A 57,671-nucleotide genomic window follows, 5' to 3' on the forward strand; every position below is an offset into this window, starting at 1 on the left:
AACTGGTGTTGTCCATGTCGAACACCGCGTAGGCCCCCTGGTTGGTGTTGGCGGCGATCATGGCGTCGAGCTGGCGGGCGGCGTCCTGGGGCCAGTGGCTCAGGGTGGTTTCGGCCTGGGCGAAGAGGCCGGCGCTTGCCAGTAATGCACCGTAAATACAATGACTTATCCTTATCATCGGGTTCTCCTTAGAGTGGGTTGGCCGGGCTCACTGGCCCGGACAAAACAGCCTAGGAGCGAAAATCGGACGAGATATGTCTCCAAACGACCCCTATTTATCTTTTTATGACAATCCTCTTTCGAGCCCTATTTTGGCTAGGGGACGAAGTTTTTTGGTGTCATGTCGCATTCAGGCATTTTTCGGTCGCACCCATGGTGCAATGATGGAAGCATCGTCTTACATTTAGGGTTAATTGAACGTTCAATAAAAAAGTCACCGGCAACAGGTGAACGACAAGCCTCCCCAGAGGGGCGACAACCATAACAAGGAATGGTGGATGGTCATGGTGCTAACGCACGACACATTACGAGTGATGGAACCAATACAAGAGGAATGTATCCATGGAGATGGTGTTATCTGCTGCCATAATGCTGACGCTGGCGGCGTCGGCCTTGATTCTGCTGCGCTTCGGCAAGTTGCGCTGCCAGGGTGAAATGCCCACTTCGCTGTTCACCTTTATCGCCATTCTGTTTACCTCGGGTCTGGACGTGGGCCTGGTGATGTTCCCCCTGACCGAATTCCCGGTGTATGCCAGCGAGCCCGAATACGGCTTCGCCAATCCGCTCGCCATCGAGTTTGGCTTCTGGGGCTTTCTGGTGTGGATGTTCTACTTCCTGACCACCTTCTACTTCGTGCTGATCGAGCCCAGGGTCAAATTGTTCGAGATCCCTTTCGTCAAGCTTATCAACAACCTGGTGATTATCGGCACCTGTGCCTTCACCGGCTTCCTGTTCCTGAGCTACCTGCCCGACTATGTGGAAGGTATTTCCCCCGCGGTGCGCTACGGCCTGGTGGCCCTGGTGGTGCTGTGTGCGGTCTGGTCCAGCTCGGATGTGCGTTACGTCAAGTTCCTGAGCGTGGCCTCGACCTGGCTGTTCCTGGCGCTGATCGGCACCATGTGGTGGAACTCGGGCACCAGCCTTGCGGGTCTGGGCGGTACCGTGGCCGGTATCGGCGATTATTTCACCAATATTCATGAGTTTGTCACCCCGATCACCGATTATCACGCCTTCTACCTGTTCTGGTGGTTCTCCTGGAGCATCATGATCGGCCAGTTCGTGGCCCGCTTCGCCGGTGGCCTGCCGGCCTGGCAGCTGTGCATCGCCATGCTGGTGGTGCCTTCCATTCCCATCGCCATCTGGTTCTCGGTGCTGTACCTGCACTTCAGCGAGGCCATCGTCATCGGCGGCACACTCAGGCTGGCGATGGTGGTGGTGGGCGTTATCTTCGTGATCAACTCCCTCGACTCCCTGATCCGCCTCTACACCAGCAACCTGAACCTGGAGCCGGGCCGGCTCGGATTGCCGGCCTACGTGGCGGGCAACTGGGTGCTGATGTTCGGCCTGGTGCTGCTGTTCCAGTTCACCCCGCTCAAGATTGAGTGGGTGGGCACAGTGGTGATCTTCCTCTACGCCCTGATCGCCGGCCTGCTGTGGCAGCGGCGGGCCCAGTGCAGCGCCCTGGGGCAAGGAGTAAAGGTGCCCGCCAAGGCCGGTTAAGGATGGGAAAGTCGTTACGGAAGGGTCGCCGCGGCGGCCCTTTTTGTGTTTGGAGCCAGGAGGTCGACTTCAGTCGACCAAACCCCGGCGCCGGGGCTGGGAAAGTCCGTTGAAACGGACCCTACGGCAGGCCCGGCGCATATTGTAGGGTCGTCGTAGGGCCGAATTTATTCGACCGAATCCCGGCGCCGGGGCTGGGAAGGTCCGTTGAAACGGACCCTACGGCAGGTCCGGCGCATCTTGTAGGGTCGTCGTAGGGCCGAATTTATTCGACCAAACCCCGGCGTCGTGGGCTGGGAAAGTCCATTGAAACGGACCCTACGGCAGGCCCGGCGCATATTGTAGGGGCGTCGTAGGGCCGAATTTATTCGACCAAACCCCGGCGCCGGGAAGGTCCGTTGAAACGGACCCTACGGTAACCCCGGCAGCGGTGAACGCAAAAAAGCCTGAGCCGTATTATCCGGCTCAGGCAAAGTGGACGGACCTAGTAAGTCCCCCTCGACCAAGTAATCCGTTAACTCAAAACGCGACTTCCACGTTGCCGCTGGGCACGCTGCAGCAGCTCAGCACATAGCCCTCGGCGACGTCTTCGTCGGTGATGCCGCCGTTGTGCTCCATGGCCACCTCGCCCTTGGTCACCTTCACCTTGCAGGTGCCGCAGATGCCCATGCCGCAGGCCTTGGGAATATGCAGGCCCACCTGGGCGGCCGCGCTGTGCAGGGTTTCTCCGGGCATAATATCCACCTGCAGATCGCTCTCCAGGAAGGAGACGGTCAGCCGGTCTTCGGTGCGCTCCAGCTCCTCGGCCAGATCCGAGGCCTCCTGGGCCAGTTGCTCCACGTCCTCGATGACATCCGCCGGGGTGGCGCCGAAGCTTTCCTCGTGGTAGCGGTCCATGTCGAAGCCGGCATGCTGCAGCAGGGTGCGAATGGCCTTCATGTAGGGGGCCGGGCCGCAGCAGAAAATTTCCCGCTCCATAAAGTCGGGGGAAATCAGGCTTAGCATGGTGCCGCTCAGGTAACCCTTGTAGCCGCTCCAGGTTTCGCCGATATCGGTGCGCTCGCAAATAAGGCTCATATGGATATTGTTCAGCCGCGAGTCCATGTGCTGCAGCTCCCGGTAGAATACCAGATCCTTGGGCGTGCGGGCGCTGTGCACGAAATGGATGTCCACATCGGCGTTGGTGTCGAACCACCAGCGCGCCATCGACATCACCGGGGTGATGCCCACGCCGCCGGAGAGCAGCAGCACCTTCTCGTTGGGAAAGTCGATGCAGTTGAAGTTGCCCACCGGGCCGTGCACCGCCAGGGCGTCGCCTTCCTTCAGGTTGTCGTGCAGCCAGTTGGACACCACGCCGCCGGGCACCCGCTTGACGGTAATGGAGAAGCTGTAGGGCACCGAGGGGGAGGAGGCGATGGTGTAGCTGCGCATCACCGTCTGTTCATCGATCTCCAGCTCCAGGGTCACGAACTGGCCGGGCTTGAAGAAAAACAGCAGCGGGCTTTCCGCGGTAAAGCAGAAGGTGCGCACGTCCCAGGTTTCCTGGATTACGCGTACGCAGCGCACCGGGTGGCGCCCGTTGCTCCAGGTCTGGGTATTGATGGGTAAAATAAAGTCCTGATTCATCGCTGTCCTCCGGTGGGGCCAGGGGAGCTATCCCCGCGTTGTCCTTATGCCCGCATTCTTGAGCAGTTTGGCTCCGGACGGTTGCTTAAAAACGACATGGAAATGTCCGCCAGCCCCGCTTCGGCTCAAGGGATGGGCGCCGCCGGGGCAGGGCGCAGGCAGGCAGGTCGGAAAACAGCGGGAGGCGAGTCGTTTTCAGATAATCCGCGCTTGATAACCATGATAAAAATATGGCCAACAGTGGGGGCCAACTCAGAGGTCGGGACACCCCACTCCCTCAACACAGCAAAGGAAGCAATACAGATGGAGCAGAGCATCACCACCGTCATCGGTACCAGCCCCAACCTGGCGGAAACCGTACAACTGTTGCGAGAGCGCCGTCCCGGCTACTCCCTTCCTCAGGCCTGCTACAACAGCGCCGAGGTATTCGCCGCCGACATGGAGCAAATCTTCTACAAGGAATGGCTGTACGTGGGCCTGAGCTGCGAGATCCCCCAGCCGGGCAACTTTATTACCCTGGAGGTGGGCAACAACCCCATCACCATAGTGCGCAACAAACAGGGGGTACAGGCCTTCCACAACGTCTGCCGCCACCGGGGCTCGCGCCTGTGCACCTCGAAAAAAGGCAAAGTGGCCAAGCTGGTGTGCCCCTACCACCAGTGGACCTACGAGCTGGACGGCCAGCTGCTCTACGCCGGCAACGAGATGGGCGACCAGTTCGACAAGGCTGACTTCCCGCTCAAACAGGTGCACACCAAAACCGCCGGCGGCTATATTTTCATCAGCCTGGCGGAGAACCCGCCGGAAATCGACGGTTTCCTGGCCGAACTGGAACGCTACCTGGAGCCCTACGATCTGGAAAACGCCAAGGTGGCGGTACAGTCCGAGATCATCGAGCAGGCCAACTGGAAGCTGGTGATCGAGAACAACCGGGAATGCTACCACTGCGCCGGCTCCCACCCGGAGCTGCTCAACACCCTGCTGGAGTGGGACGACACCAACGATCCCCGTGCCAGCGACGCCTTCAAGGCCCACGTGGCGCGCAAGGCGGCCGAGTGGGACGCCGACAACATCCCTCACCAGCACATCTCCTTCGGCCTGCGCAACCGCATGGTGCGCATGCCCCTGGCCGAAGGCAAGGTGGCCATGACCATCGACGGTACCCCCGCCTGCCAGAAGCTGCTGGGCCGGGTAAAAGAACGAGATCTGGGCTCGCTGCGCATACTGCACCTGCCCAACTCCTGGAACCACGGCCAGGGCGACCACCTGATCACCTTCCAGGTGATCCCGGTCGGCCCCCAGCAGACCAAGGTGATCACCAAGTGGGTGGTGCACAAGGACGCGGTGGAAGGGGTGGACTACGACGTGGAAAAACTGCGCCGGGTGTGGGACGCCACCAACGATCAGGACAGAACCCTGGCCGAGGAGAACCAGCGCGGCATCAACTCCATCGCTTACGAGCCGGGCCCCTACTCGCCCACCTACGAGTTTGGGGTAGTGAACTTCATCAACTGGTACGCCGACACCTTGGTGGCCAACGCCCTGGGCCAGACTCTGTCTGTAGAACTACCGGAATAAGCGGTTGCCGCGACTGATAAAAACACCAAGGGGAGCCCAGGCTCCCCTTGGTGTTTATGGACGGTTGGTGATTGGTTGGTCCACTGAAGTGGACCCTACAATGGTCCCTATGGTGGACCCTGCGGACGGGCTACCTGTAGAGTCGACTTCAGTCGACCGGGTGTGACACTGGTAGCAGATAGGCAAACCAGAAATGGCGCCGCTATTACAACCACATGGCATCCCACCAGGGGTAATCACCGACCCGTTGTACCAGACCGGCGCGTAACGGATTGGCGACGATATACCGTGCTATACCCCTTAAATCCTCGTCCTTGCGAACCGCATGATCATGAAACCCTTTTTGCCATATATGCCCTTGGTCATGATGCAGCTCGTTCAGGTGCTTTGCCGTTCGCCCCTTGAGCAATTTGATCACCGTTGACAACTCGGTGTTTTCACCAAGTTGAAACAACCAATGCAGATGATCTGGCATCAGCACCCAGGCGACAGACATCATCAATTGCTCCTGGTGTAGCCGCTTCATGTCTTGCACCACGATACGAGCATGTTCAAAGGAGCCGAACCAGGGCCTTCGCCGGTGGGTGCAAATGGTGATGTGGTAGCAATAGCCGGGTAGAGAGCAACGGCCTACCAACAGTTTTTCTCTGGTCATGTCAAAACAGGGAAATAGCGATGTCATTCTCGGATGTGGAAAGGTTAGTCGACACGGCGGGAGAACAGGAAGTGAACCCTACAACAGCCCCCACGGATGTGGTGCTGGTAGGGTCACCGAAAGGCCGGTACAGGTCCACTGAAGTGGACCCTACAGCAGCCCCCACGGATGTGGTGTTGGTAGGGTCGACTTCAGTCGACCGAAAGGCCGGTACAGGTCCACTAAAGTGGACCCTACAACAACCCCCACGGATGTGGTGCTGGTAGGGGCGACTTCAGTCGACCGAAAGGCCGGTACAGGTCCACTGAAGTGGACCCTACAACAGCCCCCACGGATGTGGTGCTGGTAGGGTCGACTTCAGTCGACCGAAAGGCCGGTACAGGTCCACTGAAGTGGACCCTACAGCAGCCCCCACGGATGTGGTGTTGGTAGGGTCGACTTCAGTCGACCGAAAGGCCGGTACAGGTCCACTGAAGTGGACCCTACAACAACCCCCACGGATGTGGTGTTGGTAGGGTCGACTTCAGTCGACCGAAAGGCCGGTACAGGTCCACTGAAGTGGACCCTACAACAACCCCCACGGATGTGGTGTTGGTAGGGGCGACTTCAGTCGACCGGGTGCATATTTTTACCCCAGAGACTCCTCCACCAGGGCCAGCACCTCCGGGTGCAGCAATTCCCGCTTGGCCAGCAAGGCTTCCAGCCGTTCCCGCCACAAGGCGGCGTCCGGGCCGGCCAGCAGCAGCGCCAGCAAGGTCCGGCATTCCGCCAGCGACAGCCGGCCGGCCTCCGCCAGCCCCCAGGCCTGCAGCTGGGCCCGGAAATCGTCCTGATCGATAAGCTCGGTGATCATCATCGTTGGTTCCTCCGTCGTTTTTGCCTCAGCCTAAGCAGCGCCAACCACGGCGGCAAGGGCGGAGGCGTCACCATGTCGCATTCAGAACAGAGATGGTGAAACGGGACGCCCCTGAATAACGTGGTGTCGTACCGGGGAAGTTTTGAGCGGTCATTAACTGTTCTGATAGGGGCCGGTATTTGCTGGTCGCGACCGGTACCTGTAAATGGACACGACCAGCCAATACCCATAGAACCGGGCAGCGGCGCAAGAGGACGACAGCGCCATTGCCTGCCAAGTTGCAACAGCCCCCAATCCGACGGAGATCTTGTCCTATGTTAGGCAAAGATGGAATTTTGAAAGGAATGAGTCCGGCGGCAACGATCAGCTCCATGGTGATCGTTACCTTGTTTGTGTTGGGCGGAGCCCTGTTTCCGGACTCCGCCGCCAGCCTGTTCGACACCTTGTCAGGAGGTATTCTCAGCCATTTCAAGTGGTACTACATCGCCATCGTCGCCCTGATGCTGGTATTTTGCGTGGTACTGGCCTGCAGCCGTTTCGGCCAGCTGCGCCTGGGCGCCGACGACGCCAGACCGGAATACAGCCTGTTTTCCTGGTTCGCCATGCTGTTCAGCGCCGGCATGGGCATCGGCCTGGTGTTCTGGTCCATCGCCGAGCCCATCTACCACTTCCAGAGCAATCCCTTTATCGAGCAGGGCATGACCGCCGAGGCGGCGGAAGTGGCCATGCGCATCACCTTCTTCCACTGGGGTCTGCATCCCTGGGCCATCTACGTGGTGGTGGGGCTGGCGCTGGCCTACTTCTCCTACCGCAAGGGATTGCCGCTGACCATTCGCTCCGCCCTCTATCCACTGATCGGCAAGCGCATCTACGGCTGGATGGGCCATACCGCCGACGTGCTGGCGGTGTTCGGCACCGTGTTCGGGGTGGCCACCTCCCTTGGCCTGGGCGTGTCCCAGATCAACACCGGCCTCAACCACCTGTTCGGAGTAGAGATCAGCACCACCAACCAGTTGTTGCTGATCCTGGTGATCTCCCTGATCGCCACCGCCTCGGTGCTGTCCGGCATCGGCCGCGGGGTGAAATGGTTGTCGGAGATCAACATCTGGCTGACCCTGGCCATCCTGCTGTTCCTGCTGGTATACGGCCCCACCCGTTTCCTGCTGCATAGCTATGTGCAGGGCATCGGCGACTACCTGGCCCACGTGATACCGCTCAGCACCTGGACCGACGCCAACAAAGACAGCCAGTGGCAGTCCTGGTGGACGGTGTTCTACTGGGCCTGGTGGATGTCCTGGTCGCCCTTCGTCGGCATGTTTATCGCCCGTATTTCCAAGGGGAGAACCATCCGCGAGTTCATCTGCGGTGTGTTGCTGGTGCCCACCCTGCTCGGCATGTTGTGGCTGACCCTGTTCGGCGGCACCGCGCTCTACCTCGAACTGACCCACACCGTGACCAATGCCGCCGGCGAAGTGGTCTCGGCCGTCGGCGAGGCGGGTATTGTCGCTGCCGTGGGCGAAAACGTGACCTCGGCGCTGTACGCCACCCTCAGCCTGCTCGAGGACGGCAGCGTCGGCTACCTGGCCGCGGTGCTGGCCACCGTGTTGGTGGCGCTCTACTTCATCACCTCCGCCGACTCCGGCACCCTGGTGGTGACCACCATCCTCTCGCTGGGCGAGGAGCATCCGCCGCGCAGCCAGCGGGTGTTGTGGAGCCTGGCGGTGGCCGCCGTGGCCGCCATCCTGATGCTGGCGGGCGGACTCAAGGCGTTGCAAACCGCCTCCATTATCGCCGCCTTTCCCTTCTCGGCGGTGATCATGGTGATGATGTGGGGCCTGTTCCGCGCCCTGCACCAGGAGTTGCCCGCGCCGCAGCCGGAGACGGTGAAGGTACCGCCGGTACGCTGAATCATCGGCACTTGCCAACGGCATGATGCGATTTTCTGGGGCAAGGTTGCCGTACCTTGCCCCATTTTGGGTCCGGACTTCTCCAGTAGGCCACATTTGCCAAAACAATCCACCGAAAACCCATGTTATTTTCTGCGAAAAAGCCCCTCATCATGTATTTTTCTGAATTTTTACTCCTCCTGAACAGCTGGCGCATATATTGCTTTTTGTTTTGCTGAAGCGCCCGCACCGCAAGGGATTGCCGATAGAAACGACAAGTTTTTCTGAAGCGCTCGGCGGGTGGAAATGTTCATTATTCGATGTTTGTCACAAGTTCATTATGAGGCATTAAAGAAAGCAGAGAAAAGATGTTGCAACAGCACGCCATGTTATATCTTTTTTAAATCTGTGTATTTGGGATGTAAATGGCGGGGTTCCGTCATTGAGTCGCCGTCGTATAAACAGGGATCCCGGCTGCCACCGCACAGGGACCAGGAGCAAGAGCAATGAGTCAAACACAACGCGTCGGTTTTTTACTGGTGGACAACTTCACCATGATCTCCCTTGCCTCTGCCATCGAGCCCCTGCGCATGGCCAACCAGCTGTCGGGACAGCCGCTCTACGAGTGGGTGATGCTCACCGAAACCGGCCAGCCGGTGCGGGCCAGCGACAACATCATGGTCACCCCGGATCACGGTATTCACGACTGCGGCCATATCGATATGGTGCTGGTGTGCGGCGGGGTGGGGGTGGCCAACGCCCGCAGCCGCAGCCTGCGCGCCTGGCTACAGCAACTGGCCCACCGCCGGGTCAAGCTCGGCGCCCTGTGCACCGGCAGCTACCTGCTGGCCGACGCCGGCGTGCTCACCGGCTACCGCTGCACCCTGCACTGGGAATACATGGCCGCCTTCAAGGAGGCCTTTCCGCAATTGGATACCAGCAACGCCCTCTACTGCATCGATCGGGATCGCCTCACCAGCAGCGGCGGCACCGTGCCCATGGACATGATGCTGCACCTCATCGAAAAGGAGCACTCCAGCGTGCTCAGCACCGCCATCTGCGACATGTTCCTGTGCGAGCGTATCCGCGAAGGCCAGGAAGAGCAGCGCGTGCCCCTGCGCCACCTGGTGGGCTCGGCCCAGCCCAAACTGGCCGAGGTGGTGGCACTGATGGAAGCCAACCTCGAAGAGCCCATCACCCTGGACGAACTGGCCCACTACGTGGGGCTGTCGCGCCGCCAGGTGGAGCGGCTGTTCCAGCGCCACGTGAAGTGCTCGCCCTCCCGCTACTACCTGAACCTGCGGCTCAAGCGGGCCCGGCAGCTGCTGCGCCAGACCTCCTATTCCATCATCGAAATCGCCACCGCCTGCGGCTTCGTTTCCACCCCCCATTTCAGCAAATGCTACCGGGAGAACTTCGGCGTGCCGCCCCGGGACGACCGCTGCGGCCGCTCCGCGCCCAAGGCCGAGGAAATCGCCCCGGTCATGCCCGAGCTGGAGCTCAACATCCGCCTGGATTCGGCCCGCGGCGAACCCACCTTCGCTTCGATCACCCTTTAAGGTTTGTTTCCCTTATCAACCCAAGGCCCCGCGACGGGGCCTTTTTCTATTCCGGTCGAATAAATTCGACCCTACAAACACTTCCCCGCATTTGTAGGGTCCACTTCAGTGGACCGTCCCGCCACCGGCGCCGGGGTTCGGTCGAATAAATTCGACCCTACAAACACTTCCCCGCATTTGTAGGGTCCACTTCAGTGGACCGTCCCGCCACCGGGGCCGGGGTTTGGTCGAATAAATTCGACCCTACAAACACTTCCCCGCATTTGTAGGGTCCACTTCAGTGGACCGTCCCGCCACCGGCGCCGGGGTTCGGTCGACTAAATTCGACCCGACAGACACCTCCATCCGTAGGGTCCGTTTCAACGGACCTTTCCGCCACCGGCGCCGGGGTTCGGTCGAATAAATTCGACCCTACAAACACTTCCCCGCATTTGTAGGGTCCACTTCAGTGGACCGTCCCGCCACCGGGGCCGGGGTTTGGTCGAATAAATTCGACCCTTGATGCCCCTACGGTATCCAGCTTTTCCCGCTTCCCACTTCCCGCTTTCACCCCCCACTTGTCTTTTCCCGACACCGTTTCTGAACAGTGACGTTTTTGGCTATGCGCTCGTCGCTTTCAGCCAGTGGACGGGGAGACCCGCGGGCTAGACTGCCCCTGAATCCGGTGAACTCGGTTCACCCGTCTAATAGATGCAAGGAAGGTCTGGCTATGCAAAGTGCAGCTGAAGTACACCAACAATCGATAGTGATCGACGGCCTGATTATCGCCAACTGGGGGCGCGAGCTGTTCGAAGACATGCGCCGCGGCGGCCTGACCGCCGCCAACTGCACCGTGTCGGTGTGGGAAGGCTTCCAGGCCACGGTGAACAACATCGCCGAGTTCAACCGCCATTACCGCGAGCATGGCGATCTGATCCGCCCGGTGCGCACCACCGCCGACATCCTCAAGGCGAAGGAAGAAGGCCGCACCGGCATCATCCTCGGCTTCCAGAACGCCCACGCCTTCGAGGATCAGCTGGGCTACGTGGAAATCTTCAAGCAGCTGGGCGTGGGCATAGTACAGATGGCCTACAACACCCAGAACCTGGTGGGCACCGGCTGCTACGAGCGCGACGGCGGCCTGTCCGGCTTCGGCCGCGAGGTGGTGGAAGAAATGAACCGGGTCGGCATCATGTGCGACCTGTCCCACGTGGGCGCCAAAACCTCGGAAGAAGTGATCCTGGCCTCCAAAAAGCCGGTGTGCTACTCCCACTGCCTGCCCGCCGGGCTCAAGGACCACCCGCGCAACAAGTCGGATGAAGAGCTGCGCTTTATCGCCGAACACGGCGGCTTTGTGGGCGTGACCATGTTCGCCCCCTTCCTGAAAAACGGCATCAACTCCACCATCGACGACTACGTGGAGGCCATCGGCTATGTGCTGGACCTGGTGGGCGAAGACGCCATCGGCATCGGCACCGACTTTACCCAGGGCCACGATCAGAACTTCTTCGAGTGGCTGACCCACGACAAGGGCTATGCCCGCCGCCTGACCCGGTTCGGCGAAATCATCAACCCCGAGGGCATTCGCACCATCGGCGACTTCCCCAACCTGACCGAGGCCCTGCTGCGCCACGGCTACTCCCCGCGCCTGGCGGAGAAGATCATGGGCGGCAACTGGGTACGTGTGCTCAAGGACGTCTGGGGCGAATAAGCAACATATAAAGGAAGCGAAGGAGATACCGCAATGTCAGTACATGCACCCGAAATGCCGATTGAAGTAGACGCCGACACCGGCGTTTGGACCACCGACGCCCTGCCCATGCTCTATGTGCCGCGCCACTTCTTCGTGAACAACCACATGGCCATAGAGGAAGAGCTGGGCCCCGAGCGCTACGCCGAGATCCTGTACCAGGCCGGCTACAAGTCCGCCTGGCACTGGTGCGAAAAAGAGGCCGAGTGCCACGGCATCAGCGGTGACGCGGTGTTCGAGCACTACATGAAGCGCCTGTCCCAGCGTGGCTGGGGCCTGTTCACCATCGAACAGCTGGACATTCCCGCCGGCACCGCCAAGGTGCGGCTGGATCACTCCGCCTTCGTCTACCAGTACGGCAAGGTGGACCGCATGGTGGACTACATGTTCACCGGCTGGTTCGCCGGCGCCATGGACCAGATTGCCCAGAGCCTGGGCTATCCGGTGCGCACCGTCGCACGGCAGACCCAGAGCGGCGCCCAGACCGGCTGCGACTACGGCCTGTTCGAGGTGAGCCCGCTGTAAGGCATGCTCAGGCGCTGGAAGGTGCAGCACGCCGACTCGCCGTAAACCCGTCCCTGGGGGCTCGGCGGCGGCATCCCTGCCGCCAACGGTCGGCTTGGCTGTCACCTTCCATCGCCTCGCATGCACAACGGGGGCAACATTATTTTCGGCGGGCCGCAGGCCCGGCATGTACTAGAGGATTCCAGGATGGGACAGTTCGACGCCTTGTTTCAACCCATGAACATCAACAAGCTCACCATCCGCAACCGGGTGGTGAGCACGGCCCATGCCGAGGTGTACGCCACCGACGGCGGCATGACCACCGAGCGCTACGTCAAATACTACGAAGAAAAGGCCAAGGGCGGCCTGGGCCTGGCCATTTGCGGCGGCTCCAGCGTGGTGTCCATCGACAGCCCCCAGGGCTGGTGGAGCTCGGTCAACCTTTCCACCGACCGCATCATTCCCCACTTCCAGAACCTGGCCGACGCCATGCACAAGCACGGCGCCAAGATCATGATTCAAATCACCCACATGGGGCGCCGCTCCCGCTGGGACGGCTACGACTGGAGCACCCTGGTATCGCCCTCCGGCATCCGTGAGCCGGTGCACCGCGCCACCTGCAAAACCATAGAGCCGGAAGAAATGTGGCGCATCATCGGCGACTACGCCCAGGCCGCCCGCCGTGCCAAGGAAGGGGGCCTGGACGGCGTGGAGCTGTCTGCCGTGCACCAGCACCTGATCGACCAGTTCTGGAGCCCGCGGGTCAACAAGCGTACCGACGAATGGGGCGGCACCTTCGAGGGCCGCATGAAATTCGGTATGGAAGTGCTCAAGGCCGTGCGCGCCGAAGTGGGCCCGGACTTTGTGGTGGGCATGCGCATCTGCGGTGACGAATTCCACCCGGACGGCCTCAGCCACGACGACATGAAGCAGATCGCCAAATACTACGACGACACCGGCATGGTCGACTTTTTCGGCGTCATCGGCTCCGGCTGCGACACCCACAACACCCTGGCCAACGTCATCCCCAACATGAGCTACCCGCCCGAGCCCTTCCTGCACCTGGCGGCGGGCATCAAGGAAGTGGTGAAGGTACCGGTGATCCACGCCCAGAACATCAAGGATCCCAACCAGGCCCAGCGCATCCTCGAAGGCGGCTATGTCGACTTTGTGGGCATGACCCGGGCGCACATCGCCGACCCGCACCTGATCGCCAAGATCAAGCTGGGCCAGGTGGACCAAATCCGCCAATGCGTGGGCGCCAACTACTGCATCGACCGCCAGTACCAGGGCCTGGACGTGCTCTGCATCCAGAACGCGGCCACCTCCCGCGAGCACATGGGCCTGCCCCATATCATCGAAAAAACCGACGGCCCCCTGCGCAAGGTGGTGGTGGTGGGCGGCGGCCCCGGCGGCATGGAAGCGGCCCGGGTGGCGGCCGAGCGCGGCCACAACGTGGTGCTGTTTGAAAAGGCGCCTGAACTGGGCGGCCAGATCACCCTGGCGGCCAAGGCGCCCCAGCGCGACCAGATTGCCGGCATCACCCGCTGGTACGCCCTGGAGCTGGCCCGCCTCAAGGTGGACCTGCGCCTGAACACCGCCGCCGACATGCCCGCCATCATGGCGGAAAAGCCGGACGTGGTGATCCTGGCGGTGGGCGGCACCCCCTTCATCGAGCAAAACCCCGAGTGGGGCGCGGCCGAAGGGCTGGTGGTGAGCAGCTGGGACATCCTCTCCGGCAAGGTGGAGCCGGGCAAGAACGTGCTGGTGTACGACACCATCTGCGAATTCTCCGGCATGTCGGTGGCCGACTACCTGGCGTCCAAGGGCAGCCTGGTGGAAATGGTGACCGACGACATCAAGCCGGGCGCGGCCATCGGCGGCACCACCTTCCCCACCTACTACCGCTCCCTGTACGAGCGGGAGGTGATCATGAGCTCCGACATGGCCCTGCACAAGGTGTACAAGGAAGGGGACAAGCTCATCGCGGTGCTGGAAAACGAATACACCGGCCAGAAAGAAGAGCGGGTGGTGGACCAGGTGGTGGTGGAGAACGGCGTCCGTCCGGACGAGCGGCTCTACTACGAGCTGAAGGGCGACTCCGTGAACAAGGGCCAGATCGACCTGGAAGCCCTGTACGCGGCCCAGGCCCAGCCGGCGCTGGCGCAGCACGGCCAGGGCTATTTGCTCTACCGCCTGGGCGACTGCGTGGCCCAGCGCAACACCCACGCCGCCATTTACGACGCCCTGCGTCTGTGTAAAGACTTCTGAGCCAAAGGGCCGGGGTAACCCCCGGCCCTGCCGAGGTGCCCGCTATGTTCGAGCCTGTGATCCCTTATCTGTTAGTGCTGGCCTTCGCCCTGGCCGCCATCGGCGCCGCACGCCGGGTGCGGCTGTGGCGCCGGGGCCAGTCCAGCCCCGTGCCCTTCTGGCAGGGGCTTGCCGCCATGCCGCGCCGCTACCTGGTGGACCTACACCACGTGGTGGCGCGCGACAAGTATATGTCCAACACCCACGTGGCCACCGGCGGCGGCTTTGTGCTGGCGCTGGTGCTGGTGGTGCTGGTGCACGGCCTGGGCCTGCACAGCGCCTGGCTGGTGTGGCCGCTGCTGGCGGCCAGCCTGCTGATGGCGGTGGGCGCGTTATTTGTATGGAAGCGCAGGCGCAAACCCGCCAGTGAGCTGCCCAACTCGCGCCTCTCGCGCGGGCCCTGGCAGCGGCTGCCGAAAAGCCTGCTGGCCTTTGCCCTGGGCTTTTTTATCGCCACCCTGCCGGCCGCGGGCATTTTGCCCGAAGGCACCGGCGGCGCCCTGCTGACCCTGCTGCTGCTGGCCCTGTGCACCTGGGGCCTGGGCGAGCTGGTGTTCGGCATGGCCTGGGGCGGCCCCATGAAGCACGCCTTTGCCGGCGCCCTGCACCTGGCCTTTCACCGTCGCCCGGCCCGCTTCGGCGGCGGCCGCGACACCGGCCTGAAGGCGCTGGATCTCACCGCCGACAAGCTGGGGGTGGAGAAGGTAACCGACTTCAAGTGGAACCAGCTGCTGGGCTTTGACGCCTGCGTGCAGTGCGGCCGCTGCGAGAGCAAGTGCCCGGCCTTTGCCGCCGGCCAGCCGCTCAACCCCAAGAAGCTGATCCAGGACATGGTGACAAGCCTCGCCGCCCAGGAAGAAGTGACCTACCGCGGCAGCCCGCACCCGGGCCAGGAAAACGCCGCCCGCACCGGCTGCCCCGACAAGCCGCTGGTGGAAAGCATGCTCGACAGCCAGACATTATGGTCCTGCACCACCTGCCGCGCCTGCGTGGAAGAGTGCCCCATGATGATCGAGCACGTGGACGCGGTGGTGGACATGCGCCGCTTCCTTACCCTGGAGCGGGGCCAGACCCCGGGCAAGGGCCAGGAAGTGCTGGAAAACCTGATCGCCACCGACAACCCGGGCGGCATGGCCCCCGCCAGCCGCAGCAACTGGGCCGCCGACCTCAACATTCCGTTGATGAAGGAAGTGCGCGAGGCCGACGTGCTGCTGTGGGTGGGCGACGGTGCCTTCGACATGCGCAACCAGCGCACCCTGCGTGCCCTGGTGCAGCTGCTGCGCGCCGGTGGCGTGGACCTTGCCTACCTCGGCAACGAGGAGCTGGACTCGGGCGACCTGGCCCGCCGGCTGGGGGACGAAGCGACCTTCCAGCGCCTGGCCAAGGCCAATATCCAGACGCTCGGCAAGTACCGCTTTAACCGCATCGTCACCGCCGATCCCCATTCGCTGCAGTGCCTGGGCACCGAATACGCGGAGCTGGGCGGCGACTACCGGGTGGAGCACCACAGCGAACTGCTGGCGGAGCTGCACCGGGCCGGCAAGCTCGCCTTTAACGGCGGCCAGAGCGGCAAGCTCACCTATCACGACCCTTGCTATCTCGGCCGCTACAACGGCGTGTACGACGCGCCGCGCTACCTGCTGGATCAGCTGGGCTTCGAGCGCAGCGAGATGGAGCGTAGCGGTTTCCGCTCCCGTTGCTGCGGCGGCGGCGGCGGGGCGCCGGTGACCGACATTCCCGGCGAGCGCCGCATTGCCGACATGCGCATGGACGACGCCCGGGCGGTGGACGCCGAGCTGATGGCGGTGGCCTGCCCCCAGTGCACCCTGATGATGGAAGGGGTGGTGGAGCCCCGGCCCCAGGTGAAGGACATTGCCGAGCTGCTGCTGGACGCCCTGGCCCAACCGGCCCAGGAGCAACCGCAGCGGCAAAAGGAGGAAGCCCATGTCTGACATTATTCGCAAGGATCCACGCCTGGCCTGGATCCGCCGCAACCGGCTGCACCCGCGCCACGCCGAGCTGAGCGGCCAGCCCCTGCGCGGCCCCAGCGGCCTGCTGCGCAAGAACCCGCGGCCCCAGTGGCAGCTTGGCCCCAGCGGCCTGCGCCGGCTGGACCGGATGAACCTGGCCGGCGGCGGCGAGGTGTCGCAGCTTTCCAAGAAGCGCAGCGAGCAGCCCAAGCTGCCCCTGCACAAGGTGGTGGAGCCCCAGGGCTACATTGCGGTGTGGCTGCCCCTTTCCGGCGGGCGCCTTACCGCCCACGGCAAGGACGTGCTGGGCCTGGCCCAGCAGTTGGCGGCGGCGCAGGCGCAAAGCACCGCCGTGCTGGGGGTGCTGTGCGGCGAGCTGAAAGAAGGCATTGCCGAGGCGGGGGTGGACCGGCTGCTGCAGCTGCACGGGGTGGAAGGCTACCAGCCGGAAGCCTGGACCCAGCTGTGCCGGCAGGTGGAGCGCGAGTTCAAGCCGCTGCACTGGTTGTTCCCCGATGCGGGCGAGTCCGCCGAGCTGGGCCGCCGGCTGGCGGTGGAGCTGGGCGAGCGCCCGGCCACCGGGGTGTGGAAGTGGGAAGGCGAGCACCTGATCGCCCGCACCGGCGCCGGCCACCAGGACGTGACGCGCCCCCTGTGCCGGCTGCTGCTGCTGCTGGAGGAATGCGCCTTGCCCTGCACCGATCACCGCTATGAGGCGAAACCGGTGGACTTTGAGCCGGAAGCCCTGCTGCGGGCCCGGGTGCGGGACGGCGGCCGGGTGGCGGTGGATCTCGCCGACATTCCCCTGGCCGAGGCCGAGTTCATCCTCTCCGCCGGCAACGGCGTGCACGACTGGGAGCAGTTCCACCGGGCGGCGACCCTGCTGGGCGCGGCCGAAGGCGCCAGCCGGGTGGCGGTGGACGACGGCTTTATGCCGCGCAACCGCCAGGTGGGCGCCACCGGTACCTGGGTGAGCGCCCGGGTGTACATTGCCGTGGGCATTTCCGGCGCCGTGCAGCACTTGCAGGGCATCGGCAAGGTGGAGAAGGTGGTGGCCATCAACCAGGACACCGACTGCGACATGGTAAAACGCGCAAGCCTGAGCGCCATCGGCGACAGCAGCGAAATTTTGGCGGCGCTGATGGCGCTGGTAGAGGCCCGGCCGGCCCAGGAGGTAAGCGATGCAGCCTGATCATTCCCTCAACATAGCGGTGCTGGTAAGCGAAGGCCGCCACCCGGTGTCGGGCCGCGCCCGCCGCGCCCTGCAGGACGCCAGCGCCCTGGAGCTGGGCTTTGCCCTGGGCGGCAAGCTCGAGGCCATTCACGCCGGCAGCCCGGCCCAGCCGGCGTTGCAGGACTACCTGGGCATGGGCCTTAACCGGCTGACGGTGCTGCGCCAGGGCCCGGACGACGACGCCCTGGAGCTGCTGGCTCCCTATCTTAACGAGCTGCAGCCCGACTTGCTGCTCACCGGGGTGCGCGCCGAGCAGGGGGAGGGCTCCGGCATGCTGCCCTACCTGCTGGCCGAACGCCTGGGCTGGCCGCTGGTGACCGGCATTGCCGCCATCGAGCGGATTGACGGCGACGAAGTGACCCTGCTGCAGGCCCTGCCCCGGGGCCAGCGCCGCCGCCTGAGCGTGCGCCTGCCCTTTGTGGCCAGCGTGGACGAAGCCGCCGCCAGCCCCCGTCAGCTGGCCTTTGCCAAGGCCCGGCGCGGCAGCATCAGCGAACAGCAGCCGGCCGCCCCCAAGCCCGACGCCGACCGCGCCGGCTGGACCCTGCAGGACGCCAAGCCCAGGCCCAAACGCCTGAAAGTGGCCAGCGCCAAAACCGCCGCCGACCGCTTCAAGCAGGCCACCGCCAAGGCACAAGGCGGCAAGGGGCAGATCATCCGCAACGACCCCCAGGCCGCCGCCAAAGCCATCTACGACCTGCTGGTAGAGGAGGGGGTATTGAGGAAGTAGGTTGGGTTGGGAGTTTTTGAGGTTGGTTTTGAAATAACAACGCCGGCGAAAGCCGGCGTTGTTTTTTGGGGGTATTTTGTTATCGAACGTGTCCTTGACAGCGGTTGAGGTCCAGTCTGTGTGGAGTTACCTTGTTACAAGGAATTACGAAAGCACCCTTCGTAACTTTGAATGAACATGATGAATTGAAATTTTTCCACCGAGGTGTTTCGTTGCTTTTATGAGGCCATTTGATTCAAAAACATCCAGAATATGTTCAATTAGACGTAAACTGGCCCCTGTTTTTTCAACTAATGACTGGTTGTCTAGTATATTTTCATTCACGATTAGAGCAGCGCACCGCTCTTTTAATAGATCGTAGTCTTTGATTTCAGATGAACAGTACTTCTCGTGACCATAATCTGTAACCTGAATATAACAACCGAACCGCTCTGACCCACCACCCATGTAATGGATTACGTCAAAGTACCCATCAGAACCCAAAATTTCTATTGATTCCAGGATTTGCTCCAACGTTAAGCCAAGTTCGTCAAGATCGGTAAAAATATTCTCCGGTTCGACGATATGTGAGTTTCTCTCTAAGTCATACGCTGCTGCTCGGCTCAAAACCAACGTGTCTACGTTCGACAAACCCTCAATAGTGCGAACTGTTTTTTGAATAAAATCTGGTGGATTACCAACGGGTGGCTTTTCGCGAACGTCAAAAACTGCAGCCAACACTCTTTTCAGCGGTTTTTCAAAATCAGCCAGTTCATCGACTCTCTCCCATAACGTTGACTTCAGTGCTTCTGGTACTTCACAACTGTCGATTACGACGGGAATGATTTTCGTACCTTTAGAGATACGCGAAACCATACTTGCGTTGAGTTCCTCTGATACCCATGGCTTGGAAACACTGTTTTTCGATAAAACAATGACTACAGCATGAGCATTCTTAAGTCCTTCTTCAAAGATTTTATCTACGAGGCTGTCACCAGGCAGCATTTCCCAACGATCTAACCATGCGTCAACACCATTTTCTCGAAGCCGAGTTGCAAATGCAGTCACGAACCGCTCTTTGTCTTCGCTGGCGTGACTGATGAAAACTTTCGGAGTCATAAGGTAACCTTTCCTTTTTATAGCGCGGTGCTCACCGGAAAATTAGAAGTGTAGAGAGTAATTTATCCATGCGCAGGCTTTGTTAAGCCATGGTATCTAGGTCTGCCTGTGTGTTGTACAAACCTTTATGGGTGCCATTAATAATTGATTTTAAGGATTCCCTTAGTTTTTTATACTTGTCATTCGTTTCAAAGTCAGCTGATGTAAGATGAGTAAAAAGGTTGTAAGGCTTATCTTTTGATGGTGACTCATTGAGATAGAAACCTTCAAAATCAGGGTTGTGAACAACTGTTTTAACTCGACCGTTAGTTGCATCTGCTAGCGCCCGGATATTTACGTTAATTGTCCACATGGCATTAGCAGCCCCATCTTTCCTGAATCTTGTATCTAGATCATGAACAGCTATAGCATTTGCGTTAAACTGATTAAATATCTTTATGAATGTAGGGATATTTGCTTTTCCTCTACAGTTGATTACGCAGTAACTCCCTTCTAGACCACTCTTTTCGATGATGTACTGATAAGCCAAATATTCGGTATCACCCTCAACCAATATAGCATTAGGGTAAAAAAAGAACTCGTTAACTGTCGGGCAGCAACGATTTAGCATCTTTAGATTGTCTTTCTCATCGGGGCTGAATTGTGCGTTATCTGTCTGGAAGTAAAAAACACCTTGCTGGCTATTCGATATTTTGATAAGTGTAGTGTGGTCTTGCGTGAGATCAATAAACACTGGAGAGTGAGTAGTACATATTACTTGCCATCCATCTAAGTCCGCTAGCGCATAAATAGCTTTTCTTGCAGCCCTAATTATAGAAGGATGCAGGTTTATCTCTGGTTCATCAATCAGTAACACTTTTGGCGTTTCATCTTGAATTACTTTGGTGCCCTTTTTATACATTCCCTCGCTACACAAGGCATTCACTGCAGACCATAAAAAAGCCCTTTTTAAACCAGTTCCCTGATGTTCTAAAGATGACGGGTGATTACTGGTTTTAATGAAGAATTTACTACCATCCTTAATCGCATCTTCTGCTTTAAATTTTCCGACGCCGGTTTCAAAACTGACAGTGGCACCTTGAAACAACTTATTTAACTCTGACTCTATTTTGTTGTTTAGTTGTCCAATGCTTCCAGACAGTTCTTTATCTACTTCTTTAGCAAGTTTTTCAATTTCTGCGACAATGCCAGCCACCTTGCTCTTATCATCTTTTAATTTCTTGGCAGCATTTTTTGATGCTAAGTCCTTTACTACTTTTTCCAAAGCATCATAGCCATCATTTGGGTTTAATCGTATTGGTATTGGCAATCTACTTTGCAGTAACGTGTTCCAGCCACCTGCGCCCCCCTTCTTCCAATCATTTGTCTTGTTACTGAAACTATATTTCACACCACTTTCATCTGGTGTTGCCCAACGAATTTGAAATTTTGCACAGTCACCAAACTCAGGGTCATTTTGTAAGTACCACTCTTGTCCTAAAGTATCGATATCATTCTGAGTAACATCATTAAAAACGCCTGTAATGATCACCGGTGTATTAGCATTCCGACCGTGAAAGTGATCCAAGCTTAAAGCACTTCCCATTGAAACATAGGCTTCGTATGCATCTAGAATTGTAGACTTGCAACTGTTATTTGGACCGACTAAAACGACGATGTTGTCGATGAGTATTTTTATTTCATCCTTGATGCCTTTGAAGTTTGATATTAGTAGTGCAGATAATTTCATAGAAATATCCTTATTGATAGGGCTTGACGACCAAATAACCGGCGACAGACGTGAAGCGACCTTTTACACTACACTGGCGCAGCCAGTACGTAAAGCCGCGCAGCGGTTGGTGAATTTCATGGCTTTGTTATGCATTTTTACCAGCCTCTAATTGAGCGTAATTTTGTCTGCAATGATGCCGATAACTCGCCAAGACCTTCACTATTTGGTAGATAGCGGATATAACGTATATGCCGAAGGTCAAAAGGAACATCCTGCTCTGACTGTGTGATAAGAATCACATCTTTACCGATCGCATGAGCAATGCCAGCCTCGTAAAAAACATTAGGATTTTTCCCCGAACAGTCACATATTACAACTTTAGCTCTAGCTATTATGTTTACGATATCTTGGATTATTGTGTGGTGCTCCCATATATCATCAGCTCTCACACACGAGAAGCCTATGGAAGTGACTGATTGTTGAAGAACTGAGTATATGGGATTAAACTCCGCCCCAAATGGCATCATGATGGAAACAAGATTCTCATCTTGAGAGTAAGCCGCTTCTAACGAAAAAACCTTTGGACTGACGGATCTTTTTTGTTGGTTTTGTAATAAAAGCTTATACAGATCAACGTCGCAAACAGACCAACAGGTATGCGATAAACCAAACCGCCCTAATCGTAACTCTACTGAATGGCCTTCTAGCTCAGCATTTGAAATTGGCTGAATGCTATTGTCGATGGCATACTGGATGGATATTTCAGAGTGCCCCAAAGTGACATTTGTAATATACGCCACCCTTGCATATTGAGGCCCGTCGCCTCCGGTTTCAGTCACTAAAAGTGCAGGATATTCCTTTAATTTAGCAATATCGAGCGTACCGTTTGAATAGAATCTGTTGCCAACAGGATCTTCTTCTCTTATATACACTCGGCTCATTGATAACCTTCCGCCTGAGTCCGGCCACCCTTGATAAGAAACTAGTAAATGAAACATATCTCTATCTAATCCCCTTGCAGCTCAATATTCGCTCTGCATAACGCTTAAATCAGCCGACACGTCCAAGTGCGGCTGCATTTACTTGTTATGAGGTGAGCCTCTTTTACTAACAATTTCAACACTGTCAAGAAACTTATTTAAAATTGCCGTCGTGAAATCTAAACCTGGATGGCCCGGGAGAGGACTCTCCACCTTACCGCCTTTAGCTGGTTTAGAAACATATTCGAATGCTCCTTTAGTTAAAGCTTCTCTAACATCGGTTTTATAGCCTTCTGTATTGTTACTGCCAGCAACCCTTATTCGCATAAACCCGACGATATAATGCTGTAGTCGCGACGCCTCGCCCACATGTAGACGGTAGATTGCCATTAAGATAGAAAAAGTTAACGTATAGATCGCTAAGAATGTATAAAGAACAGCATTAGGTATTTCAAACTTTAGATCTGATATAGGGACAAGTGCCGGATACATTAAAGCAAAAAACAGAATAGCAACTAACGCCATCGTTAAAACCAGAACAATACTGAGGATACGCCGAGCCGAAGATGAATTTTCCTGCTCCATTTTCGTACATCGCTCCATAGCGTCCTCTATGTTTTGGATTTCTGTCTCTATTGATGTACTCATTATTCCCATGGCCTCATAACGCCCGGCTCACGTGCCGGTTTGGAGCCGCGAAGCAGCGGAAAATCGGTCGCTGTGCAGCCGATTGTTATGCGGCATTCCGCTCATCTGTCCGGCGCAGCGAACATCAGCCTGCCGATCAGCCATACAGACTTGCCAAAATTATGAATAAGCTGCTCGCCCTGCCGCAAGTACGATGCAGCTTGATCGATTCCAGCAAGCTCCAACGCCTCTCCAATTTTTGATCCAGTGGGGTGAGCGTCACCAACCCGCATGTCGTAAACACCAACAATGGGGCCGAAGACCTTTCGGGCTTTCTCTACTCCAACTTTTTGCGAAAGAATATCTTGCAGAAGCTTGTTCGAACCCAATTTTTTCTTGTCTACGTGAGTTGAAATTTTACGTAACTCTCGAATATTGAGCCTATCGGAGAACACGCGAACAACCTCTTTAGCCAACCTCAGCAAAGAACTCTGATCAGTACTTGCAAACCGTGAGATCTGCTGCATAGAAACATGGTCGTCTATGTCGTGATTGAATAGAGCAACGCCGAACTCTTGCTGAAATCCAGCTTCTAGTATTCGCATTACCCCAAATAGTTTCTCTTCAGCTGCATGGGTAGATGCAGGTTGCGCTTTCACCTGAGACGCCAATAGCTCACTCGAAACTTTTCCCTCAGGCACAACATTGTGAGCGGCCCACACGTGCTGCTCCCAAGCCGCGAGGCGAGCAACGTCGTAGGCGTATACTGTGATCAAATCAGAAGTATTGATGCCAAAGTGTGTCGAGTATCCGGACGTTGATGAAATACCGCCAGTTTCTGAGGTATACCATTTAAGCGAAAAACCACGGTGATTTAGAAGGTCACCAACCACGCTGGAGCGGAACCAGAGCCATCGACCTACATCTTCATTGTTAAGGTGCGTAGAAGCCAGTCTGGTGCCGTCGGTCTCAACGATAAATTGAGGGAGGGTATTGTCTTTGTCCCCACGCACCCGAAGGCTTCGGTCTTGGTGGTCGATCCATTCATCGCGCCAGAACTCACCCTCTACACGAATTCCCTCATATCCAGAGCGATTTCCTTTAGTGCTTTCACAATCTGTATTTTCGTCACTCTCCGGCCCCATCACCGGAGCATCTTCTTCCTCATCAACATCTGTTCTCCAAGCACGAAACGCAGCCCAACTCCCTCCAAAGATATCGTTCAAGCTGTTAATTCGGAGTTCAAACCTGCCGTCATCTCTTTCCTCTTGATGGTTCTCAAGAGTTGAGTAATCAGTCCCCTCAATTGAAGCGACATGTTCGACTCTTTGTCGGTAAGAGGAGATCCGGAGAGAAAGCCCCCGTGCCGCGAGATAGTCCATTAAAAACTCTCGCTTGATTTCGATGAGGCGGTGACTTCCATCTTCTTCAAGCTCCTCGCGGGCTACCACCACGAAGTTCTCTTCCGGTCTAACCCAATTTGTGCCCTCTTTGATAAGGCGAAGCGCCACTACAAGATCGGGATTCAAAATCCATTTCTTTCCACCTACTACTGGTTGGGGGTGCTCAAAAACGAGCTCTACTCCAATAGGTTCCTTGTCGTTGTACTGATATTGTTCGATTGTTGCGTAATAACCATCTTCATACGCATACGGTTCAACAGTGTGTCCAATGCCAATATCACTCCAACTTAGTTGTTCTGCTTGTTCACGGTGCTCCGGAGGGAAAGTAACTGATCCACAAGCAAAGCAATCGCAGACATACCCCACCTGAGTCGATCTTCCCTTCTCATCATTGCAGAATGCTCGTAAAGGCACCCAGGTGGCCTTTGAGAAGGTCCGACGAGTTTCCTTTGTAAGGAGAATCCAATCTTTATTCATGATCATGACCTCGTCGCGGGGACGATCTGGTGATTCCGTTTCAGTGCCGCATAACGCGGAGCTAACCAGCGGAAAGAGCGCAGCTTTTTGCGTCTGGTTGAGCGATTGGTTATGCGCCTCTACTCGATGCTAATGTTCTCTAAAGCAGCCCAACCGGTTTTACCCTTGCAAGGCCCTTCCATCATTTGGACCTTTTGCCACATATCGATGCCGAATTCTTGAACGGGCTTTCCATTCAGAGTTATGGGCGTGCCGGCAATTGCCATGCAGACGTGCTCTGATTGATCAGATGCGACTTGAACAGTCGGTTTTCCTACAACCAAAACAGCTCCGCCCTTAGCATTTTTCAGGACGTGCCGTCTCTCTGCTGGCGAGGTGGCATTGTTATAGTTGATAATTACGCTCCCGCTGTTTGAGCCAAAAGCGGGGCTTTGATTTCCCTGTGTAGATACCCCTTGAGATTGAGCCTGAAACGGCGGCAACGCGATGAACAACCCCAAAATTGATGCTAAAGAACCCCATAAGCCAAATTTCATGGCGAAACTCATCCTTTTGTATTGATTAAACAGACTGCGCATAAATTTCCTTCACGCATAACAATTTGTATATCGAGACAGCTCGTTTTCACTCATAAGACCAGCTATCTACTCCAAGTGTAATCTATTGATTCTCATTGTTTTATCGAGTAATGGGGTCAGGTCTTGCCTTTTGCCCTTCTAATTAGAGCTGGTAGCAAAGAACAAGAGCTGCACCCACGCTGAACCTTTTTTAGGTCATAACTGCCTTCCTGAATGCTGCTGCAGATATTGCATCAAAGAGATCCTTGCCTTGGGCAAAATCCACGCTACCGCCCGTCGCGGTTTTCAGGTTTAAGCGCATCCCTGCTTTCCTAGTTTGAGTCCATTCTTGTCGCGTCATGGTGAAAAGGCAATGACAAAGGGCGCATTTTGCGAGGCGTTTGTTGGAGTTTGGTGTTGTTTGGTTAAGTTTTGTACGGTTTGGTGGGGTGGGGGCTCAGGCGTGTCTGCAGACTAAGCGCCGTTGTCCGGGGTGGTGCGGCTTGCTCTGGTTCCCCGCCTTCGCGGGGAAGACGGGGTAATGTGGAGTGATGGGGGAGTGGCCGGTGTGGGATGGGGGCTCTTCGGTTGGTGCTGGTGGTGTTTGAGGGGGCGCCTGGTTCCCCGCCTTCGCGGGGATGACGGGGGGAGTGCGGAGATGATGGGGGAGTGCGGGGCGACGGGGAGTGCGGGGATGACGGGGGAGTGGAGGATGCCGGGTGTTGGGGCCTTACCCTGGCGCGCAGTGCACCATAACAATGCATTAACATCCTAAATGGGCTGATTTGAAGTATTCATTTCTTTTATGGCGGGCGGGGTTCTAGCATCGGGGTTATGCGCTAAACCGGTGTTTCTCGGCGCAGCAACCATCAGCTACAAGGAAGGAGTCTTACCATGCAAATGCCCAACACCCTCAGCATCCCCAACGGCGAAAAAGTCCGCGGTATGTTCTCCCGCGAGGAGATGCTCTCCCGCCAGCAAAAGCTGCGCCAGTACATGGCCGCCAACGATGTTGATGCGGTGCTGTTCACTTCCTACCACAACATCAACTACTTCAGTGATTTTGTGTACTGCCGTTTCGGCCGCGACTACGGCCTGGCGGTCACCCAGGACATCCACACCACCATCACCGCCAATATCGACGGCGGCCAGCCCTATCGCCGCAACGCCCTGGGCGACAACCTGGTGTATACCGACTGGCAAAAAGACAACTTCTTCCGCGCCGTGCAGCAGCTGATCGGCGGCGCCCGGCGGGTGGGGGTGGAGTTCGATCACTTCAGCCTGCAAAACCTGGACAAGCTCAAGGCCGCGCTGCCCGAGGCCGAGTTGGTGGACATCGGCGTGCCCACCATGAAGATGCGCATGATCAAGTCGGCGGAAGAAATCGCCCTTATCAAGCAGGGCGCCCGGGTGGCGGACGTGGGCGGCGCCGCCATTCGCGATGCCATCGCGGTGGGCGTGCCGGAGTATGAAGTGGCCCTGGCCGGCACCCAGGCCATGGTGCGCGAAATTGCCCGTACCTTCCCCCATGGCGAGCTGATGGACACCTGGGTGTGGTTCCAGTCCGGCATCAATACCGACGGCGCCCACAACCCGGTCACCAGCCGCAAGATAGAGGCCGGCGACATCCTCAGCCTGAACACCTTCCCGATGATCGGCGGCTACTACACCGCCCTGGAGCGGACCCTGTTCAGCGAATACGCCTCCGACCGCCACCTGGAGTTGTGGGAGATCAACTGCAAGGTACACCGCCGCGGCCTGGAGCTGATCAAGGCCGGCAACCGCTGCTGCGACATCGCCGCCGAGCTGAACGAGATCTTCGCCCAGCACGACGTGCTGCAATACCGCACCTTCGGCTATGGCCACTCCTTCGGCACCCTCAGCCACTACTACGGCCGCGAGGCGGGGCTGGAGCTGCGGGAAGACATAGACACGGTACTGCAGCCGGGCATGGTGGTGTCCATGGAGCCGATGATCATGCTGCCCGAAGGGCTGCCCGGCGCCGGCGGCTACCGCGAGCACGACATCCTGGTGATCAGCGAAAGCGGGGTGGAAAACATCACCCGCTTCCCGTTCGGCCCCGAGTACAACATCATCAAGGGCTGATAACAGGGCCCATCCCCGCGCCGGGGATGGGCTTTTTCGTTTTAATCGCTGCACCCCAAGGGTCGGGCCCCGGCAGCCCGATGCAGCAATAAGGAGCAGTGATTGACTACGCCGCCTGCAGCGCAATGGAGAGCGTGGCAGCTTGAAAATGGGAGGTACCAACGGGTTACCCAAGGGGCTTGTCTGGTATCTTGTGGTTAATGAGAACAGCTTGTTTCGAGCAGTTCTAAGGAGTTGGACGTCATGGTTCTCAATAATGGCCCATTGAAGGGCATTAACCCCTATATCATGTTTATTTCCCTGCTGATCACGGTGGGGCTGATCGGCTTTGCGCTCATCTATCCGGGTGAGTCCGCCGGCCTGGTCGATACCGTCAGAACGGTGATCACCCTGTCCGCCAACGCCTGGTACGTGCTGCTGGCGGCCCTGTTCCTGGTGTTCTGCATTTGGATCGCCTGCAGCAAGTACGGAAAAATCCGGCTGGGGCGGGACGATGAAAAGCCGGAGTTCGGCTATTTTGCCTGGTTCGCCATGGTTTATGCCGCGGGCCAGGGCATCGGCATCATCTTCTGGTCCATCGCCGAGCCCATGTTCCATTTTTCCGGCGGCTCGCCCTTTTCTCCCGCCACCGGCAACCAGGAAGCCGCCGCCTCGGCCATGGCCATCTCTTTCTTCCACTGGGGGCTGAACGCCTGGGCCATTTATTGCGTGGTGGGGCTGTCGCTGGCCTTTATCTGCTACCGGCTGAACAAGCCGCTCAGCATTCGCTATACCCTCTACCCCCTGTTCGGCGACAAGGTCACCGGCCGCTGGGGCGTGCTGATCGACGTGATTGCCGTGTTCGCCACCCTGTTCGGCATCGCCACCTCCCTCGGCATGGGCGCGCAGCAAATCAACGCCGGCCTGTCGGAAATCTGGGGCATTCCGCAAAGCCCGGGCGTGCAGCTGGTGCTGATTGTGGTGATCACCCTCTGCGCCCTCATCTCCGTGCTCACCGGGCTGAAGAAGGGGGTCAAGTACCTGTCCATCGGCAACATGTGGCTCACGGTGCTGCTGCTGGTGTTTTTCTTCGCCTTCGGGCCCACGCTGTACATCCTTAAAACCTTCTTCGCCGGCACCTTCGACTACCTGACCCAGCTGCTCAGGTTCAACTTCTATATCGAAACGCCCCCCCATGCGGTAACCGATGCCGAGGCCAGCTGGAAAGGCATGTGGCAGGGCTGGTGGACCGTGTTCTACTGGGGCTGGTGGATGTCCTGGGCGCCCTTCGTGGGGGTGTTTGTGGCGCGGGTGTCCCGCGGCCGCACCATCCGGGAATTTATCTGGGGCGTGGTCGGGGTGTCTTCGCTGCTGTCCTTCGTCTGGCTGGCGGCCTACGGCGGCACTGCGCTCTACCTGGATCTGTTCGAGAATGCCGGTATCGCCGCCGTGGTAAACAGCGACGTGGCCAAGGCGCTCTACGCCACCTTCCAGGGCATGGATCTGGGCGGCCTGTCCACCCTGGCGATGATCGTCGGCACTATCATGGTGGCCACCTATTTCATCACCTCGTCCGACTCCGGCACCCTGGTGCTCACCACCATCATGAGCGAAGGGGACGAACATCCGCTCAGCCGGCACCGGGTGATCTGGGGCGTCATGCAGGGCGTGGTGGCGGCGGTGCTGCTGTTTGTGGGCGGCGAGGCGGCGCTGAGTTCGCTGCAAACCGCCTCCATCGCCGCGGCCCTGCCGTTTTCCCTGATCATGCTGCTGATGTGCGCCGCCCTCTATAAGGGGGTCAGGGCCGAACACAAGAAAATAAGCGACGCCAGCCTGTATGGCGCGGCCATAGTTAACTCCAAAGAGGTATGAAGTCATGGTTAACCTGGAATTGATGGACTGGCAAACCTACGCCGCCAGGGTCAAGGATGGCAATGCGGTCATCATGCTGCCGATAGGCGCCATCGAGCAGCACGGCCCCCATATGTCGATGAACCCGGACGTGCTGATCCCCAAGGCCATTTCCGAAGGGGTGGCCGGCAAGTCGAGTGCCATCCTGGTGGCGCCGCCCATCTCCTACGGCTACAAGTCGCAGGTCAAGTCCGGCGGCGGCAACTTCTTTCCCGGCACCACCTGCATCAACGGCAAAACCCTGATCGACGTGGTCAAGGACGTGCTGGTGGCCTATGCCCGCCACGGCAACCGCAAGTTCGTGTTGGTGAACGGCCATTTCGAAAACTCCATGTTCCTGGTGGAGGGCATCGATCTGGCCCTGGAGCACCTGCGCCACGAGGGCATCCAGGCCCAGGTGATGCTGCTGTCCTACTGGGACTACGTCACCCAGGACACCATTGAAACCGTGTTCCCCGACGGCTTTACCGGCTGGGACGTGGAGCACGGCGGCGTGCTGGAAACCTCGCTCATGCTCCACCTGCACCCGGAGTGCGTGAACATGGAGAAGGTGGTGCACCACCATCCGGCCACCTTTCCGCCCTACGACATCTTCCCGCCGGAGCCGAGCTGGGTGCCGTCTTCCGGCACCCTGTCGTCGGCCAAAAACGCCAGCGAGGAATACGGCCGGCTGCTGTTCAACGTCTGCGTCGAGGGCATTTTCGGATCGGTGTCGGAACGTTTTATCTGAGCATAAAACGCCCATCGGGTAACCCATGGCAGGCCACCGCGGGTGGCCTGCCCCATGTGATGTACGGGGGGCTGCGCATGCATGCCGCTATTAGCGAGATAAAAAAAGGCCGCCACCGGCCGGGCGACACCCTGGTGGTGAAGGGTTGGGTAAGAACACGGCGGGATTCCAAGTCCGGGCTGTCCTTTATCAATTTGTACGACGGCTCCTGTTTCGACAGCCTGCAGGTGGTGGCGCCCGAGCGCCTGGGCAACTACCGGGCCGAGGTCACCCGGCTCACCACCGGCTGCGCCCTGGTGGTAAAGGGGCAACTGGTGGCGTCGGTGGGACAGCAGCAGGCGCTGGAGCTGCTGGCCGAGGAGGTGACGGTGGTCGGCTGGGTCGACGACCCCGAGAGCTACCCCATGGCACCCAAGCGCCACAGCATCGAATATTTGCGCGAGCACGCCCACCTGCGGCCGCGCACCAACGTGATCGGCAGCGTGGCCCGGATAAGAAACTGCATCTCCCAGGCCATTCACCGCTTTTTTGATCAGCAGGGCTTCCTCTGGGTGGCTTCGCCCATCATCACCGCCTCCGACTGCGAAGGGGCGGGGCAGATGTTCCGGGTGTCCACCCTCGATCTGCAGGAGCTGCCGCGGGATGAGCAGGGCCGGGTCGACTTTGGTCAGGACTTTTTCGGCAAGGAGACCTTCCTCACCGTGTCCGGCCAGCTCAACGCCGAGGCCTACGCCTGCGCCCTGAGCAAGGTGTATACCTTCGGGCCCACCTTCAGGGCCGAAAACTCCAACACCAGCCGCCACCTGGCCGAGTTCTGGATGGTGGAGCCGGAAGTGGCCTTTTCGGATCTGGACGACAGCGCCCAACTGGCCGAGGCGCTGCTCAAGGCGATTTGCCGGGCGGTGCTGGCCGAGAGCGTCGACGATCTGCGCTTTCTCTCCGGCTATGTGGGCGAGGATCTGCTGGCCCGGCTGGATCAGCTGGCCGGCATGGACTTTGTGCATATCAACTACACGGAGGCGGTGGCCATTCTGGCGCAGGCGCCGCGCGAGTTCGAGTTTCCGGTGTATTGGGGGGCGGACCTGTCTTCCGAGCATGAGCGCTACCTCACCGAGGAGCACTTCAAGAGCCCGGTGGTGGTCAAAAACTACCCCAAGGACATCAAGTCCTTCTATATGAAGGTCAACGACGACGGCACCACCGTGGCCGCCATGGACGTGCTGGCGCCGGGCATCGGCGAGATCATCGGCGGCTCCCAGCGCGAGCACCGGCTGGAGGTGCTGGATGCGCGAATGGCGGAGCTGGGCATGAAGCCCGAGGATTACGAATGGTACCGCCAGCTCCGGCGCTACGGCACCGTACCCCACGCCGGCTTTGGCCTGGGCCTGGAGCGGATGGTGGCCTACGTCACCGGCCTGGGCAACGTCCGCGACGCCATCCCCTTCCCAAGAACCCCGCGCAACGCCAGTTTCTAACGCCAGGCGTCGGCCCCCGCCGGCGCCTCCCGCCTGTTATTTCGTCACTCCCGTGTTTCCTCCGTCACTCCTGCCAAGGCGGGCGTCCAGCCGTGTCTGCAAGCACACTCCGATCAGTAACAACTCATTAACATTTCAAATGATCTGATTTGAAGTATTCATTTCTGTTATGCCCGGCGGGGCCCTAGCATCGAAGGCGTACGCTAAACCGGGAATTTACCTATCCGGTTATGCAAGGGCGGTAGAAGGAGTGGTTACCGCCTGCCTACTTCTGGTGAGGCCGGCCAGGCCGGTGGAATCAGGGAACTTAAACCAGCCTCGGCAGAGGCTGCTCGAAGAGGTAGAAAACATGTTGATGCAATCCTGGACCATGGAATGGTTTGCCTATCTTAACGCCATCATCCTCGCCTGGGCCGTGCTGGCCTACGGCTACCGGCAGTATGTGCGCAAAGACCACCGCCGTGGCTGAACGGCCGGGCCAACACACGTTAAAGGGAACTTGAGATGGAAAATTACCAGTGGTTGAACTGGGCCCTGCTATTGGGCTCGTTCGGAATATTGATCTTTATCGGCTATCTCTCCAGCCGGGTGGTGAAAGACAGCGACGAAACCGGCTTTCTGGTGGCCGGGCGCAGCCTGGGGCCCTTTGTGGGCGCCGGCACCATAGTGGCCACCGGCTTCAGCGGCTGGGGCTTTATGGGCTCGCCGGGGGTGGCTTACGAGTTCGGCTCCATCGAGGTGCTGGGCAACTTCTTCTTCGCCCCGGCCATGGTGATTGCCGTGCTCTACTTCGCCGGTTTTCTGCGCCGCCGGGCCGACGAGCTGGGCAGTTGCACCATTCCCGAATACGTGGCCCAGCTGCACGGCGGCGGCGCCCTGCTGGAACGCTGGGTCAAGGGGGTGGCGGCGGCCATTACCATAGTGCTGCTGCTGGTGTTCCTCACCAGCCAGATCAAGGCGGTGGGGCTCTTGGGCGCTTCCTGGCTCGGCATAGGCTTAAGCGAGAGCGCGCTGCTGATGATCTCGGTGATCATCCTCTACACCATGCTCGGCGGCCTGGCCGCGGTGGCCTGGACCGACACCCTGATGGTGGCGGGCATGGGCATCGGCGCCCTGGTGATGATGGTGCAGGTGTTCACCGACGTCAGCCCCATGGAAATGGTGGAGCGGCTCAACGCCATCGATCCCCAGTTGCTCAACCCCACCACCTCGGCGCCCTACGGCGAGAGCCGGGGCTCGGTGTTCCTGGTGCTGCCCTATGCCTTTTTGTTCACCGCCGTGCTGCCCTATATGGCGGTGCGTTTCCTGGCCTTCAAACCCACGGTGAAAATGCACCAGGTGGCCATTTGGGTGGCGCCCATGGGCTGCCTGCTCAGCCTGGTGCCCATCGTCGGCCTGTATGTGCGGGTGGCGCACCCGGAGCTGGCCGAGCCGGATCAGGCCATGCCGGTGTATTTGGCCAACTTCCTGCACCCGGCCCTGGCGGGGGTGATCACCCTGTTCATCCTGTTCGCCATGAAGTCCACCGCCAACTCGCTGCTGCACACCGTGTCCAGCGCCGTCTCCCACGATCTGCGCACCGCCCTGTTCCCGCACAGCCGGGCCTCGGGCGCCCGCATTTTGTGGATCAACCGCATCTGGGTGGCCATTCTCGGTTTTGTCGGCTTCCTGATGATGCTGTACGCGCCGCCCTTTATGCTGTCCTGGCTCGGCATCCTGGGCTCCGGCACCTTGCTGGCGGTGATGATTGGCCCGGTGTTCATCTCCGCCTTCTGGCAGGGCAACGGCTACGGCGCCCTGGCCGCCATGTTCACCGGTCTGGTCACCAGCGGCGGCTTCCTGCTGTTCACCAAGGTCGGCTGGGTGGAAGGCCCGCTCTACGGCTGCCTGGCCTCCGGCCTCACCTATGTGCTGGTGAGCAAACTCACCTCGGGCCAGCGCACACCGCGCCGCGCCACCGCCTGAACAGGGAAGGGGGAGTCAATTTGGGCGCCGCAAGGCGCCCTTTTTCATGTTCAAGCGTGGGAGTTATTCGCGAGGGCGGGATGGTCCATTGAAATGGACCCGACGGTACACCCGGCATCCACCGTAGGGCCGAATTTATTCGACCGAACACGGCGTCGGTGGCGGGATGGTCCATTGAAATGGACCCGACGGTACACCCGGCATCCACCGTAGGGTCGAATTTATTCGACCGAACACGGCGTCGGTGGCGGGATGGTCCATTGAAATGGACCCGACGGTACACCCGGCATTCATGTAGGGCCGAATTTATTCGACCGGGTTGGCTGCACCGTTACAACGAAAGCCCGATCATCAGGTAGATCATGGCCGACAGCAAGGCGACCACCAGGGCATAGGGGATCTGGGTCTTGATATGATCGATATGGTCCGAGGCCGCGCCCGTCGATGCCAGTATGGAGGTGTCGGAGAGGGGGGAGCAGTGGTCGCCAAACACGCCGCCGCCCGCCACCGCCGCCACGGTGGCGTAGATGAGGGGGGTTATTTCATTGGCGCTGAAGCTGAAGGCCAGGGGGGCGGCCAGGGGCATCATAATGGCGAAGGTGCCCCAGGAAGTGCCGGTCGAGAAGGCGATAATGGCGGCAATCAAAAAGGTCAGCATCGGCAGCAGGGCCGGGGTCAGCCAGGACTGGGTGGCTTCTATAATGAATTTCGCCGTGCCCATGTCCTTGGACAGCTGGTTCAGGGCATAGGAGAACGCCAGGATGATAATGGCCGGCATTACGCCTTTCATGCCCGAGGTGGCTGTTTTCATAATATCGTTGAACGGAATGCCCTGGAATCTCATGACGATGCCGGACACCACGGCGGCACACAGAAAGGCTTCCATGGTTTTTGCCGAGCCCATGCCGATAAAGGTGCCCACCGCCACGCCGATAACGATAAAGACCGGCAGGAAAAAGTTCAGCAGCAGCCCGGTGCCGGCGCTTTCATGGGGCTTGATGTCGGTCAGCTCTTCTCCCATCAGCGGATCGGCGCCGTCCCGCAGTACCTTTCCCTGCTCCTGGGCCCTTTTTTCCGCGGCGCGCATGGGGCCGAAGTCCGGAACAATCTTGAGGATGACCAGCCCGACCATGGCCACGGCCAGCAAGGCATAGGTATTGAACGGAATGGAGTGCACAAAAACGCTCATCGCCTGCTCGGCATTTTCAATGGGGCCGATGCCGATCAGCAGCCCGGCAATAAACACCGCCCAGCCGGTAATGGGCACCAGCACGCTCACCGGGGCGGAGGTCGAGTCGGCAATATAGGCCAGCTTTTCGCGCGACACCCGGAATTTATCGGTTAACCCCCGAATGGTGGAGCCGACGAACAGCGGGCTGAAGTAGTCGCTGAAGAACACGAACATGCCCATAAACCAGCCGACCAGCTGCACTTTTACCCGGGTCAGGGCTTTCTTTTCTACCCAGAGGGTAAAGTTGCGTATCGCCCCTGTGCGCTGGAAGAAGGCGATGACCACGCCGATAAACAGCTCCAGCAGCAGTATCCAGGAGAAGCTGGTGGTGCCCAGCGAGTTTTTCAGCAGGGTAGGGAAGCCCAACAGGCCGCTGCCCATGGCCAATACCCCCACAAAGCAGGCCACCGCCAGGGAGAAAACCGTATTCCGGGTAATAAAGGCCAAAATGATGGCGATGGTTGCCGGCAGTATCGAAATGGCTCCCAGGTGTTCCATGTTGTCCATAGCAAAGTATCCTTGTTTATCCTGTGAAAAGGTCCTGGAGTCGGTTTACGATCGTAAACCGGCTCTTATCTTTCGTCTTTCGCGCGGTGTTTTTCCCAGTTTGAAACGAGCTGGAAGCCAAGGCGGCGCACCGGTTGCGGCGGCATCCAGCTGGCCTGCCCGAACAGCCGGGCGATGTCCGGAACGGTTTCCCCCAGGGCCTGTCTGGCCAATAGCTCTCCCAGCAGGGTGCCCTTGACCACACCGCCGCCATTGCAGCCGGCCGCCACATGGAGTCGCGGGCCTATCTCTCCCCATAGCGGCGCGCCGTTGTGGGTAAAGCCGGTCGTTCCGCCCCATACATGGGTAAACGGCAGGGCCAGATCCGGGTAGCGCCGCTGCAGGCTTGCCTGCAGTTTCAGGGCAACGGCGTCGTTGTCCGACTCCTGTTCGAAGCTGTATTCCGAGCGGATCAGCAAGCGCCGGTCCGCGGTGGTGCGCAAGGTGCAGCCCAGCCGATGGGCGGGCAGCAGCCCCCAGCAGCCGGCGCCAAGTCGCTGCCAGACGGCATCCGGCAGGGGGGCGGTGAGGGCGGCATAGGTATAGATCACGCTCAACCGGGCGGGATCGGCCCCCAGGTGGCGTGAAAAGGCGTTGTTGGCCAGGATGACATGCCGTGCCTGCACCTCGCCCCGGGGCGTGGTCACTCGCCAATGCTGATGGTCGTGGGCAAGGGTGGTTACCGGGCTGTGTTCAAACAGGGAGATGTTCCCGGGCCGGTTGTCTACCAGCCCCCGGATCAGGGCGGCCGGCTGCACCAGGGTGCAGTCGGGCGAGTACAGGCCGGCTCGGTAATACGCCGAGCCGGTCCGTTCGGCCAGCTGGGCGCGCGACAGCTCCTCGAATTCCAGGCCGGCCGCCTGCAAAAAGGTCCGGTAGGCGGTCAGGGATTTCATGCCGGCGTCACCCGCCGCGGCGCGGTAGGTGCCCGACTGCCGCCATTGGCAGTCGATGGCGTGCTCTTCAATAAAGAGCTTCAGCCGGGCAACCGTCTGCCTGCTGAGCCGGTTGATTTCCCCCATCCGGAGCAGTTGATCCGTCGCCGCATCATTGGCGAGGGCAATTTCAAGCAAAAAGCCGGAGTTCCTGCCCGGGCTGCCTTCGCCGACATGAGACGCATCCAGCAGATAAACGGATTGATCCGGCCGTTGCCGGGCCCAGTACCGGGCCGCCGCCATCCCGGTAAAACCGGCGCCAATCACGACGACATCGGCCCGCTGGCTATCCTCGAGGGCGGGCGCGGGCTCCCGTTTGGCCAGCAGGTCGTTCCAGCCGCAGCTACGCTGGTAGCCCGGATAGGTGTGGTGTTGGGGCATAGCCGTCATTCCTCCAGGCTGATGAGTCCGCGCGCTTGTTGAACCATGGTGGCGATTTCGTTTTTCATGGCGCCGATGATCTGCTCCTGGTGTTGCGGGGTTTTTCGTGATTTCAGCATGGAGCAGCTGAGGGCGCCCATGGGGTGGCCGCTATGGTCGATGATGGGCAGGGCCAGGCCGGTATATTCGGGCAGCCCCGAACTCTCTACCCCGCGGGCAAAGCCTTGCGTTCTCAGGTGCTCTATCTCGGCCAGGATGGCACGGGTGTCGATGGCATATTCCCGTGCCAGCCTGGGGGCGTTGTGCTCCAGGATATGCGCGCACTCGGCGGTATTCAGATCCGCCAACAGGGCGATGGAGGCCTGGCCGACGCCCAACGGCATGCGCCCGCCAATGCTGCGCGCAAAGCTGGCAACGGGGTAGCGGCCATGCTGGACCTCGAGGCAAATGGCGTAATAGCCGTCCCGGATAAACAGAAAGAAGCTGTCGCCAAGCTGTTCGGCCAGGCGCAGCAGGCAAGGCCGGGCGAGTTCCCGCAGGCCGCTGCCGTTGCCGGCTTTCGAGCCCAGCACCAGCAATTCATAGCCCAGGTAATAGCGGCCCCGTTCCTGCCCCGAACGCAGAAAACCTTCCTGCCGCAAGCCTTGCAAGAGGCGATAGACGGTGGTGCGGCTGAGCTCGGTCTGGCACAAAAAATCGTCTACGGTGGCGCCCCGGTACCCGCTCTCGGCAACAATGCGCAGCAATGTCATGGCCCGGGCCAGGGTTTGTGGGCCCAGGCTCTGTGGTCTGGCAGATGGCGGAGGCGTTTGCATAGGGATACCTGTGGTGGTTTTAACAGAATCATAACGAGACGGCCGACTTTAATCGTCCCGATATATGGGAATATGGGTTGACGTCGTGCAATACCCGGCCTGGGGTTGCCGGTGCTCATACCCTTCGGATTTTGTGGCCGCACCGGCCCATAAACTAAAAAATCCACTGCCGGCACCGGCAGTGGATTTAGTTTCTTTGGTCGGCTTCGTCTCGCCGAAGATCAGGCCGCCTGGACCGCCAGTTTGCTGTTGTGCACCCTGGCCAGCAGATAAACCAGGCACAGCTGGGCGGTCAGTGCGGCAAGCAGGATCAGCGGGCTTTCCATCAGGCCGGCCACCATAAAGCACGCCAGGGCAATGCCGCCGTTGAGCAGGGCATAGGGCAGTTGGGTGCGAAAGTGCTCAAACTGATCGCAGCCGGAGCCGGTGGAAGACAGGATGGTGGTTTCGGAAATAGGCGAGCAGTGGTCGCCGAACAGGCCGCCGGACAATACCGCGCCAATGCTGGCATACAAGGGGGCGTCAATGGCCACGGCGGTGGGAATGACCAGTGGCATCATAATGGCGAAGGTGCCCCAGGATGAGCCGGTGGCAAAGGATATGATGGCCGAGAGCAGGAAGGCCACGGCCGGCACCAGCCAGTAGGGGAAGCCGGCCTGGGCCTGCTCGGCAATATAGGCGGCCGCGCCCAGCTCTTTGCCTATGCTGCTGAGGGTCCAGGCCAGGATCAGCACAATGGCCACCTGCATCATGTTGCCCATGCCTTTCAGGTACACGGCGATGCCGTCATTCAGTTTGCGCACACCGTAAACGGCCATCAGGCCGATCAGGGTCATGGCCGCGAAAAAGTAGGCACTGGACAGGGCCGCCCGAAACACGGAGCCGGAGACCTTTGCAAACGGAAACCCTAACGGGGCCAGCATGCTGATCAATACGATGGCCATCACCAGCAGGGGCGCCCACACGAACGAGGCCTTGGCGCTGGCATGGGTAAAGGGGCTGAGTTGCTGCTGGGGGCCGGCGGCAATGACTCCCCGTTCGGCCTGCTGTTCGGCATCGGCCATGGGACCGAAGTCCAGTTTCTTCAGCGCCACCAGGGGCACGATAAAAATGGCCAGAAAGGCATAAAACTGGAAGGGGATGGCCTGAACAAAGGCCTGCCAGTCGGTGATGTCCAGCGCCAGGGCGGTAAACTCTTTTTGCAGCAGCCCCATGATATAGACTCCCCAGCCGATAAAGGGGATAAGAATGGCAACCGGCGAGGCGGTGGAGTCGATGATAAAGGCCAGTTTCTGACGGGACAGCTTAAGCTTGTCGAACAGCGGGCGGAACACCGGCCCCACGATCAGCGGGGTGCCCAGATCGGAAAAAAAGATAACGATACCGCCCAGCCAGGAAGAAATCTGGGCCCGGCACTTGCTGCTGACCCAGTGGGTCACTTTCAGGGCAAAGGCCTGGCCGCCGCCGGACTGTTCCATCAAGGCGACGAATCCGCCGATAAAGACCAGCAACACCAGCACACCGGCGTTGTAGCTGTCGGTCAGTTGGGGCACCAGGTGGTTCTGGACCAGAATGCCAAAGGTGTCGAGCGGGTGAAGCCAGTCATTAAGCATGACCACGCCGCTCAGTACCCCGGCGAACAGGCCGATCACCACATTACGGGTGGCCAGCGATAACACCAGGGTGAAAGCGATGGGAATGAGCGAGCTTATATCTGTTTGTTCCATAGCATGATCCTTCCAGAACCGCGGCCATTGGCGGTGTCTTGTATTAACAACTAGCGGAGAGTAAGCCACCCGATGGCAGCATGAAATCGTTGACCGGCGTCAGGATTTTATTTGGCATGGGTGGACAAAATGTAACCCACTGTTTCTGCCTGTTTTTAGGCGGGGCACTGTAAAGTGTGCTCCGGCTGGTTTCAAGCCGGATCTGAAAGATAATGAATTAAGTTCGGTTTATTACTCATGGTGTTTTCGGAATTTAGCGGCCAAGTCCGCCATTAAACACGGTCTTTCGGGTATTGCCCTGGTTCCCCGCCTTCGCGGGATGACGGGGGAGGGTCAGCCAAAGGAGCTTCGTTTGGCTCAATATTACGCCCGCCTCACAGTTTTAACTAAATTCACATATATCCAACATCTCCTTGTTGACCATTATCTACTCCTGCTTATAACGTGATGTTTGGCATCATCTTTCGTTAACTGCTGCCATTGTCACATTTTATTTTTTCGCCGTTTATGGCGATAAATACCAACAAGGAACATTCAGGATGAAGCACGGATTCTGGCAATCCTCCCTGCTGGGAGCGGCGTTGTTAAGCCTGGCCTGTACCGGACAGGCCCGGGAATGGAAAGAGATCAAGTTCAGTGTGGAGGGGTCTTACCCGCCGTTCAGCTGGACCACCACCGATGGCGAGCTGGAAGGGTTCGAGGTCGATCTGGCCCGGGCCTTGTGCGAGGAGCTGCAAGTCACATGCCGGATTGCGGCGCAAGACTGGGACGGCATTATTCCGGCCCTGCTGTCGCGCAAGCACGATGCCATTATTGCGGCCATGACCATCACGCCCGAGCGGGAGAAGACGGTGCTGTTTACCATTCCCTACGCCCGGGTGCCCACCCGTTTCGTCACCCACAAAGAGAACGAGATCGACTTTAGCGATGCCGGCATGGCCAATCTTAAAGTCGGGGTGCAAAGGGCGACCATTGGCGACAAGTACCTCACCGATAAACACAACGGCATCGATATTGTGCGTTACGGCACCTTCGATGAAGCCTTTATGGATCTGCGGGCCGGACGTGTCGACACCGTGTTTGGCGGCGCCCTCGGCATCCAGAGCGGCCTGCTCGACAAGCCGGATGGCCGGGAGTTTCACTTTTCCGGGCCGGTCTTCACCGAAGAGGCCTGGTTCGGCAAGGGGATCGGCATCGCCGTGCGCAAACAGGATCAGGACCTGGCCGAGCTGCTCAACCGGGGCATACTGACCCTGAGGGAAAAAGGGATCCATCAGGAAATTGCTTCCCGCTATTTTCCCTATGATATCTACGGCGACACCCCCTGACAGGCACCCCGTGCTTTGCGGCCTTCCGGTGGCCGCAAAGCGGCGCTCGCGGGCAAGCTACAGCCTAATATCCTGCCATGTGCCATCGGCAAACCAGTCGGCCAGGTGGTCGATCAGGGCGCGCACCGCCGGGGAGAGGTGTTTGCGCGAGGGATAGAGGGCGTAAATGTCCATCACCTTGGGCTGCCATTCCGGCAACAGCCGTACCAGCTCGCCGCGGGCCAGGGCGCCCTGGGCCAGGTAGGCGGGCTGCAGGCCGACGCCCATGTCCTGAAGCGCCGCGCTCAGCAGGGTGGTGGCCTCGTTCGCCGTCAGCCGGCAAGTTACTTCCACCGATTCGTGCCGGCCGTCGCGGCTCAAATGCCAGATATGGCGTTCGAAGTTCTTGTAGCCCAGGCACCGGTGCCGGGTCAGATCGGCGGGCCGGGTGATCTCCGGCGCGCCGTCGAGGTAGCGTTGACTGGCCACCAGCACCGACTCGCAGCGGCCGATGGGCTTGCCGATAAGCGACGGATCCGGGTCGGCGGCGATGCGAATGGCCAGATCGATGCGCTCCGCCACCAGATCGGCCGCCCTGTCCTGCACCTCTATGTCGATATCCACCCGGGGGTGGCGTGCCATAAAGGCCTTAACGGCGGGGATGAGCTGGGCAAAACCGAAGGACATGCTGGCCGCCACCCGGATTTTCCCCGCCGGCTCGTCCCGCCCCATCAATTGAAACTGCAACCCTTCCGCCTGCTCGACCCAGGCCTGCACCTGCGGCAGGCACTGCTCGCCGGCGGAGGTGAGCGACACCCGGCGCGTGGTGCGGTTGAGCAGGCGGGCAGCAAGCCAGCTTTCCATGGCGTCGATATAGCGCGTCACCATGGGGCGCGACATTTCCAGCCGCTCGGCGGTGGCGGTAAAGCTCTGGGTGGCGGCCACATCGACAAATACCCGGGCGGCGGTCAAACGATCCATTACATGCTCGGTTTAAGAAATAATGATGTTGTTTTTTAGCCATATATCCGAACAAGTTCAAGCCGTAAACTGCTCCCCATACAACAAACCCATTCGGAGCAACCCAGATGAACACAGTCACCACCCTCGCCGCCGGCCTGCTGCTGTCCGGCGCCGCCATGGCGGCACCACCCTTGACGCTGGAGGTATACAACGCCGACGGCAACAGTTTCCACGTCAATTCCACCCTGGTGTACGGCGACACCGAAGCCATGGTGGTCGATACCGGCTTTACCCGGGCGGACGCGCTGCGCATCGCCGCCAGGGTGCTGGACTCGGGCAAACGGCTCAAGACCATCTTTATCAGCCAGGCGGATCCGGACTACTACTTCGGCGCCGAGGTGCTGCAGCAGCTGTTCCCCCAGGCGGAGCTGGTCGCCACGCCGGCGGTGCGTGACGTCATTGCCTCGAAACTGGAAGACAAACTGGCGTTCTGGGCGCCCAAAATGGGCGACAACGCGCCGGTCAAGCCGGTGCTGCCCACGGCCTACAACGGCAACAGCCTGAGCATCGACGGCCAGATCATCGAGATCCGCGGCACCGACGGCACACTGAGCCATCGCCCTTACCTGTGGATCCCGGCCAACAAGGCGATTCTGGGCAACGTGGCGGTATACGGCAACGTGCACCTGTGGATGGCCGACGCCCAAGGCGATGAAGAGCGTGCCGCCTGGGCCGGGCAACTGGACGACATGGCGGCCCTCGAGCCCGAGCTGGTGATCCCCGGCCATATGCTGCCGGGCACCCAAACCGATGCCTCCGCCATCGCCTTTTCGCAGCGCTACCTGGCGGACTTTGCCGGGGCGAAGGCCGAGAGCAAGGATAGCGCCCAGTTTATCGATGCCCTGAGCCGGGCCTACCCCGAGGCGGGCCTGCCCATGGCGCTGGAAATCGGGGCCAAGGTCCATATGGGAGAAATGACATGGTAACGGCGCATTATATGTTCGACCCCATGTGCGGCTGGTGCTACGGCGCCGCCTCCCTTATCGGGCAACTGAGCCGGATGGACGGTGTGCGGCTGGCGCTGCACCCCGGCGGCATGATACGTAAAACCGCGATTGATGCCGGTTTTCGCCGGCATATTCTCGAGGCCGATCAACGCATCGAGGCGCAGACGGGGCAGGTTTTCGGGGCGCCTTACCTGGCGCGGGTCGCCGGCGGCGCGCCCCTGGTGCTGGACTCCTATATTACCGCTCAGGCGGTGATCGCCGCCGGGCATTTGGGGCTGGCGGAGGTGGAAATGCTGCACCGCATCCAGCAGGCCCATTACCAGTCCGGGTTGCCGGTGTACCGGCCGGAAACCCTGTCCGCCCTGGCAGGCCAGCTCGGTATCGGCCCCGAGGCCTGGGCCCAGGCCATGAGCCGGGCGGGCGAGGAGGTGGAAGCCGCGGTGCGGCGCACCCGTCAATTGATGGAGCAGTTCGGCCTGGGCGGTTTTCCGTCGCTGCTGATGGAAAGGGAAGGGCAGTGGCAGGCCATCGGCCTGAGCCGGTTTTATGGCCACCCGGACGAATGGCACTCCTTCTGGCAACAGCAATTGCCCTGAGCAAAATGCGGTGCCGTGTTTTGGTCCTGGGTAGGGTCCACTTCAGTGGACCTTTCCGATAACGGCGCCGTGGTTTGGTCGAATAAATTCGACCCTACAAGTCAACCCAGCCAATCGACTCGGTAAATTTCTTCGTCTGCCTTATTCGCCGCTGGGTTTCTTGCGCCGCATGGGGGCCGTGCCGTCGTCGGAGCCCAGGCCCGGGCCGGTAAAGCGCTCGGCCCGGCTGTGCGCCGGCTTGGCGGGTTTTTTCACCGGCGCACGCTCGGGCTTGCCCTTGGCGGCTGGCTTGGGGCCGGCCTTGGCGACGGGCCTGGCCGCCTTGGGCCTGATGCCCTTGAACTTGCCTTCCAGCCCTTCGATGCTGGCAAAGGCGATGTCCTGTTGCAGAAAGCGCTCGATGCGTTTGAAGGCGTCCCAGTCCTTGGGCCCCACCAGCGATACCGCCGCACCGCTGGCACCGGCACGACCGGTTCGGCCGACGCGATGCACGTATTCTTCCGCCTGTTTGGGCAGATCGAAGTTCACCACCAGCGATACCTGCAGCAAATCCAGCCCGCGCGAGGCCAGATCGGTGGTGATCAGCAGCCGCTGCTGGCCCCGGCCGAAGGCGTCCATGATGCGGTTGCGCTCGGCCTGGCTCATGTCGCCGTGCAGGGCGGCGGCGGCCTGTCCCTGCTCCTGCAACAGGGTGGCCAGCCGCTCGGTGTCGGCGCGGGTGGCGGTGAAGACGATGGCCTGCTGGTAGTCTTCATGGCCGAGCAGGTGCATCAGCAGCGCCTGCTTGTGATCCAAGTGGTCGCACAGCATGAAACGCTGTTCAATATCCTGGTGCTCGGCGTTGGCGGCCCCCACGGCCACCCGCTTGGGCGCCTTGAGCAGGAGTGCGGCCATGTCGTTCGCCTCGGCGTGATCCAGGGTGGCGGAGAACATCAGGGTCTGGCGGCGGCGGTGGTCGGCGGCCTGGTGGATCTGCGCCAGTTGGGGCGCGAAGCCCAGGTCCAGCATGCGGTCGGCCTCATCCAGGATCAGCAGCTCCAGGCCGTTCAGCAGCAGCGAACGGGCCTCCAGGTGGTTGGCCAGCCGGCCCGGCGTGGCCACGATCACATCCGGCGACTTGCGCAGCGCCTTGAGCTGATCGTTGAAGTTTTCGCCGCCCAATAACAGGGCGATGTTGAGCCCGCTGCCGCTGGTGAGCGAACGCAGCTGGCTGAACACCTGCCTGGCCAGCTCCCGGGTGGGGGCCAGGATCAGGGCGCGCGGATCCCGCTTGCTCAGCGCTTTGGTTTTCAACAGCCGGTGCAGGGCCGGCAGCAGAAAGGCCAGGGTCTTGCCGGAGCCGGTCTGGGACGAGGCCATCAGATCATGGCCGGCCAGCACCACAGGAATGGCGTTTTCCTGGATCTCGGTGGGGGCGTCCAGGCCCAGGTGGCCCAGGGCCTTGAGAAGACGGGAGTCCAGTCCAAAATCGTTGAAATGTGGGGATTGTTGCGCCAAGTCACTGCTCCGGGAGTAGGGGAGTCGGCCGGCCCGGACCGGGCCACCGTGGAAAAAGGAGCATATTGTAGCGAAACTCGGGGCGGATGTAATGATCCGGCGTTATTCGGGGCGATATCGGCCGGAGCCGGGCGGGAGTCCAGTCGCGGCTGCAGATCCGGCGCCGTGGTTCGGGCTAGTGTACCTTGTCCTGGATCCCCGCCTTCGCGGGGATGACGGGGAGGTGTCACTCCCGCGCAGGCGGCAGCCCGGGTTTTTCTGCGGCCGTTATAGGAGGATGGGCCGGCACCTCGAATTCGGCGGGGCTTTTGGCTAACATCGGAGTCATTGTGCGCCACGGAGGCCCCGCCATGCCCATGCCGTTTGAGCCCCAGTCAGGCAATGGCCTGACCCGGGAACTGATTGAAGTGCTGTTTCCCATGTTTGAGCAGGCCAGCGCCGGCGCCATTGCCGTGGACCGGGAAGGGCGCATCAGCTGGATCAATGCCCGTTATGCCAACCTGCTCGGCATTGCCGACGCCCACACCGTCATCGGCCGGCCGGTACGCGCGGTGATCCCCCACAGCCGGATGCCGGAAGTGGTGGAAACCGGCCGCCCGTTGCTGCTCGACATCATGGAATACCAGAGCCAGCAGCTGGTGGTGACCCGGCTGCCGTTCTTCGACGAGCAGGGGCGGGTGAGCGGGGCCGTGGCCTTCGTGCTGTTCGACGATCTGCAACCGCTCACGCCCCTGGTCAGCAAATACCGCCGCCTGCACCAGGATCTGTTGGCGGCCAAGCGCGCCCTGGCCAAACGCGGTCGGGGCACCCGCTACCAGCTGGGCGACTTCGTCGGCGCCAGCCCGGCGGCGCTGGAGGTCAAGCGCCGGGCCCGGCTGGCGGCGGGGCGCGATATTCCGGTGCTGCTGCTGGGCGAAACCGGCACCGGCAAGGAGGTGCTGGCCCAGGCCATCCATTCGCTCTCGGCCCGGGCCGAGGGGCCCTTCGTGGGGGTGAACCTGGCCGCGATTCCGGAAAATCTGCTCGAAGCCGAATTCTTCGGGGTGGCGCCGGGGGCCTATACCGGCGCCGAGCGGCGTACGCGCGAGGGCAAGTTCCAGCTGGCCCACGGCGGCACCCTGTTCCTGGACGAGGTGGGCGACATGCCCCAGGGACTGCAGGCCAAGCTGCTGCGTGCCCTGCAGGAGCGGGAGATAGAGCCGCTGGGCTCCAACCAGGTGGTGCCGGTGGACGTGCGGGTGCTGGCCGCCACCAGCCGGGATCTGGCCGCCATGGTGGCCGAGGGCAGCTTTCGTTCCGATCTCTACTATCGGCTGAACGTGCTGGAAATTCCCATTCCGCCGTTGCGCGCGCGGCTGGCGGATCTGGGCATTTTGTGCGAAACCCTGCTGGAAGACATCTGCATCGGCCAGGAGCGGGTCGAGATCACCGACGCGGCGGTGGCCGAACTGGGCCGCCACCCCTGGCCGGGCAATATCCGCGAGCTGCGCAACGTGCTGGAGCGGGCCTTCACCATGAGCGAGGGCGCCGAAGTGCTGGAGGTGGATACCCTGCGCCGGGTGCTGCCTGTGCCGGCCGCGTCGGCGCAGCCGCAAGCGGAGCAAACCGGCGCCGGACCCGGGGCGGCGGAGCCCGAACCCAGGCCCCTGGCCGAGGTGCTGGCGCGCGCCGAGGCCGAGGCCATTCACGCCGCCCTGGCCCGCTGCGGGGGCAACCGCAGTCAGGCGGCCCGGCTGCTGGGGGTGTCCCGCTCCGTGTTCTACGAAAAGCTGGCCCGCCATTCCTGAATTCCGGACAGTTGTCCGGCTTTCAGGACGCTTCAAATGACCCTCACCCTCCCGCCTGTCCTGATTTCAGGACGGGTTGACCGCTCCGCCGCGCGCGCATTTCTGTAAACCATTGTTTCACATAAAATTTACATATTTGGCACATTTCATGTATTTAATGGGATGGACGTCATCGTACCCGGTTGAGTCACCGCCGGGCCCAAGGATTGAACCAAGCAGAAGGAATAATCCATGTCGATCAAGAACACGTTGTCCCGCTTTACCCAGGGTATGGCCGCCGCCGCGCTGTGCGCCGGTGTGATCAGTGCCCCGGCCGCCGCCGTGGAAAAGGTGCGCTGGCAGGTGCCGCTGGCCTTTCCTTCCCATCTGGTGGGGCTGACCACGCCGGTCAAGCACCTGTCCGAGTCGCTGGCGGCCATTTCGGACGGCGAAGTACAGCTGCGTTACTACGAGCCGGGCGAGCTGGTACCGCCCTTCGAGATCATGGACGCGGTGGGCTCGGGCAAGTATCCGGCGGGCTACACCTGGGTCGGCTACGACCAGGGCACCATCGCCGCCCTGCCGCTCTATTCGGGCGCACCCTTCAACATGGAGCCGCCGGCCTACCTGGCCTGGTATTACGAAGGCGACGGCAAGGCCCTGCTGGAGGAGATCTACGCCGAGCGCAACATCCACCCCATGCTGTGCAGCATCATAGGGCCGGAAGGGGCCGGCTGGTTCAAGCAGCAGATTGCGAGTCTGGAGGACTTCCAGGATCTGCGCATCCGCTTCGCCGGTATCGGCGGCAAGGTGCTGGAGCGGCTGGGCGCCTCGGTCACCATGGTGCCGGGGGCGGAGATCTTCCAGTCGCTGGAGCGCAACACCATCGACGCCACCGAGTTCTCCCAGCCGGCCATCGACAAGATGCTGGGCCTGGATCAGATAGTGAAAAACTACATCATGCCCGGCTGGCACCAGACCCTGACCACCTCGCACCTGCTGGTCAACAAGGACGTCTGGAACGGCCTCGAGCCCCAGACCCGGGCGCTGCTCGAGATGGGCTGCGAGTCCGCCACCCTCAAGGGCTTCGCCCAGAGCGAGTGGGCCCAGCCCACGGCGCTGCGTGACTACGAGAAGGAAGGGGTGAAGGCACAGGTACTGCCCGAGCCGGTGCTGCGCGAGCTGGAAAAAGTCACCGCCCAAGTGATGAACGACATCGCCGCCGAGGACGAGATGTTCAACCGGGTGCTGACCAGCCAGCGCAACTTTATGAAACACCACGCTATCTGGCACGGCAAGGGCTACCTGCCGCGCGACTTCTACCGGTACGACTGAGGCGATCTCAAACGGCGGGCATCATGGTGCCCGCCTCATCCTTACCTGTGAACGAGGTCGCTATGTCTCAACCTAATGAATCCGGCACCGATCTGCCCGGCAACCGGATCTCGTGCCGGCTCGACGCCCTGGTGGCGGCCGTGGGCCGGCTCAGCTCCTGGCTCTGGCTGGCGGTGCTGGCGGTGGTGCTGGCCAACGTGTTCAGCCGCTTCGTGCTGTCGGCGGGCTCCATCGCTTTGGAGGAGCTGTCCTGGCACCTGTTCGGCATCGCCATGATGCTGACCCTGGGGTTTGCGGTGGTGCGCGACGACCACGTGCGGGTGGACGTGCTGCGGGAGAAGTTTTCCCTGCGCACCCGCGCCATCATCGAGCTGGCGGGCATCACGCTGCTGGCGCTGCCGGTCATCCTGCTGATGATCGAGGTGCTCATTCCCTATGCCTACAAGGCCTATATCTACGGCGAGCGCTCCCAGGCCCCGAGCGGTCTGCCCTATCGCTTTATCTTCAAGAGCGCCCTGCCGCTGGGCCTGGTGCTGGTGGCCATCGCCCTGTTTTCCCGCGGGCTGCGCTGCATGACGCTGCTGTTCGCCTTTCCCCGGGCCAGCGCGGACGCGCCGGCCCCGCGCCGGGGCGGGGCCCTGTTGCCGGACATGGAGAAATAAACCATGGAGCTGGAAACCTTACTGGTCATCGCCATGTTCGGCGCCTTTATGGTGCTGTTGTTGCTGGGCTTTCCGGTGGCCTGGGTGCTGGCGGGCACCGGCTTGCTGTTCGCCCTGCTGGGCTGGGTACTGGTGGAGCAGTTCGACGCCAACCTCTGGTTTACCTGGAATGGCACCATGGGGGTGCTGGACGCCCGCATCTTCGGCATCGTGGCCAACGAGCTGATGGTGGCGCTGCCGCTGTTCATCTTCATGGGCATCATGCTCGACCGCTCCGGCATCGCCGAGCGGCTGATGCACAGCCTGGTGCGGGTGCTGGGACCGCTGCGCGGCGGCTACGCCGTGACCGTGGTGATCGTGGGCGTGCTGCTGGCGGCCTCCACCGGCATCGTCGGCGCCTCGGTGGTGCTGCTCGGCATGCTGTCGCTCGGGCCCATGATGCAGGCCAACTACAACAAGAGCCTGGCGGTGGGCACGGCCTGCTCGGTGGGCACCCTCGGCATACTGGTGCCGCCCAGCATCATGCTGGTGCTGATGGCGGACCGGCTGGGCACGCCCTCGGCGTCGGTGGGCAAGCTGTTTATGGGCGCGCTGCTCCCCGGGCTGATGCTGGGGATCATGTACGTGCTCTACATATTGCTGCTGGCCTGGTTCGACAAGGAGGCGGCGCCGGCGCCCGAACGGGGCGAGCGCATGGACCTGCGTGCCTGGTGGGACGTGGTGTGCGCCGTGGTGCCGCCGTTGGTGCTGATCGTGGCGGTGCTGGGCTCCATTTTCCTCGGCATCGCCACCACCACCGAGGCCTCGGCGGTGGGGGCGGCCGGCGCCCTGCTGATGGCCCGGCTGAGCCGGCGGCTGAACATGGAGGTGCTGAAAGAGTCCCTGTACCAGACCAGCCGCACCACCGCCTTTATCTTCGGCATCTTTATCGGCGCCACCGTGTTCGCCGCCGTGCTGCGCGGCCTGGGCGGCGACGATGTCATCCGCCAGGCCATTACCGGGCTGCCGTTCGGCACTACCGGCATACTGCTGACCATCCTCTTCATCACCTTTTTGCTGGGCTTCTTCCTCGACTGGGTGGAAATCACCCTGATCATCCTGCCGCTGGTGGCGCCGGTGGTGTTCTCGCTGGGGGTGGAGCCGGTGTGGTTTGCGGTGCTGTTCGCGCTCTGCCTGCAAACCTCCTTCCTGACCCCGCCGGTGGGCTTTGCGCTGTTCTACATCAAGGGGGTGTGCCCGCCGGGCATTACCACCCGCCATATCTACTGGGGCGTGTTGCCCTTCATCTGCCTGCAGCTGCTGGGGCTGGCGCTGGTGTTCTGGTTCGAGCCGCTGGCGACCTGGCTGCCCGAGCGTATCTACGGCGGCCGTTGAATCACGGAAGTGGTGCTTAACAAGGAGAAACAACCATGCGTCTCGATAACAAAGTGGCGTTGATCACCGGCGCCGGCCAGGGCATAGGGCGGGCCATCGCCGAGCACTATGCCCGGGAGGGTGCCCGGGTGGCGGTGGCCGATCTGGAGCTGGGCCGGGCCGAGCAGGTGGCCCTGGCCATAGTGGCGGCGGGCGGCAACGCCATCGCCTTAGGCATGGACGTAACCGACGAGCAGGCGGTGGAGCAGGGCGTGGCCCGGCTGGTGCGCCACTGGGGCCGGCTGGACATCGCCCTGGCCAACGCCGGCATCCAGCACATAGACCCGTTGCACCGGCTTTCCTACGCGGACTGGAGCCGGGTGCTGAAGGTGCACCTGGACGGTGCCTTCCTGGTGACCCGGGCCGCGCTGCAACAGATGTACGCCAACGGCGGCGGCACCATGCTGTACATGGGCTCGGTGCACTCGCTCGAAGCCTCGCCGCTCAAGGCGCCCTACGTGGCGGCCAAGCACGGCATGCTCGGCCTGTGCCGGGCGGTGGCCAAGGAAGGTGCCGAGCACGGGGTGCGCAGCAACATCATCTGCCCGGGCTTCGTGCGCACGCCGCTGGTGGAGCGCCAGATCCCCGAGCAGGCCCGGGAGCTGGGCCTGAGCGAGGAAGAGGTGGTGCGCGGGGTGATGCTCAAGAACACGGTGGACGGCGAGTTCACCACCCTGGAAGACGTGGCCGAACTGGCGGTGCACCTGGCGGCCTTTCCCTCGGCGGCGCTCACCGGCCAGTCGGTGGTGGTCAGCCACGGCTGGCACATGCAATAGGAGGCGACCCCATGCAACAGCACGACATCCTCTGGACCCCGCCCCCCGCCCTGCGTGAACACAGCCAACTGGCCCGCTACCTGGCCTGGCTCGAGGCGCGGGGCCTGGGTACCTTCGCCGACTACCAGGCCCTGCATCGCTGGTCGATCACCGAGCTCGAGCCCTTCTGGCAGTCGGTGTGGGACTTCTGCGGGCTGCGCTGCGTGGTGCCCGCTGAGCGGGTGCTGGGCCGGCGGGAGATGCCGGGCGCCGAGTGGTTTCCCGGCATGCGGCTGAACTTCGCCGCCAACCTGCTGCGCCATGGTGAAGGCGAGGGGGCGAGCCGGGAGGCGGTGGTCTGCCACCGCGAAACCGGCCCCGAGGCCCGCTACAGCTACGGCCAATTGCGGCGGGACGTGGGTGCCCTGGAGGCCTTTTTCCGCCGCCAGGGCATCGGTTGCGGCGACCGGGTGGCGGGGGTGGTGACCAACGGCTACGAGGCGCTGGTGGCCATGCTGGCGGCCACCAGCATGGGGGCGGTGTGGAGCTCGGCCTCGCCCGACTTCGGCGCCGGCGCCATCCTGGATCGCTTCGGCCAGATAGCCCCCTCGGCGCTGGTGCTGGTCAACGGCTACGGTTACGGCGGCAAGCGTTTCGACCGGCGCGGGGAGTTCGCGGCGATGGTGTCGGCCCTGCCCGGGCTGCGCTGCGTGGTCAGCATCCGCCAACTGCCGGAGCTGGGCCATATCGAGGCGGAAGGGGTGACCGGCTGGGACCAGGCCCTGGCCCAGGGGGAGGGGAACGCGCCTTCCTTCACGCCGCTGCCGGCGGATCATCCGGTGTACATCCTCTATTCCTCCGGCACCACCGGCAAGCCCAAGTGCATCGTGCACGGGGCCGCCGGCATCCTGGTCAACCACGCCAAGGAGCTGATCCTGCACGGCGACCTGGCCTGCGGCGACCGCTTTATGTACTTCACCACCTGCGGCTGGATGATGTGGAACTGGCAGGCCTCGGCCCTGCTGGCCGGGGCGACGGTGATCACGGTGGACGGCTCGCCCGGCCACCCGGATTTGCACCGGCTGTGGGAACTGGCGGTGCAGGAGCGGGTGACCCACCTAGGCACCAGCGCGCGCTTTCTCGCCGGCTGCCGCAAGGAAGGGCTGGCGCCGGGTCAACGCTTTGGCCTGGAGCGGCTGCGGCTGCTGTTCTCCACCGGCTCGCCCCTGTTGCCGGAAGACTACGACTGGGTCTACCGGGCCCTGCCCGGCCAGCTGCTGCTGGGCTCCATTGCCGGCGGCACCGATATCTGCGGCTGCTTCGTGGGCGCCTGCCCGTTGCTGCCGGTGCGTCGGGGCGAGATCCAGTGCCGCCTGCTGGGGGTGGATGCGGTGGCCATGGACGAGCAGGGGGCAGTGACGGACGGGCGCGGCGAGCTGGTGTGCCGCCAGCCGCTGCCGTCCATGCCGGTGGCCTTCTGGCAGGACGACGACGGCCAACGCTACCGGGCCGCCTATTTCGAGACCTTCGCCGGGGTCTGGGCCCACGGCGACTTCGTGGCCTTTACCGAGTCGGGCGGCGCCGTGATCTATGGCCGCTCCGACGCCACCCTCAACCCGGGCGGGGTGCGCATCGGCACCGCCGAGATCTACCGCCAGGTGGAGCTGGAGCCCATGGTGCGCGACTGCCTGGTGGTGGGCCGGCAGGTGGACGGCGATGTGGAGTTGGTGCTGCTGGTGGTGCCCGCGGATGCCGGCGGGCTGGACGAGGCCCGGCGCCAGGCCCTGTGCCGGCGCATCCGCACCGGTGCCAGCCCGCGCCATGTGCCGCGCCACATCGTCGCGGTGCCGGACATTCCCTATACCCGCAGCGGCAAGAAGGTGGAGCTGGCGGTGGCCCGGCTGCTGAACGGCGCCGCCCGCGCCGACAACCACGACGCCCTGGCCAACCCCCGGGCGCTGGAGCAGATCCGCGACTGCCTGGCGCAGGCCGGCCTGCTGCCGGCAGCGGGCTGACAATAACAAGGAGTGTGAACCGTAGGGTCGAATTTATTCGACCAAACCACAGCGTTGATGGTGGGTGGTCCATTGAAATGGACCCTACGGATGGATGCCCGCCTTCGCTGGCCCGTTACAACCGGTGCAGGGCATTCCTCAGGTAATCCAGCAGCATGCGGCTGGCGGCGTTCAGCTCGTTGCCGTTGTAGCAAAAGCCCACCGACACGCTGCCGAGGGCCGGGCAGGGGGCGTATTCGGGGGAATGTTCCAGATCGTCCGGCACCGTGCTTTTGGCCAGCACGCTGATGCCCAGCCCCGCCTTGATGGCGGCCTGGATGCCGAGCAGGCTGGAGGTGCTGTACACGATGCGCCAAGGCAGGTTGGCCTGGGTGAGGGCGTCGATGATCGACTTGCGGTACAAGCAGCCCTTGGGGTAGAGGATGAGCGGCAGCGGCGCCCCCGGCTCCAGCATCAGGTTGCTGCTGCGCACCCACACCAGGGGGTCGAGGATAAAGTCGGTCAGGCGCGGATGGGGCTGGTTGCTTTCCTCGATGGCCATTACCAGATCGTAGGCGCCCTTCTTGTAGTCGTGCAGCAGGTTGGCGCTGATGTCGCTGCTCACGTCCAGGGTCACATTGGGATAGGACTGGGAAAAACGCCCCAGGGTGGTGGCGAGGAAGGACACCTCGAAGTCGTTGGGAATGCCCAGCCGCACCGAGCCGCTCACCTTGGGCGTGCCCAGGCGGGAGACGAGGGCGTCGTTCAGCTCCAGCATCTTGCGGGCACAGCTCATCAGCATCTGCCCTTCCTCGGTGAGCTGCAGGCCCTGGCCGCGGTCGAACAGCTTCACGCCCAGCAGCTCTTCCAGCCGCTTCACCTGCAGGCTCACCGCCGGCTGGGAGCGGCCCAGCACTTCCCCCGCCTGGGTAAAGCCCCCCAGTTGGTTGATGGTGACAAAGGTGCGCAGCAAATCCGTGGGCAGGTTCTTCATCTGAGTGCTCGACATTTCCAATATTAATGACACTGTTATTGTCATTAACTTTGGCAATGAATGCCAGCGCCGAGACGGAGATCCATAACCTATTGCACCGGACCCCCCACCTTGGGGAATGACTACAGAGAACGACGAGGGGTTGCCAGCGGGGCGGCGGCGGCGTTAGCCAGTTCTTCCCTGCGCAGCTGCCGGTACAGGGCCCAGCCCGCCGCCAGGCCGCACAGCGCCAGGCCGTACCAGATGGCGGCGGGCGGGGTCGCCGCCGCCTCGCCCAACAGGGCGCCGATCAGCACGTTGCCGAGCAGGGCCACGCAACCGCCCAGGCTTGCGTAAAAGCCGTAATAGCCGCCCAGCGCCCGGTCGCCGGCGTAGTGGGGCAGGTGGGCGGCAAAGAGCGGAAAGCAGAGGATGGAGCCCAGCGACAGGCAGGCCGCCTGCGTCAGGCTGGCGGCCACCGGCCAGGGCTGCAGCCAGGGCAGGGCGAGGTAGCTCATACCCATCAGCCCGAGGCCCAACCCCATGCCCCGGGCCACGCCCAGGCGGCGCTGCACCAGCTGGCTGGCGGGCAACTGCAGCACCACCCCGATGATGGCGGTGAGGGTGAACACGCCGCTCAGCAACCCGGTGGCCTGCTGCTGGCTGTTGATGTAGGCGGGCACGGCCAGGTACAGCTGGTGGAACAGCAGCTGGTAGGCGGCGGCCAGCAGGGTAAAGCGCAGGAAGGGGCCGTTGCCGATTAAATCCCGCCATTGTTCGCTCCAGGCGGGCGGCCGCTCCCGCACATGGCGGGGGCTGGGGGGCAGCAGGTGCCATTGCAGGGCGGTCAGCAACAGGAAGATGCCGCCGGACACCAGGCCGGTCACCACAAAGTCGATGTCGGTGAGCAGCATGCCGGCCAGGGGGCCCAGCAGCAGCCCGAGCTGGCTGGCCAGGTTGTGCAGGGCAAAGGCCTGCTGACGCTGGCGGCCGTCCAGGCATTCCGACGCCAGGTAAGCCTGGGCGCAGGGGGTGAAGAGGGCGCCGGCAAAGCCGGTGAGAAAGGCGGCCAGCAGCAGCAGCGGCAGATCTCCGGCCCAGCCGAGCAGGGCAAAGCCCAGGCTGCGGACCAGGCAGCCCAGCACGATGGCGGGCCGGTAGCCCAGCCGATCGCCCAGGGCGCCGCCCAGCAGGAACAGCCCCTGCTGGCTGAATACCCGCATGCCCATCACCAGGCCGCTGGCCCAGCCGGTCAGCCCCAGGGTACCGCCCAGGTGGAGGGCCAGGTAGGGCAGGGTCATGTAGAAGGCGAGGTTGAAGAAGAGGCCGTTGCACACCAGCAGGCGGGCCGCCGGGCTCAGCATCCGCCAGCTCTGGCGGTAGTGGGTCGTGGTCACGTTATGGTCCGTGAGGTGCCCTTCGGGCACCGATCAGTTTAAAGACAAGCGGCGTGCGGCCAAACCGCCGTCCGCCGTAGGGTCGAATTTATTCGACCAAACCCCGGCGCCGTGGTCGGGTGGTCCACTGAAGTGGACCCTACGGTCAAGCACCGCCGTTGTTCTAGCCGGTCGCCAGGGCGAAGGTGCGGCCCTGGCTGGCGATATCGTCCACGATCACATGGCCGAAGCCGCGGGAGCAGGACTCCACCCGCGCCTCCACCTGATAGGTGTCGCGCAGCAGCGCCGGGGTGACAATGTCGGCGGTGGGGCCGCAGGCCACCTGGCGGCCGCCGGCGATCACCAGCGCCTGATCGCAAAAGCGCAGCACATGGTTGAGATCGTGCAGCGTCACCAGCACCAGCATGCCCTTTTCCCGTGCCAGGTCTTTCATGTGGCCGAGCACCTCCACCTGGCGCGACAGATCCAGCGCCGAGGTGGGCTCGTCCATCAGCACGATGTCCGGCTCGCGCACCAGCACCTGGGCCAGGCTGACCAGCTGGCGCTGGCCACCCGAGAGCTCGCCGAGGTGGCGAAAGGCGAGGTTGGCAATGCCGAGTGCCGCCAGGGTCTGATCGATACGGGCCAGCTCGGCCTCGTTCACGCTCCAGCCGCCGCCCTGCTTGCAGGCCAGCAGCACCGACTCGTACACGCTGAGCGCGGCACTGGCGGCGCTGTCCTGCGGCATGTAGCTGATACCGCCGCCTTCCGGCCGCAGGCCCTCCACGTGCACCCGGCCGGGGCCGTCGATCAGGCCGCTGATGCGCTTGAACAGGGTGGACTTGCCGGCGGCGTTGGGGCCGATGATGGCCACCACTTCGCCCGCCTTGAAGGTGGGGGTGGAAATGCCCTGCAGCAGCAATTGCTTGCCGTAACGGGCACCGAGTGCCTCGAGCCGGATGCTTACCATGAGCGCCTCGTCTGGGACAGGATAAGGGAAACGAAGAAGGGAATGCCGATCAGTGACGTGACCACGCCGATGGGGAAGATGGTGCCGCTGATCAACGACTTGCTTACCACCGAGCTGACCGAGAGGATCAGCGCCCCGGCCAGGGCCGAGGCCGGCAGGAAGAAGCGTTGATCCTCGCCGATGATCATGCGCGCGATATGGGGGCCGACCAGGCCGATAAAGCCGATGGTGCCCACGAAGGACACCGGAATGGCCGCCAGCAGGCTTACCAGCAGCAGGGTCTCCAGCCGCAGCCGGCCGACCTTGACGCCGAAGCTCGCCGCCTTGTCTTCACCCAGGCGAAGGGCGGTCAGGGCCCAGGCCCGGCGGACGAACACCGGCAGCACCAGTACCAGCGCCAGGGTGGTGATGGCCAGCTTCGGCCAGGTGGCCTTGCTGAGGCTGCCCATGGTCCAGAACACCACCGCCGACAGGGCCTCGGTCGAGGCGAAAAACTGCACCAGCGCCAGCAGGGCGTTGAAGGTGAACACCAGGGCGATGCCGAGCAGCACTATGCTGTTGACCGTCATGCCGCGCCGGGCGCTGAGCAGGTGGATGAGCAGGGCCGCCAGCATGGCCATGACGAAGGCGTTGAGCGGCACCATCCAGGCGATGGCCGCCGGGATGAAGGCCACCCCGAAGGCCAGGGCCAGGGCCGCGCCGAAGCTGGCGGCGGCGGAAATGCCCAGGGTGAAGGGGCTGGCCAGCGGGTTGTTGAGGATGGTCTGCATCTGGGCGCCGGCCACCGCCAGCGCCGCGCCCACCACCACCGCCATCAGTGCGATCGGCATGCGGATTTCCCACAGCACCACCCGCACCTGCAGCGGCACCGAGTCGGGCAGGAACAGCGCCCGCACCACCTCGCCCAGCTCGTAGCGGGCCGGGCCCAGGGCCAGGTCGGCGCACAGGCTGAGCAGCAGCGCGGCGGTCAGTCCCAGCAGGATCAGCTGACGCCGCCAGACGATGGCCTTGTAACGGCCGCTGCCGGCAGGTGTGGCTTGCGTTGGCGTCATGGCGTTAGTCTGCATCGGTCAGCGACACCCAATAGCCGGGACGGTAGTCGACGGGCAGGAAACGCTGGTGCAGCTCTTTGAAGGTGGCCTCCGGGTCGAGCTCGGCGAACAGCTCGGGGTGCAGCCACTTGGCCATCTGCTGGATGCCCACGAACTGGTAGGGGCTGTTGTAGAACTGGTGCCAGATGGCGTGCATCTGCTTGTGTTGCACCGCTTCGATGCCGGTCATGGCCGGGCGATGGGTCAGCGCCTCGAGCTTGCGCCGGGCTTCGGCCTGATCCTGGCCCGGGCCCACGCCCACCCAGCCGCCGCCGGGCACATAGGCTTCCCACATGCCGCCGGTCACGATGACGTGGTTGGGGTTGGAGGCGATGATCTGCTCCGGGTGGAGGTTGCCGAAGGTGGCGGGAATGATGTCCCTGGCGATGTTCTCACCGCCGGCCAGTTCCACGAACTTGCCGAAGTTGTCGTCGCCGAAGCTCATGCAGCATTCTTCCGAGTAGCCGCCGGCCCGGTCGATGAACACCTGGGGCCGCTCTGGCTGATGCTGCTCGAGCACCTCCGTCACCCTGGCGATTTCGGCAGCGCGCCAGGCGATGAATTCCTCGGCCTTTTCCACTTCACCGAACAGCTGGCCGTAAAGGCGCAGGCTGGGCTCGGTGTGGGTGAAGGGGTGCTCGCGAAAATCCACGTACACCAGGGGAATGCCGGCGGCGGCCAGTTTCTCGATGTATTTGGCGTCTTCGGTGGCCTGCTTGGACTCGATGTTCATGATGATGACATCGGGCTTGAGCGACACCGCCTGCTCGACGTCGAAGGTGCCGTCCTTGAAGCCGCCGAAGACGGGGATCTCGGCCATCTCGGGGAATTTTTCCAGATAGGCGGCATAGTTGTCCGGATCGGCGCTGTTGAAGTCGTCACGCCAGCCGACGATGCGCTGGAAGGGATTCTCCCGGTCGAGCACGGCGGTGAGGTAAACCTGGCGGCCTTCGCCC

44 protein-coding genes and 1 pseudogene (2 of these 45 running past the window's edge) are annotated in these 57,671 nt (G+C 61.3%); 24 read left to right on the forward strand and 21 right to left on the reverse strand.

Annotated features, from left to right (window positions below):
- On the reverse strand, positions 1 to 178 hold the 5' portion of the coding sequence (locus C7H85_RS00525; protein ID WP_106727774.1) for an HAD family hydrolase. Its footprint begins 887 nt before the window's first position; the window shows 178 of its 1,065 coding nt (coding positions 1-178); it begins with the start codon at positions 176 to 178; its stop codon lies off the left edge, out of view.
- Between the two features lie 383 nt (positions 179 to 561).
- On the opposite strand from C7H85_RS00525, the gene C7H85_RS00530 reads away from it, so the two are divergent.
- A complete protein-coding gene (locus C7H85_RS00530; protein WP_106727775.1) occupies positions 562 to 1,719 on the forward strand; it encodes a BCCT family transporter in 1,158 nt (385 codons plus the stop codon).
- Positions 1,720 to 2,238: 519 nt separating this feature from the next.
- Here the strand turns inward: C7H85_RS00530 and C7H85_RS00535 are convergent.
- The gene (locus C7H85_RS00535; RefSeq protein WP_106727776.1) at positions 2,239 to 3,345 is read right to left on the reverse strand and encodes an FAD-binding oxidoreductase; all 1,107 of its coding nucleotides are present in this window, start codon (positions 3,343 to 3,345) and stop codon (positions 2,239 to 2,241) included.
- 303 nt (positions 3,346 to 3,648) lie between these two features.
- Here C7H85_RS00535 and C7H85_RS00540 point away from each other — a divergent pair, with 303 nt between their 5' ends.
- Positions 3,649 to 4,923 (forward strand): aromatic ring-hydroxylating oxygenase subunit alpha, encoded by a 1,275-nt coding sequence (locus C7H85_RS00540; RefSeq protein ID WP_106727777.1) that lies wholly within the window; start codon positions 3,649 to 3,651, stop codon positions 4,921 to 4,923.
- Positions 4,924 to 5,128: 205 nt separating this feature from the next.
- Here the strand turns inward: C7H85_RS00540 and C7H85_RS00545 are convergent, their stop codons facing one another.
- A complete protein-coding gene (locus tag C7H85_RS00545) occupies positions 5,129 to 5,605 on the reverse strand; it encodes an REP-associated tyrosine transposase (protein WP_342749319.1) in 477 nt (158 codons plus the stop codon).
- Between the two features lie 601 nt (positions 5,606 to 6,206).
- A complete protein-coding gene (locus C7H85_RS00550; protein ID WP_106727779.1) occupies positions 6,207 to 6,434 on the reverse strand; it encodes a hypothetical protein in 228 nt (75 codons plus the stop codon).
- 314 nt (positions 6,435 to 6,748) lie between these two features.
- Here C7H85_RS00550 and C7H85_RS00555 point away from each other — a divergent pair, with 314 nt between their 5' ends.
- The 8 genes from C7H85_RS00555 (at position 6,749) to etfB (ending at position 18,356) form a co-directional block, all read left to right on the forward strand.
- Complete coding sequence (locus tag C7H85_RS00555) at positions 6,749 to 8,341, forward strand: BCCT family transporter (RefSeq protein WP_168388224.1); 1,593 nt, start codon at positions 6,749 to 6,751, stop codon at positions 8,339 to 8,341.
- A gap of 485 nt (positions 8,342 to 8,826) precedes the next feature.
- Positions 8,827 to 9,879 carry a choline metabolism transcriptional regulator GbdR gene (gbdR, locus tag C7H85_RS00560; protein ID WP_106727781.1) on the forward strand — a complete coding sequence of 351 codons (1,053 nt, stop codon included), beginning with the start codon at positions 8,827 to 8,829 and terminating at the stop codon, positions 9,877 to 9,879.
- A 709-nt stretch (positions 9,880 to 10,588) separates the two neighbouring features.
- The gene (locus tag C7H85_RS00565; protein WP_106727782.1) at positions 10,589 to 11,569 is read left to right on the forward strand and encodes a dipeptidase; all 981 of its coding nucleotides are present in this window, start codon (positions 10,589 to 10,591) and stop codon (positions 11,567 to 11,569) included.
- Positions 11,570 to 11,602: 33 nt separating this feature from the next.
- Positions 11,603 to 12,133 carry a 4-vinyl reductase gene (locus C7H85_RS00570; RefSeq protein ID WP_106727783.1) on the forward strand — a complete coding sequence of 177 codons (531 nt, stop codon included), beginning with the start codon at positions 11,603 to 11,605 and terminating at the stop codon, positions 12,131 to 12,133.
- A 186-nt stretch (positions 12,134 to 12,319) separates the two neighbouring features.
- On the forward strand, positions 12,320 to 14,383 hold the full coding sequence (gene dgcA, locus C7H85_RS00575; protein ID WP_106727784.1) for a dimethylglycine demethylation protein DgcA: 2,064 nt from the start codon (positions 12,320 to 12,322) through the stop codon (positions 14,381 to 14,383).
- 44 nt (positions 14,384 to 14,427) lie between these two features.
- Positions 14,428 to 16,374: a (Fe-S)-binding protein gene (locus C7H85_RS00580; protein WP_106727785.1), complete on the forward strand. Its 1,947-nt coding sequence runs from the start codon at positions 14,428 to 14,430 to the stop codon at positions 16,372 to 16,374.
- A complete protein-coding gene (gene etfA / locus C7H85_RS00585; protein WP_106727786.1) occupies positions 16,367 to 17,584 on the forward strand; it encodes an electron transfer flavoprotein subunit alpha in 1,218 nt (405 codons plus the stop codon). Before C7H85_RS00580 ends, etfA begins: the two co-directional genes overlap by 8 nt.
- Positions 17,574 to 18,356, forward strand: coding sequence for an electron transfer flavoprotein subunit beta (gene etfB / locus C7H85_RS00590; RefSeq protein ID WP_106727787.1), 783 nt, complete (start codon positions 17,574 to 17,576; stop codon positions 18,354 to 18,356). Before etfA ends, etfB begins: the two co-directional genes overlap by 11 nt.
- 144 nt (positions 18,357 to 18,500) lie before the next feature.
- On the opposite strand, the gene C7H85_RS00595 is transcribed toward etfB, so the two are convergent.
- The 6 genes from C7H85_RS00595 to C7H85_RS00615 all read right to left on the reverse strand — a co-directional run bounded on the left by C7H85_RS00595 (position 18,501) and on the right by C7H85_RS00615 (position 25,230).
- On the reverse strand, positions 18,501 to 19,454 hold the full coding sequence (locus tag C7H85_RS00595; protein ID WP_106727788.1) for a toll/interleukin-1 receptor domain-containing protein: 954 nt from the start codon (positions 19,452 to 19,454) through the stop codon (positions 18,501 to 18,503).
- 82 nt (positions 19,455 to 19,536) lie between these two features.
- Positions 19,537 to 21,183: an ATP-dependent nuclease gene (locus tag C7H85_RS00600; RefSeq protein ID WP_106727789.1), complete on the reverse strand. Its 1,647-nt coding sequence runs from the start codon at positions 21,181 to 21,183 to the stop codon at positions 19,537 to 19,539.
- A 137-nt stretch (positions 21,184 to 21,320) separates the two neighbouring features.
- Positions 21,321 to 22,106 (reverse strand): hypothetical protein, encoded by a 786-nt coding sequence (locus C7H85_RS00605; RefSeq protein WP_210433524.1) that lies wholly within the window; start codon positions 22,104 to 22,106, stop codon positions 21,321 to 21,323.
- Between the two features lie 138 nt (positions 22,107 to 22,244).
- Entirely contained in the window at positions 22,245 to 22,730 is a 486-nt protein-coding gene (locus C7H85_RS19445) for a hypothetical protein (protein WP_146140393.1), read from the reverse strand.
- A gap of 164 nt (positions 22,731 to 22,894) precedes the next feature.
- On the reverse strand, positions 22,895 to 24,652 hold the full coding sequence (locus tag C7H85_RS00610) for a hypothetical protein (protein ID WP_106728580.1): 1,758 nt from the start codon (positions 24,650 to 24,652) through the stop codon (positions 22,895 to 22,897).
- A gap of 119 nt (positions 24,653 to 24,771) precedes the next feature.
- Complete coding sequence (locus C7H85_RS00615; RefSeq protein WP_106727791.1) at positions 24,772 to 25,230, reverse strand: hypothetical protein; 459 nt, start codon at positions 25,228 to 25,230, stop codon at positions 24,772 to 24,774.
- Positions 25,231 to 26,103: 873 nt separating this feature from the next.
- Between C7H85_RS00615 and C7H85_RS00620 the strand changes: the two genes are divergently transcribed.
- From C7H85_RS00620 to C7H85_RS00640, 5 genes are all read left to right on the forward strand, one after another.
- A complete protein-coding gene (locus tag C7H85_RS00620) occupies positions 26,104 to 27,315 on the forward strand; it encodes a M24 family metallopeptidase (RefSeq protein WP_106727792.1) in 1,212 nt (403 codons plus the stop codon).
- 243 nt (positions 27,316 to 27,558) lie between these two features.
- Positions 27,559 to 29,166, forward strand: coding sequence for a BCCT family transporter (locus C7H85_RS00625; protein WP_106727793.1), 1,608 nt, complete (start codon positions 27,559 to 27,561; stop codon positions 29,164 to 29,166).
- Between the two features lie 4 nt (positions 29,167 to 29,170).
- Positions 29,171 to 29,935: a creatininase gene (locus C7H85_RS00630; RefSeq protein WP_106727794.1), complete on the forward strand. Its 765-nt coding sequence runs from the start codon at positions 29,171 to 29,173 to the stop codon at positions 29,933 to 29,935.
- Positions 29,936 to 30,012: 77 nt separating this feature from the next.
- Positions 30,013 to 31,410, forward strand: coding sequence for an asparagine--tRNA ligase (gene asnS, locus C7H85_RS00635; protein WP_146140394.1), 1,398 nt, complete (start codon positions 30,013 to 30,015; stop codon positions 31,408 to 31,410).
- Positions 31,411 to 31,914: 504 nt separating this feature from the next.
- Positions 31,915 to 33,375: a sodium:solute symporter family protein gene (locus C7H85_RS00640; protein ID WP_106727796.1), complete on the forward strand. Its 1,461-nt coding sequence runs from the start codon at positions 31,915 to 31,917 to the stop codon at positions 33,373 to 33,375.
- Between the two features lie 331 nt (positions 33,376 to 33,706).
- Here C7H85_RS00640 and C7H85_RS00645 read toward each other — a convergent pair whose 3' ends face one another.
- The 4 genes and pseudogenes from C7H85_RS00645 to C7H85_RS00660 all read right to left on the reverse strand — a co-directional run.
- A complete protein-coding gene (locus C7H85_RS00645; protein WP_106727797.1) occupies positions 33,707 to 35,113 on the reverse strand; it encodes a Na+/H+ antiporter NhaC family protein in 1,407 nt (468 codons plus the stop codon).
- Between the two features lie 65 nt (positions 35,114 to 35,178).
- Positions 35,179 to 36,468 carry an NAD(P)/FAD-dependent oxidoreductase gene (locus tag C7H85_RS00650; RefSeq protein WP_158260043.1) on the reverse strand — a complete coding sequence of 430 codons (1,290 nt, stop codon included), beginning with the start codon at positions 36,466 to 36,468 and terminating at the stop codon, positions 35,179 to 35,181.
- 5 nt (positions 36,469 to 36,473) lie between these two features.
- The gene (locus C7H85_RS00655) at positions 36,474 to 37,283 is read right to left on the reverse strand and encodes an IclR family transcriptional regulator (protein WP_106727799.1); all 810 of its coding nucleotides are present in this window, start codon (positions 37,281 to 37,283) and stop codon (positions 36,474 to 36,476) included.
- Between the two features lie 389 nt (positions 37,284 to 37,672).
- Positions 37,673 to 39,010: pseudogene (locus C7H85_RS00660) on the reverse strand (Na+/H+ antiporter NhaC family protein); the annotation flags it as partial.
- Positions 39,011 to 39,549: 539 nt separating this feature from the next.
- Here C7H85_RS00660 and C7H85_RS00665 point away from each other — a divergent pair.
- Positions 39,550 to 40,338, forward strand: coding sequence for a transporter substrate-binding domain-containing protein (locus C7H85_RS00665; RefSeq protein WP_106727801.1), 789 nt, complete (start codon positions 39,550 to 39,552; stop codon positions 40,336 to 40,338).
- 57 nt (positions 40,339 to 40,395) lie between these two features.
- Here C7H85_RS00665 and C7H85_RS00670 read toward each other — a convergent pair whose 3' ends face one another.
- Positions 40,396 to 41,298 (reverse strand): LysR family transcriptional regulator, encoded by a 903-nt coding sequence (locus C7H85_RS00670; RefSeq protein ID WP_106727802.1) that lies wholly within the window; start codon positions 41,296 to 41,298, stop codon positions 40,396 to 40,398.
- Between the two features lie 107 nt (positions 41,299 to 41,405).
- On the opposite strand from C7H85_RS00670, the gene C7H85_RS00675 reads away from it, so the two are divergent.
- Together C7H85_RS00675 and C7H85_RS00680 are read left to right on the forward strand one after the other, a co-directional pair.
- Positions 41,406 to 42,266 (forward strand): MBL fold metallo-hydrolase, encoded by an 861-nt coding sequence (locus tag C7H85_RS00675; protein ID WP_106727803.1) that lies wholly within the window; start codon positions 41,406 to 41,408, stop codon positions 42,264 to 42,266.
- The gene (locus C7H85_RS00680) at positions 42,260 to 42,883 is read left to right on the forward strand and encodes a DsbA family protein (RefSeq protein WP_106727804.1); all 624 of its coding nucleotides are present in this window, start codon (positions 42,260 to 42,262) and stop codon (positions 42,881 to 42,883) included. The genes C7H85_RS00675 and C7H85_RS00680 overlap by 7 nt, the downstream gene beginning before the upstream one ends.
- 141 nt (positions 42,884 to 43,024) lie before the next feature.
- On the opposite strand, the gene C7H85_RS00685 is transcribed toward C7H85_RS00680, so the two are convergent.
- Positions 43,025 to 44,380 carry a DEAD/DEAH box helicase gene (locus C7H85_RS00685; RefSeq protein WP_106727805.1) on the reverse strand — a complete coding sequence of 452 codons (1,356 nt, stop codon included), beginning with the start codon at positions 44,378 to 44,380 and terminating at the stop codon, positions 43,025 to 43,027.
- A 350-nt stretch (positions 44,381 to 44,730) separates the two neighbouring features.
- Between C7H85_RS00685 and C7H85_RS00690 the strand changes: the two genes are divergently transcribed.
- The 6 genes from C7H85_RS00690 to C7H85_RS00715 all read left to right on the forward strand — a co-directional run bounded on the left by C7H85_RS00690 (position 44,731) and on the right by C7H85_RS00715 (position 52,326).
- Complete coding sequence (locus tag C7H85_RS00690) at positions 44,731 to 46,167, forward strand: sigma-54 interaction domain-containing protein (RefSeq protein ID WP_106727806.1); 1,437 nt, start codon at positions 44,731 to 44,733, stop codon at positions 46,165 to 46,167.
- Between the two features lie 231 nt (positions 46,168 to 46,398).
- Positions 46,399 to 47,481 carry a TRAP transporter substrate-binding protein gene (locus tag C7H85_RS00695; protein ID WP_106727807.1) on the forward strand — a complete coding sequence of 361 codons (1,083 nt, stop codon included), beginning with the start codon at positions 46,399 to 46,401 and terminating at the stop codon, positions 47,479 to 47,481.
- Positions 47,482 to 47,543: 62 nt separating this feature from the next.
- Positions 47,544 to 48,143 (forward strand): TRAP transporter small permease subunit, encoded by a 600-nt coding sequence (locus C7H85_RS00700; protein WP_106727808.1) that lies wholly within the window; start codon positions 47,544 to 47,546, stop codon positions 48,141 to 48,143.
- Positions 48,144 to 48,146: 3 nt separating this feature from the next.
- Positions 48,147 to 49,517, forward strand: a complete 1,371-nt coding sequence (locus C7H85_RS00705) for a TRAP transporter large permease (RefSeq protein WP_106727809.1) — start codon at positions 48,147 to 48,149, stop codon at positions 49,515 to 49,517.
- Positions 49,518 to 49,552: 35 nt separating this feature from the next.
- Positions 49,553 to 50,332 carry a 3-hydroxybutyrate dehydrogenase gene (locus C7H85_RS00710; protein ID WP_106727810.1) on the forward strand — a complete coding sequence of 260 codons (780 nt, stop codon included), beginning with the start codon at positions 49,553 to 49,555 and terminating at the stop codon, positions 50,330 to 50,332.
- 11 nt (positions 50,333 to 50,343) lie between these two features.
- Entirely contained in the window at positions 50,344 to 52,326 is a 1,983-nt protein-coding gene (locus tag C7H85_RS00715) for an acetoacetate--CoA ligase (RefSeq protein WP_106727811.1), read from the forward strand.
- 115 nt (positions 52,327 to 52,441) lie between these two features.
- On the opposite strand, the gene C7H85_RS00720 is transcribed toward C7H85_RS00715, so the two are convergent.
- The 5 genes from C7H85_RS00720 to C7H85_RS00740 form a co-directional block, all read right to left on the reverse strand.
- The gene (locus C7H85_RS00720) at positions 52,442 to 53,299 is read right to left on the reverse strand and encodes a LysR substrate-binding domain-containing protein (RefSeq protein ID WP_106727812.1); all 858 of its coding nucleotides are present in this window, start codon (positions 53,297 to 53,299) and stop codon (positions 52,442 to 52,444) included.
- A gap of 122 nt (positions 53,300 to 53,421) precedes the next feature.
- The gene (locus C7H85_RS00725) at positions 53,422 to 54,675 is read right to left on the reverse strand and encodes an MFS transporter (protein ID WP_106727813.1); all 1,254 of its coding nucleotides are present in this window, start codon (positions 54,673 to 54,675) and stop codon (positions 53,422 to 53,424) included.
- 163 nt (positions 54,676 to 54,838) lie between these two features.
- Complete coding sequence (locus C7H85_RS00730; RefSeq protein WP_106727814.1) at positions 54,839 to 55,624, reverse strand: ABC transporter ATP-binding protein; 786 nt, start codon at positions 55,622 to 55,624, stop codon at positions 54,839 to 54,841.
- A complete protein-coding gene (locus tag C7H85_RS00735; protein ID WP_106727815.1) occupies positions 55,618 to 56,676 on the reverse strand; it encodes a FecCD family ABC transporter permease in 1,059 nt (352 codons plus the stop codon). The genes C7H85_RS00730 and C7H85_RS00735 overlap by 7 nt, the downstream gene beginning before the upstream one ends.
- Positions 56,677 to 56,680: 4 nt before the next feature.
- Positions 56,681 to 57,671 carry the 3' portion of an ABC transporter substrate-binding protein gene (locus C7H85_RS00740; protein ID WP_106727816.1) on the reverse strand. The gene runs 143 nt beyond the window's last position, so 991 of the gene's 1,134 nt are visible here — the last part of the coding sequence; the start codon falls outside the window, past its right edge; it ends in the stop codon at positions 56,681 to 56,683.

Origin of the sequence: Zobellella endophytica, from assembly GCF_003012775.1 — a bacterium.
GTDB lineage: Bacteria > Pseudomonadota > Gammaproteobacteria > Enterobacterales > Aeromonadaceae > Oceanimonas > Oceanimonas endophytica.

Coding starts and splice junctions, on each gene's coding strand:
- C7H85_RS00530 (WP_106727775.1), top strand. CDS start 562: ATGGAGATGGTGTTATCTGCTGCCATAATGCTGACGCTGGCGGCGTCG.
- C7H85_RS00535 (WP_106727776.1), bottom strand. CDS start 3,345: ATGAATCAGGACTTTATTTTACCCATCAATACCCAGACCTGGAGCAAC.
- C7H85_RS00540 (WP_106727777.1), top strand. CDS start 3,649: ATGGAGCAGAGCATCACCACCGTCATCGGTACCAGCCCCAACCTGGCG.
- C7H85_RS00545 (WP_342749319.1), bottom strand. CDS start 5,605: ATGACATCGCTATTTCCCTGTTTTGACATGACCAGAGAAAAACTGTTG.
- C7H85_RS00550 (WP_106727779.1), bottom strand. CDS start 6,434: ATGATGATCACCGAGCTTATCGATCAGGACGATTTCCGGGCCCAGCTG.
- C7H85_RS00555 (WP_168388224.1), top strand. CDS start 6,749: ATGTTAGGCAAAGATGGAATTTTGAAAGGAATGAGTCCGGCGGCAACG.
- gbdR (WP_106727781.1), top strand. CDS start 8,827: ATGAGTCAAACACAACGCGTCGGTTTTTTACTGGTGGACAACTTCACC.
- C7H85_RS00565 (WP_106727782.1), top strand. CDS start 10,589: ATGCAAAGTGCAGCTGAAGTACACCAACAATCGATAGTGATCGACGGC.
- C7H85_RS00570 (WP_106727783.1), top strand. CDS start 11,603: ATGTCAGTACATGCACCCGAAATGCCGATTGAAGTAGACGCCGACACC.
- dgcA (WP_106727784.1), top strand. CDS start 12,320: ATGGGACAGTTCGACGCCTTGTTTCAACCCATGAACATCAACAAGCTC.
- C7H85_RS00580 (WP_106727785.1), top strand. CDS start 14,428: ATGTTCGAGCCTGTGATCCCTTATCTGTTAGTGCTGGCCTTCGCCCTG.
- etfA (WP_106727786.1), top strand. CDS start 16,367: ATGTCTGACATTATTCGCAAGGATCCACGCCTGGCCTGGATCCGCCGC.
- etfB (WP_106727787.1), top strand. CDS start 17,574: ATGCAGCCTGATCATTCCCTCAACATAGCGGTGCTGGTAAGCGAAGGC.
- C7H85_RS00595 (WP_106727788.1), bottom strand. CDS start 19,454: ATGACTCCGAAAGTTTTCATCAGTCACGCCAGCGAAGACAAAGAGCGG.
- C7H85_RS00600 (WP_106727789.1), bottom strand. CDS start 21,183: ATGAAATTATCTGCACTACTAATATCAAACTTCAAAGGCATCAAGGAT.
- C7H85_RS00605 (WP_210433524.1), bottom strand. CDS start 22,106: ATGAGCCGAGTGTATATAAGAGAAGAAGATCCTGTTGGCAACAGATTC.
- C7H85_RS19445 (WP_146140393.1), bottom strand. CDS start 22,730: ATGGAGCAGGAAAATTCATCTTCGGCTCGGCGTATCCTCAGTATTGTT.
- C7H85_RS00610 (WP_106728580.1), bottom strand. CDS start 24,652: ATGAATAAAGATTGGATTCTCCTTACAAAGGAAACTCGTCGGACCTTC.
- C7H85_RS00615 (WP_106727791.1), bottom strand. CDS start 25,230: ATGCGCAGTCTGTTTAATCAATACAAAAGGATGAGTTTCGCCATGAAA.
- C7H85_RS00620 (WP_106727792.1), top strand. CDS start 26,104: ATGCAAATGCCCAACACCCTCAGCATCCCCAACGGCGAAAAAGTCCGC.
- C7H85_RS00625 (WP_106727793.1), top strand. CDS start 27,559: ATGGTTCTCAATAATGGCCCATTGAAGGGCATTAACCCCTATATCATG.
- C7H85_RS00630 (WP_106727794.1), top strand. CDS start 29,171: ATGGTTAACCTGGAATTGATGGACTGGCAAACCTACGCCGCCAGGGTC.
- asnS (WP_146140394.1), top strand. CDS start 30,013: ATGCATGCCGCTATTAGCGAGATAAAAAAAGGCCGCCACCGGCCGGGC.
- C7H85_RS00640 (WP_106727796.1), top strand. CDS start 31,915: ATGGAAAATTACCAGTGGTTGAACTGGGCCCTGCTATTGGGCTCGTTC.
- C7H85_RS00645 (WP_106727797.1), bottom strand. CDS start 35,113: ATGGACAACATGGAACACCTGGGAGCCATTTCGATACTGCCGGCAACC.
- C7H85_RS00650 (WP_158260043.1), bottom strand. CDS start 36,468: ATGCCCCAACACCACACCTATCCGGGCTACCAGCGTAGCTGCGGCTGG.
- C7H85_RS00655 (WP_106727799.1), bottom strand. CDS start 37,283: ATGCAAACGCCTCCGCCATCTGCCAGACCACAGAGCCTGGGCCCACAA.
- C7H85_RS00665 (WP_106727801.1), top strand. CDS start 39,550: ATGAAGCACGGATTCTGGCAATCCTCCCTGCTGGGAGCGGCGTTGTTA.
- C7H85_RS00670 (WP_106727802.1), bottom strand. CDS start 41,298: ATGGATCGTTTGACCGCCGCCCGGGTATTTGTCGATGTGGCCGCCACC.
- C7H85_RS00675 (WP_106727803.1), top strand. CDS start 41,406: ATGAACACAGTCACCACCCTCGCCGCCGGCCTGCTGCTGTCCGGCGCC.
- C7H85_RS00680 (WP_106727804.1), top strand. CDS start 42,260: ATGGTAACGGCGCATTATATGTTCGACCCCATGTGCGGCTGGTGCTAC.
- C7H85_RS00690 (WP_106727806.1), top strand. CDS start 44,731: ATGCCCATGCCGTTTGAGCCCCAGTCAGGCAATGGCCTGACCCGGGAA.
- C7H85_RS00695 (WP_106727807.1), top strand. CDS start 46,399: ATGTCGATCAAGAACACGTTGTCCCGCTTTACCCAGGGTATGGCCGCC.
- C7H85_RS00700 (WP_106727808.1), top strand. CDS start 47,544: ATGTCTCAACCTAATGAATCCGGCACCGATCTGCCCGGCAACCGGATC.
- C7H85_RS00705 (WP_106727809.1), top strand. CDS start 48,147: ATGGAGCTGGAAACCTTACTGGTCATCGCCATGTTCGGCGCCTTTATG.
- C7H85_RS00710 (WP_106727810.1), top strand. CDS start 49,553: ATGCGTCTCGATAACAAAGTGGCGTTGATCACCGGCGCCGGCCAGGGC.
- C7H85_RS00715 (WP_106727811.1), top strand. CDS start 50,344: ATGCAACAGCACGACATCCTCTGGACCCCGCCCCCCGCCCTGCGTGAA.
- C7H85_RS00720 (WP_106727812.1), bottom strand. CDS start 53,299: ATGAAGAACCTGCCCACGGATTTGCTGCGCACCTTTGTCACCATCAAC.
- C7H85_RS00730 (WP_106727814.1), bottom strand. CDS start 55,624: ATGGTAAGCATCCGGCTCGAGGCACTCGGTGCCCGTTACGGCAAGCAA.
- C7H85_RS00735 (WP_106727815.1), bottom strand. CDS start 56,676: ATGACGCCAACGCAAGCCACACCTGCCGGCAGCGGCCGTTACAAGGCC.